We start from the raw sequence: 56,224 nt of genomic DNA, 5'->3' as shown, positions 1-56,224 counted from the left end.
AATTACCGGAGCCCGGTCGAATATGAAGCAATGACGGCGTAAGCGAAAGTGGTGTCCACTTTTTCGGGGGAAGATCACGTTACCGCTGCGCGGTGCCGTCCATGATTTGGGCGCTATGTGTAATCCATGGAGGAAAGTATGGCAGAAGCAATATTCAGGGCTGCAAGGTGGATATCTGTAATTACATTCTTAACTGTATTCTTTTTTAGCTATGTACAGATGCCCGATTCGTTGCTTCTAGTCACGTTCCTTATGTTCGTGCTTTCATTTGTTTACATGGTTTTTTACAAATGTAATAGCTGCGGTAAGAGCTTTAGTTCGACGAGGGGTTTTATTGGATTTTGCTGGCCATATACCAATCGCTGCAGAAACTGTGGAGAGCCTTTAGGGAAAGCTAATGAATCCAATACATAACAAGGCCAAACACAAATGCGCAACAAGTTGCGCTGGACTCGCTAAAGCTCGCCCTTGTTGGTGGAGTTATACCATCGAGTTACCCACGATTAGTAGACACCTTCTATAATTAGGTTTACCCCTAGCGTGGAGGTGTACCATGGCTAAAAAGAGAAAAGGAACGAAGAAAGAACGGGAAGCGAGAAATAAATTACTCTCTGAACCTTGGTGGAAACTGCTAGATATCAAGTTTTTAATCTCGATTATTACCGTGCTGTTGTTGATAATTGGGTTCGTTGCAGTAAATTAATTGGTATCTTCTGGAATAAAAATATTGAATCAAATTGAGGTTTAAGAACATAACCAGTTGCTGCTGCAGAACCTCATTTTGCTCGGTCTGTAGAGTAAGGCGTTAGAAGTCTCAAAGAAGAATAGTGGAACAATCTCATAAACATCATTATGTTCCAGAGTGGTAGCAACGAAGATTTATGCTTGAGGGACAAAAGGCACTCATATGAAGGTCGCTGTTCTACTACTGGCTTTTCTATCTCTCTCCGTTATTGCTGAAGAGTGTAGTATTTCAGGTCGCGCCATTCTGTGAGCTTATGATTCCTGCTTTTGGAAGTACGAGACTGATGACTCTGTTCACCCTGGAGTTATCGAGTGTGTCGAAGCTTCACAGAATGAGATTCGAGGTAACTGTTCAAGTCTCGCATTTGTGACATAGCTAAAGAACTGAATATGGACGAGCCTAATCCTAATCCAGTTAAGTGCATGGAAGACGATAAGGCATTGGTAGCGTCAGTCAGGAATGGCGGTATCTGGATGCTAAACAAGCCGTCATCTATTCGGGCTTTAGGATACAGATCGTTCGGCTTAGGTTATAGCGTTTGATTTATCGTTTAATAGCGCCAAAAAATCCTTATCCAGACCTGTTCTTGAAAGGTAGTTAGTGCCGCCCTTATGAATGACGATAAAGCCTTTTTCAGTGGTCTTTAGTTCAGCAATATCGTCCCAGAGGATGCTTTGCTGATGGTGCTTGCTGTCAGTATAGATACCTTGTTCATCAATCCGAACATTAACCCGGCTATTGGCTCTGCGGCTGAGCATTTGGCGGGCGACCCACCAACTGCGTTTATAGCGAATTGATAGCAGTTCGACAGCGCCGAGGGCGAGTAGAAACCATGCGATATGGGGTTCAGCTTCTACGATAAATAATACGGCGGACATGATGATCAGTAGTATTGCCAAACGGTATGTTTTGAGGCTGACGGTAGTGTCGGCAGATTGATCGAAGCACTCAGTGAAGTATTCACGATTGAGGATATAGTGGCTGCTCTGATCGGTGCTGGTGCTACTGTCTTGGGGGGCTGTGTCTGTCATACTGAAGCCTGGCGAAGGTAAAGATCGATTTTAGAGAAACGCTAGTTTACCAAATCTGGCTAGCGAAACTTAATCAGCGGCAAAATAAACTTCTTGTCGCAGAGCGCGGCACTGCACTATGCAGAAGAGAATCCCTTTATATGCTGGAACCTGATCCAGCGACAGTCATTACCTTTACACCGCTGAAAGAACTCAGTTGGTGGTTCAAGATGAATCATGCTTCCGAAGCTCAGCTGTGGGTGAAGATCTTCAAGAAGAAAACCGGGATTCCGAGTGTGACTTGGGATGATGTTGTAGTTGAGGCTCTGTGTTGGGGCCGGATCGACGGTGTTAAGAAGTCAATTGATGATCAGGCCTATCTCCAGCGTATTACTTCCAGAAGAGCGCGTAGTAACGGGTCCAAAGGAACACTGAGCATGTTGAACGTTTGATAAGCGAGGGCCGGATGATGGAGTCAGGGCTGGTGCATGTTCGTGCGGCAAAAGCTGACGGCTGATGGGAAAGCGTTAAGGATGCATGGGCTAAAAGCTGGCCAAGCTCAATTTTTCTGGTTATGTAAGTGTTATGTAATAAACCCAATGCAGAGAATGTTAAATGCCTGATACTTGTTCGACGTCGCTCACCGCGTTTGATGACTTTGTCGCGCCGCCCTGTAGCGATTTTGTTGAAATTCTGTATCAGGATGACGATATTCTGTTGATCAATAAGCCCAGTGGCCTGCTGAGTTTGTCGGGTAAAAATCCTCTCAACCGGGATTCGGTCCACTGCCGTTTGGTTCATGGGCAAGAGGGCGTGAGCCCTGCATTCCCCGAAGCAAAGTTACCCCATCGAATAGATTTTGGTACTTCAGGTGTTATGGTGGTGGGGCTGAATGCTGCGTCGGCGAAACATCTGAATAGACAGTTTCAGGCGCGTACCGTGAAAAAGTGTTATATCGCGATGTTAGAGGGTTGGGTTACAGATGATCAGGGCCAGATCTCTGCGGCGATAGCGAAGCATAAAGATTACTTTCCACTGGTTAAAGTCTGCCCTGTCATAGGGAAAGCGGCTATAAGTGAGTACAGTGTATTACAGCGATTAGAGCAACCGCGTAGAAGTCTGGTGCAGTTTACCCCTCTGACGGGGCGTACTCATCAATTACGGATTCACAGCCAGACATTTGGTCATCCCATTCTCGGTTGTGATCTGTATAAAAGCGATCACAGTGAACAGATGGCAGAGCGTTTGCTCTTACACGCCAGTGACTTGTATTTTGAACATCCAACGAGCGGCGAACCGGTTCACGGGCATTGTCCCTGTCCGTTTTCATAAGAGACATTAGGTTGATCTCATTATTGGGAATTACTCCAGTGCGCTTAACTACCTTGTTACAGGGTCATATCAATGAATACAGATACGTTGTTTGAGTTAGTCCTTTTTGATCCTGAGAATACGGTTGTGAGTTTGCTTGAAAAGCGAGATATAGAATTTCGTAAGCAACCTGTAACACGCCAGTTTGTGGTTGCGACGGACGAAACCATTGAAGTGATCGGTACTGATAACCCTGAGATCCTGATCGAAAACCTGGTGTCGATATTCGTGGAATGGCTTGAAGGAAAGCAAAACCGGAAACTGCAGGCTCAGTTAGTCGACGGGAGTATTGTGTATATTGATAAAAACGACACTGATGGCGTTACCTATATACTTAAAAACGCACTGAAAATTACGGCGTTTGATCCTGAATATAACACCCGAATAGGTAATAAATAGGGCTGTTGGCCTATGAGTCCGACGTTAGGGAAGAGTTTGAAAAGAGTGCTGCGATTTGTGGCACTGACCCTTGTCGTGTCACTGATACTTCACCTGTGGCATGCGACTGACGATGAAGCCAACAAAAGCAGGGCATTTATCTCTAATAATACAGAAGTTAAGGCGTCTGTAGGCAGTGTGTTGAACATTGATTTTAAGAAGAAACTGACCTACCACGGCACGACAAGAGAGTTAGGATATGTTGAATTCACCTACTATGTTCGTGGCAGTGCTGACAACATCTTGATCGTTGTTAGAGGCTATGGAGAGCCAACAACATACAAGGTGTACCGTATGCAAAAGCTATAACAACCAGCTATTGTCGCCATTTCGTGGTTGGGACTGCCTTTCCGCTGCTCCTCTGCTCCAAATCCGCCCCAAAACCGGGCGTTGTGTGTCTCTCCGCTTCGGGATCAAGAAAATACCTGTTATATTCGGACTTACACAGTATGAGGTTACCAATGACGAAGTTTGATGAAAAGGTTACAGAGTTACTTGCTAAACACCCTAGTTTATCGAAGGATGAGGCAATTAAGATCTTAACTGAAAAAAATGAGCGCAAGAAGCAAAAGAGAGCGGAAAAAACAGATAGAAACAACGCAAAAAAAGCCAGGAGCGAGACAAATCGCCCCGACGATGTGTAAGGTTTAACCAATAAGCACATAGCAAGACGCTCAATGAACGCCTTCGGCTGGATCGCTAAAAGGGTGGCTTCGCCACAACGCGGTCCATTGCCTTGGCGTTATATCTTCGAGTTACCCGCGATGAGTAGACTAAGAAGAGTGCTTAAATTTCAAAGCTAAAACGTATTCTAAAAATGGGTAGTAAATTTGGTACCTGTTTACTGCAACATTGAGTCGATTATAATCCACTGAAAAATATGTTTAAAAGAGAGATTTAAGATGGTGATGTTCTGGCCAATCCAGCAAGAACTTAATTGCATCAGTGATAGTGGTCAAATTCTCGGAAAGATAAAGTTTGATGTCTTTAAAGATGAGTACATATTCTATCCTGACAATGAATCTATAGTCCTGTCAGATTTAGAAACTTCGAATATTGATGATAGATTATCCGGTCTTAAATCAGGTCAGTATTCAATACCTATGCAAGATGATGACTGATTCATAAGTTGCGCTAAAGAGGCTCTAAAAACACGAGCCAACCTTAGCGGTTTAGGCGTGTTACCAGAAATGGGTTAATCATTATTAAAACGGTCAAGTAAAAATACCTATTTGGTTGTTATTAAACCCGAACCTTTAAATTAGTTAAAACCTAGCAGCGGTAATCAGGATTTTATGATCGAGCTGTACCAGGCGCTCAACGCTCGGCCAACACGTTGTCCTAGACAGCCACAGCTTGGTTGTACCTGTCTGGTAGCTTGGCGTTCTGCAGAAAGGAGAAATACAAAGTATGTCAGGATTCACGAAACCAGCGCTTCTGTTGTCGCTACTGTTCATCATCGCCGGGTGTGTGCAACAGAAGGGCGGCCATACATACAGCCATGGGCACACGCATGGCCACGGTCATAGTCACAGTCATACCTTACATGATGGAATTTTGGTGCCGCTGTTTTCGGCTCAGCAGCATGTGGGCTTCGCTGAACTCAAACTACACGATGACAAGGGAGACCTTGAACTGTGGCTGACAAAGGATGAAGCCGGAGGCAACCCATTTGATCTGCCTCTCAACTCTGAGATCGCTGTTTCTTTGAGTAAACCTGGCACAAAGGCTGTTGCGCTTCGGGTTCGCAATATAGAGATGAACGAAGATGAAGACGGCAAAGGGAACATCCGTGACAGCAAGACGAACTACTTCATCTTTCCGGGTGACACAGGTGCCGATGCGACATTCCTCATGGGTAAAGACTTCGCTTCCGAGACGGTTATCTCCTTTGTAGTTGAAGGCGTCAGATACACGACGGGGACCTTTAAGCTACGCCCGCATACGCATTGAGTGGATCGATGCAGAAAAACTCCTACAGGCGACAGTTTAAAGGTCGTCTGTAGGAGTGGCCTTTAAACTGTCGGACAGATCCCTCCGCCCTTGAGTTTACCGGACAGATTCCAGCTAGCGTCGTTCACAAGAACTGTACCGGTGATAGTGCAATGGATGACACGTTACAAACACTACGATTGTAACCAGCCCAAGATGATTCCGTTGCGGTTTTGCGGATCAGGTCCAGCCGGACACGTTTAAATACACCCTCAATCATAGGGTCGATGATGGCCTCGATATGAGCCTGTTTGAGTCCCGTTATCGCAATGATCACAATGATGATCCTGCCATTCTGTCAAAAATCGTTCTGTTTGCTTATTCCCGAAGTATTACTGCGGGCACAGAAACCTCCTAAGTTTGCGGTGAGAAGGTCTTGTTTATTGAACTGATTAGCGGGTATCCAGTCGCACAACAGCGCCAGAAGTCTGAAAGGCTTCAGTCTGAGAGGTAAAAACGAGGTAAACGCTCAGGGCTGATGTACTGTATGGTAAACAGTATCGAGAAGATCTCTATGCAGGATGAACTAGGGCATTAAGTGACAGGACATGGCTGGGATCGTGTTTATATCGGGCTGAAAAGATAGATACAGCGGGTCTGAGCTAGGGTGAACTACTAATCGCTCCGACCAGAACGCTATAATAAACAGGACCGGGCTTCGGTAGATGGATATATTTGCGTCAAAATGTCTAATCCGCCAGCCTCGTTAGGCTCTATCAGGGATATATATGTATACAGATGAAGATTTGAATTTTGCGGTAAAGAAAGGCGTATTTACAGATTCGGCTGTTGAAGAGTTTCGCGCTTTATTATCGTCATCTAAACATTCACCTTCCGTCGATGAAGAAAATTTCAAATTGGTTGGTGGGTTCAATGATATCTTTATTGTAATAGCCTGTTTATTGCTGATTTTTTCTAGTCTATGGGTAGTGAACTTCATTGCTGAAAGCGATGTTTTGGGGATGTTAGTATTTACGGTTTTATCGTGGATTCTCTCTGAGATTTTTGTGCTCAAAAGGAAAATGGCTCTGCCTGGTATTGCGTTGTTATTGGCATTTGTGGGAGGGGTTTATTCGATTTCTGATTTTGTTGTTATGGGATCAAAAGAAATGTCATTTATGCTTTCTGCTGCGCTAGCCACCATAGCGGCCTATCTTCATTGGCTACGCTTTAAGGTTCCTATCACTATCGCTGTTGGTACGGCAGCAGCTGTAGGGCTTTTGGTTTCACTTGCTATGAGTATCTTTCCTGACACTAACGACTCGCTATTGGTCATCCTCTTCATCTGCGGTGTTTTGTCATTTATCTTTGCGATGTACTGGGACTCTTCTGATACAAAGAGAATAACACGAAATTCTGATGTGGCTTTTTGGTTGCACTTGCTTTCAGCGCCACTGATTATTCATCCTGTCTTTTCAAAGCTAGGAGTGCTTGATGGAAATGAAAGTCTGGTGAGTATGGCTGCTGTTGTAGTTTTGTACGTATTTATGACTTCAATTTCGATTGTCATTGATCGGCGCGCTTTCATGGTTTCATCGTTAGTGTATGTGCTTTATGCACTTTCTAGCCTGATTAAAGCATACGGTGGGGTAGGCTATAGTTTTGCATTAACGGGGGTTCTTATGGGGGGAGCGCTTTTGTTATTGTCTGTATTTTGGCATCGTGTAAGAGTCTATTTGGTGGCGAAACTGCCTGCTGTTGTAAAAGAAAATATCCCCGAAATTAGAGAGGCTTAGATATTTTTCAAAGCCTGGCAAGTTCGTCATCTATGATGCTCATCCCTGTCAGATCTCAAACTGGAACGCCCTATGACTGCACAGCGAAAAGAACAGATTCGAGCTTTGTTAAAAGGTATAGAGACTGGCGACGAGGCTTCTACATACGTTGTTAATCCCGATAAATACATCCAGCACAACCCTCAAACTCAAGAAGGTGGTGAGGGGCTGGCTGCATTGTTCAAGCGTCTGGCTAAAAGCTCTCCCAGGGTCAATATCGTTCGTATCTTTTCTGATGGAGACTATGTCTTTGGCCATACGGAATATGAGTTCAGCAGCTCGCGAGTCGGCTTTGAAGTCTTTAGGTTTGAAGGCGATCAAACGGTTGAACATTGGGATAATATTCAGTCACGGAAGGGGCCAAATCTGTCTGGTCACTCGATGGTTGATGGTGAGTCCGAGGTTAGGGATATTGAGAAGACGGAAACCAATCGAGAGCTCGTCAGGGCGTTTGTTAGCGATGTTCTGATCGACGGCCAACAGCAAAACCTTCCGCAATTTGTTTCTACAGAAACCTATATCGAGCACAACCCGCGTTTGGCTGATGGTTTATCTTCATTGGAAGCCGCCCTTGTACTGAAGACGTCTGATGCGGGCGCATACATCCAATACAACAGATTACATCGATTACTGGCAGACGGTAACTTTGTACTATCGGTCTGCGAAGGGTATTTGGATGGAGTTCATTCGTCGTTCTATGACCTGTACCGCCTTTCGAGTGGCAAGATTGTGGAGCATTGGGATACAACAGAAAAAGTTCCTCCGCAAAGTGAATGGAAAAACGACAATGGAAAGTTCTGAAACCTCATCCAATTAACGTAATGTGCAGGCGTCACAATAGCTTTGGTTTAGCGAAGGCCGGAAAAATTGAATCGGTCAGTATTGAAAATACACGTGATGCTCGGGTTAAGGCGGTCGTCCTGATGGCCCCTGTGGGTGTTATGTTCAAATCATCGGACGCGTTGGCTCAAGTCGAAGTCCCCGTACTTCTGATGCGGGCTGAATGGGATGATGTGCTGACTGAGCCTTATCATTCAGACATAATCGCGATGAATCTCAAATCTAAGGAACGGCTCACGTATCGAACAATCCCAAATGCTGGACACCACTCATTCATCACACCGCTGCCGGAATCGATTAGAGGTGAACTGGGTGTGATAGCGGAAGACCCGCAGGGGTTTGATCGGGACGCGTTTCATAACACCCTTGGCGCAGATATCGCAGACTACTTGTTAGATGTAGTTCAGTGAATAAGTGGGATCAGAGATACATTTATCCCGAAAGCTTCGTTAGACTGCTGCCACTACGCTAAACATCACCCAATTATCCAGAGCGATAAGCCGAAATCATGACGCGAAAAACACTATCTTTGAAGGTAAAGCGAAATAAACCCTCCAAACCCGTCGAGGAGGCGAGCAAAGATGTAATTCATGATGATCCGGAAAAGCGCTTTTTAAATGGCGTAGCTATCCATCCTTCTCCATGCATTCGTTTGGCATCAGGTTCTCAGCAACGTTCCATGCGTGCAATGGATTTGATCACGCCAATCGGGAGAGGTCAGAGGGGGTTGATTGTTGCGCCTCCAGGCTCGGGTAAAACGACCACCCTAAAGCATATCTGTCAGGCGGTGGGCGAAGCGTATCCCGAGATAAAGCTGTATGCGTTGCTCATTGATGAACGACCGGAAGAGGTGACTGACTTTAAGCGCAGCGTGTCAGCTGAGGTACACGCCTCATCCTCGGATGAAAGCTATGCCCACCACGTACGTGTGGCTGATGACCTTCTTAGCGCTGCCCGTAAAGAAGCGGGTGAAGGCCATGATGTCATGATTGTGATTGATTCTCTGACAAGGCTCTCTCGCGTACATAATGCCGAGCGCAGGAGTAGCGGTCGGACCATGTCAGGTGGTATTGATGCCCGAGCGTTGGAAGTACCGCGAAAACTGTTTGGCGCTGCGCGAAATATCGAAAACGGTGGGTCGCTGACGATTCTGGCAACCGTGCTGGTGGACACCGGTAGCCGGATGGATCAGGTGATATTCGAAGAGTTCAAAGGCACGGGGAATATGGAAGTTGTTCTCTCCCGCGAGGTTGCCAGTCATCGGATTTTCCCCGCGTTGGATATTGCTAAAAGCAGCACGCGCCGTGAGGAGCTTCTTTTAGATTCGAAAGATATCGAAAAGGTCAGAACGTTGCGGAGGAGCCTTACCTCTCTTCGGCCGGTAGACGGCGCAGGGAAGTTGGTTGAGTTACTGGAAAAATATCCAACAAACGCAGAGCTGTTAGACGCTTTTTCGTCAGATACATAACGCGTGATGAAATCGCCGTCTTCCATATCCATCCAGCACCTTGCTTATCATGCGCCTTGATCGATTTGTGTGTAAAAGTACTGAGTTAACAAGAGCGGATGCCGTCCGGCTGATCAATGCCGGAGAGGTGAGGGTGAATGAGCAGGTTGTGCTTGAGGAAAGGACTCAGGTGCATGAAAACAACTGCATCACACTCGATGGTCAAACGCTTAAGCCCCGCGCTTTTCGTTATCTCCTGATGCACAAGCCCGCCGGGACGATCTGCGCCAATGTGGATGATGTTTATCCGTCCCTGTTTAAGTATGTGGATATTGAGCGCGCGGATGAGTTACATATCGCGGGTCGTCTGGATGCGGATACCACAGGACTGGTGTTGATCACCGATGACGGGCGTTGGTCATTCCATATCACAACGCCCAATTCTCAGTGCCAGAAGGTCTACCGCGTGGGATTGTCTCGCCCGATTGCAGATGATGTGGCGGATAAATTTAAGCGTGGGGTGAAGTTGCAGGGGGAGGAGCAACTGACCTTGCCAGCTATGCTCGAAGTGATTAACCCCAAAGAAGTGCTTCTGACGATTACTCAGGGAAAGTTTCATCAGGTTAAGCGGATGTTTGCTGCGGTGGGTAATCGTGTTGTTTCACTGCATCGTGAACAAATCGGTGAGGTCGCGCTGGATGTGGAGGAGCGGCAGTGGCGGTATTTAACAGCGGATGAAGTGAAGTCCTTTTCCCGCTAAATGATATATCCCCAAGCCTGCTGGATGAGTTGGGGGCTGCCAGTCCTCGGTATCCTGAAGGGCATTAAAGAGGGATGCTATAAGGGCGGGCTAGCGCGAGGGATTCTGCAGAACCTTCCTCGCGACCGTTGCTATTCCGTTTCTGTTTTATAGATTTCAAAACCGCGTGCTGTGTAATTCGCAAGTGCGCTCTTATGATCCAGGCTGCAGGTGTGTACCCATACCCGCTCGGTGCCTCCCCATCCCCAGGCTGAGTTGATTGCATGGGTGAGCAGATAACCTCCAAATCCCCGACCAATACACTGTGGCGTCAGGCCAAAGTAAGCGATCTCGACGACACCGTTATCCTGCTTGCTCAGTTCGTAGTATCCGGCAATCGCGCCTTGGGAGTAGGCAACCCAGGTGCGCAGGTTTTTATCTTCGGCGTAGTGTTTCCAAGCGTCATCCGAGAGGGCCAGTTTGTCCGTCCACTGCCATTGGGCACCGACAAGTTGGTAGAGGAAGCGGTTCAGCTCGAACTGATCGTTTTCCACCTCAACGACGCTCAGTTGATCAGGCTGGTCTTTGCCGTTTAACTGGGCGACGTTCTTCATTTCCAGATAATAGGTGGTGATCTCAGACACGCGAGTCGTCCTTTGATTGCAGTGGTCTTGGTTGATGCGGTTTGACGCGCAGCGTTTTGGGCCGTGCGAGAGTATAAGGCAGGGTGCAGAGGGTCGGCACTGATATTTTCGATCACAGGTATCAAATCCCATTTGCCTGTGTGCCGGACATGGATATGATAGGCGCCTTCAACTCTTCTGACCGGATCTGACTCTTGAAACTCAGCCAACGCCTTCAGCAAATCGACCAGATGATCACCACCCCATACGACCACATTTGGGACTGTTGTTGCGACCATGGTTACCTAGGCACGGCGTTGCTCAAGCGGGGTGCAGCCAAAACCGTGCATTTTGTGGATGTGGTTGAGTCGTTAACCGATGCCATCCAGACACAACTGGAGAGCCAGTTGAATGACGCGTTGATCGGGCGTGGCTGGCAGGTGCATTGTGAGGACGTTTCTCGTCTGACGTTATCTGATCCCGATTCTAAACAGCTGGTTATTATCGCAGGCGTGGGTGGGGATCTGACGATGGATATGGTGCGTGCGATCACCGAGGCGCATCCCGATCACGCGCTGGAGTTTATACTGTGTCCGGTGCGCCAGCAGTATCAACTGAGAAGCCTGCTTATCGAGTTGGGGTATGGTTTGATCGATGAAGTGCTGGTGGAAGATAAGCAGAAGTTCTATGAGGTGATCCACGTATCGAATCACAGCGATAAACCGATTGCCACCGCAGGATCGCAGATGTGGGATCTCTCTCGCGAGTCAGATCGGGAATACCTGGAGCGTACCATCGCGCATTACACGCGCATGGAGAAAAATGCAGGGCAGCAGGCAGACCGTATTCTTGCGGACTATCGGGGACTGCTGCCCTCTGTCTGAATTTAGCGCGCTGTTGCCTTACGCAAATTTGGCGAACCGCTCGTCCAGAGGTGTATCCGCGAGGTGATTCACGTAGTTACTCATCACCTTCTGTGACATCCCCAGAATAATCTCCAGTAGCTGTTTCGGGCCATATCCGGCCGCATAAAACTTTGCGACTTCCTCTTCTGAAACTTGCCCGCGGTTGCGTAAAACCGACAGTGTCATATCGTGCAGCGCCTGCAATTTAGTGTCTCCCAGGGGCTCGCGATTACGCATCGCCTGAGTCAGTGCGTCGTCAACATTCATCATGCTGGCAATCGCTGCGTGTGCCGGAACACAGTAATGGCATTCGTGCTCGACGTTGATGGTCTGCCAGACCACGGTCAACTCTTCCTTGTTAAGCGATGTGTCCTGAAACAGCTTGTGCAGCATCTGATATGCCTCAAGCAGTTCAGGTGATTCAGCCATGATGCCATGCAAGCTTGGAATGCTGCCAAAGGCTTTGATCGAGTTATCCAGCAGCGGTTTGCTGTTTTCGGGTGCAGATTCCTGAGTGTGGACTTCAAAGTTGTTCATCGGTTCTGTCCTTTGGGGTTGAAGTTGATCGAGTGATCAAGTTCAGGCTACTTGTAGTTGATCAAGTGATCAAGATAAAATTTGTCCATGAATCAAGACAGGAATACCGATGCCTAATATCGCCAGGTACAACCGTGAAGATGTGATCCACAAAGCGATGCTGTTGTTTTGGCAGAAGGGTTTTGGGGCAACGTCAACGCGAGATCTGCAGCAGGCCGTCGATATGCGACCGGGCAGTATCTATGCGGCGTTTGGTAGCAAAGAGGATTTGTACGCTGAAGCCTTAAAGCACTATGCGAGTTGCATGTCCGGCATCCTCGATGAAAGGCTGGCGGAGCACGCAAGTGGTTTGGACGGTTTGCACAGCTTCTTTGAACGGGTGTTGTTTGAGCCCGTGCTGGGAGAGGCGGGGCAGGTCTGTATGTTGATTAAAACCCTGACGGAGCTGACAGAGGCTCATGCTGAACTGCGGGCACAAGCGATTGCTTCGTTAAGTACGATGGAGCATCTGTTCACGGATATTATCCGTTCTGCTCAGGTTGCAGGGGAGGTCTGTGCCGATGATGATCCGCAACGGGTCGCGCGCAGCCTGCAAGTTCAGTTGATTGGGATGCGCAGTTATTATCAAAGTACCGGTGATCAGGGCGCGGTACGTCATTTGTTGGATGATGCCTTCAGTCGGATTCGTGTCTGAAAGGCCGATCCTGAGCCGGCAGTCCATACCGGCTCAGTGTCTGGCGCGTTATCGCGTGTATCCCTTATAGATAATCGGTTACGTCCAGTGTTTCACCGTGCATGTCACCATTGACGGCCACATCGTATGCAATCGATGTATCAACCGCAGACACGCCGTAGGTTGAATCCATCCCCATCATCTCCATGGTCTCTTTTACAAACGCAGGAGCGACAACATTGACGCGAATGTTCTCCAGCTCCAGTGCTGCGGCTTTGACGTAACTTTCCAGTGCGCCATTGGCCATGCTGATTGATGCGCTGCCGGGCATCGGTTGGCGTGACAAAATGCCAGATGTTAGCGTGATTGAGCCATGGTTGGTTACGAAGTCGCGCCCGATACGTATCAGATTGACTTGGCCCATAAGCTTATTGTTCAGCGCCAGTGTGTAATCTGCATCGCTTTGCTCACTAAGCGGGCCGAAGTTTGCGAGGCCTGCGGTTGAAACGACGGCATCAACGGGACCGGTTTTCTCAAACATCGCCTTAATTGATTCTGCATTGCCCAGATCGACCGTTACATCTCCATCGCGATACCCTGTGGCGATAACTTCGTGTTGGTTGCTCAGACGATCTGCGACCGCTTTACCGATTGTGCCTGTTGCGCCAATGACCAGAATTTTCATGTTGTGCTCCACCTGTTGTATTCGTTGATAGGGGATAAGCGTAATCTTGTGCGTTAGAATGAAAAATAACGCCAAAAAGAAAACATTATTCTCATGAAAAGAAATATTGATCTGATCAAAGCGATGCGGACCTTTCTTGTGGTGGTTGATCATCAAAGCTTTACGGCTGCGTCTCAGACGCTAAATCTGGTCACGTCTGCGGTCAGCCGGCAAGTGTCAGATCTGGAGAAACACTTTGATTGTCAGTTGTTGTATCGCACCACCCGGGCGATGCATCTGACAGCGGAGGGACAGTTTTATCTGGAACAGTTTAAAGATGTGCTGGAGCGGTTGGATTCGCTTGAAATGCTGACCTCAGCGCGCCAGCAAAAGGTGACGGGCCATCTGCGGATGACCACCCCGATAAACATTGGCCGTTTGGGTATTCAGAAGAAGGTGAGTGACTTTCTGAGTTTGCATCCCGACGTGACCTTGTCGTGGATGTTGGTCAATCGCTTTGTGAACTTAGTCGAAGAGGGCGTTGATCTGGCGATCCGTGTGGGTGATTTGCCAGATTCAAGCCTGATCGCCCGTCAATTCACAACGCTGAGTGTGCACTTTGTCGCCAGTCCTGATTATCTGTTGCAGCACGGTACACCCAAACACCCTGAAGAGTTAGCCAGTCACCAATGTGTATTAGACAGTTCGATCCGTACGCCCAGGCGTTGGCGATACAATACGAATAAAGGTGAGCAGCAGGTAAGTGTGCAAGGCACCATCGAGGTGAATCAGGGAGGGTTGGCCGCAGAGTTTGCCGCAGCGGGGCATGGTGTCGCATTGTTGCCGGAATTTCTGGTGCAGGAATACGTTGATCGGGGGGAGTTAGTGCACATTCTTAGTGAGTACCAATTGCCCAAAGTGCCGGTATCACTGGTGTATCCAGCGAACCGTATGGCCAGCCCGGCACTGAAATCGCTGGTGGATTATTTGCTTGAGTATCGTCCCAAGGACAAGGGCTGAAAAGGGCCTCAGAAGAACGCGAAAAATATTTGTCACTATATTAGAAAGTTTCAGCACACAGGCGTTGACTCTGAGAAGAATCTCTATAAACTAAGCGCCAGCTCGAAAGAAAGTCACTCGTTTATTAAGCTGCGTTACGTCGAAGTATTCATGATACCTCGTCCTGAAGTTCTTAAATAACAGTCAATTTTTCACGCTATTTACGCCTCTTGAAGGCACTCTTATTTATTTACGTTAGGAAAGATTATAATGGCTACTGTTACTGGCACAGTTAAATGGTTCAACGAAACTAAAGGTTTCGGTTTCATCGAACAGGAAAACGGCCCAGACGTATTCGCTCACTTCAGCGCTATCTCTGGTTCCGGCTTCAAAACTCTGACTGAAGGTCAGCGTGTTGAGTTCTCTGTTACTCAGGGCCAGAAAGGTCCTCAGGCTGAGAACATCGTAGCAATCTAATTTTAGATTCAGCTACAACCAATGTGAGCTAGCTTACGTTGGATGAAGAGAGGGTAAGGCTTTTGGGTCTTGCCCTTTTTTATTGCCCGAGTTTTACCTTTTCTCCCCGTTTCTGATCCCATCACGCCCCGTGCTTTTCCTTTTTTACGCTTTTCCTGTTATTTCCTCACATTTTCCCCTTATTCGTTGCATATGGTTTAACCTCTATCCGCGACTAAGAAGGAGAGATGTAATGCGCATATGGATCTCTGGGCTGGCGCTGGCGATATCCTTATCGGGACACGCTGCGTACGCTCATCAGCAGAACAGTGAGCGATGGGTTGGCTGGGAAGGTGAGCAACCCGGTGTGATACGCACATTGGTCGATATGTTGATCAGCCCCGCGTATGCCGAGGCGCACATACGTGTTGATGGAAACTACCGTCTGATCAGTTCGAACGGTTTACCTGAGCACAACACGGGACGCTTCCCTAATGCCAATAACCCGACTGCTATTCGCGAGCAATCTGTAACCTATCGGGTACCGGTAAAACCGATTTATCGGGAGAGTACAACGCCATTGGGGATGTGGCCGTTTGGTGTGGCGATCAACGGCGTGCCGTTTGATCCCGGTGCCGCCGAATTCTGGCGAGGTAATCCACGATCCGGTTGGCAGTATGAAGCGTTGAGTGGGGCGGTGGACTTGGGTGTGGATCGCAACAATGCCCATGTTCAGCCGACCGGATCCTATCACTACCATGGATTGCCGACCGGCTTGCTGGAGCGTTATTCTGATTCGAGTGTGCCGATTTTACTGGGATATGCGGCGGACGGTTTTCCGATCTATGGGCCTTATGGTTATCGCAATCCTATTGATGATCGATCCGGGATGCAGAAGCTGAGAGGGAGTTATCAGGTAAAGGGTGGTCAGCGTCCTGATGGTCCCGGCGGTCGTTATGATGGCTCCTTTGTTCAGGACTACGAATATATCGCCGGTTTGGGAGATCTGGACGATTGTAATGGACGCAGTGGTATAACGGCTGAATACCCCGAGGGGACCTATTACTACGTGGTGACGGATAATTTTCCCTTTATTCCCCGTTGCTTTCACGGGACGCCGGATCGCAGCTTTATGCGTGGTCCCGGCAGTGGACAGGATCGTGCAGCTAGTCACGGTGTTGATGGCTCGCAGCGGCAACACTCGCGTGGCATGAGACAGCCGCAAGGCGGGTCGGGTGGAATGCGACGGCCACCACAAGAGGCGATTGATGCGTGTAAGGGCCGTGATAAAGGTGATCGAGTAAGTTTTACTACGCCATTTGGGCACAGGATTTCCGGTGTCTGCCAGCAGCGTGATGGCGAGTTGTTTGTTATTCCAGGCTAAGAGTCCATTGTGAGTTGGCCGTTCGCGCTATGCTGCCGCACCGGGTTACTAACACCCAGTGGGCTTCTACCTGTATCATGTAGCTCTTAAAATCTCTAACGGGTTTACAGCAGCACAATGAACAGACGTAAAAAGATCACACAGATTCTGACTAAGAAGGCTAAAAAGGCCAACGCTAAAAACCAGATGTCCAACAAGCCGCGTTATGTTTCAAAAGCTGACCGCGAAAAGTTGGAGAATTCTGAAGCAGGCAACGCTGCCGTTGCCGAGTGATAGTAGGAGCTGATCATGCATTCCATCTCTGAACCCGACACGACTCAACCGGCCTATGGCGTGGGTGATACCTCTTTCCTGTCAGCGGGTGGTGTAGACGGTATTCGCGTGCTGGTTGATCACTTCTATGATGCGATGGAGAGTCTGCCGGTTGCCGAGGGCATCCGTAAAATGCATCCAGATGATCTGGAAGAGTCACGCGACAAGCTGGCGCGCTTTTTAAGCGGCTGGTTGGGTGGTCCAAAGCTGTATTCCGAGAAGTACGGCTCCATTCGTATTCCGCACGCTCACGCTCATTTGCCAATTGGTGCCGTTGAACGCGATGCCTGGCTGGCGTGTATGGAACACGCGCTGACCTTTATGGATTACCCAGATGATTTCAAAGCCTACCTTATGAAACAGCTGTTTGTGCCTGCTGAGCGTTGCCGTACGCAAGACTAGCTGCGGCATTTGATTAGTTACCCGTAGCTCTTAAATGATCGGGCGCTGCGGGTGTAAATCTCGCCACCACCGTACACGGTTGAGCGTATTTTGACCGAAGCTCGATGTGCGCTTCGACGCCGAGCATGCGCTGACTGATCAAAAAGTTGATCTCCCTCCGCTTATCCTGCAGAAATAGATCCATCCGGGTCGAAATTTCATCTCACTGAGCTATCTTTCTTATTCCATGTTGGCGTAATTGCCTGCAGGAATTGTGTCTGAAACTTATCAGCAAGGAAGAATTATGGATATCGGTACTATCGTTGGTTTGGCTGTTGTTGTGGCATTGGTTGTGTTTGTAGTCAGTATCTACAATCGATTGGTGACATTGAAGAATCGTTATCAAAACGCCTTTAGCCAGATCGAAGTACAGCTTAAGCGCCGGTACGACTTGATTCCCAATCTGGTTGAAACCGCAAAAGCCTATATGGCGCACGAAAAAGACACGCTGACGGCGGTGATCGAAGCCCGCAATGAAGCAGCGGCAATGTTAAAAGGTGCTGCCGCTGATCCCACCCGTGGCAGTGCGATTCAAAGTCTGGCCGGTGCAGAAGGTGCGTTGCAAGGTGCGTTATCGCGTCTCAATCTGGTGATGGAAGATTATCCCGACCTGAAAGCCAACGAGAATATGATGCAGCTGACTGAAGAGTTAAGCACCACTGAAAACCGTGTTGCATTCTCTCGTCAGGCGTTTAACGATGCGGTGACCGCTTACAATACATACCGTCAGACCTTCCCTCCGGTGCTGTTTGCATCCACTTTTGGCCATCCAAGTGATGCTGAATTGTTGGAGTTTGAAGACAGTGCTGCGATTCAAGCCGCCCCCAAAGTATCTTTCTAAACCGACGGTCAGAGTTGTAGAGCATGGATTTTTTCGCGCATCAGGATCGCGCACGTCGCAATACCGGCTGGTTGGTGGTGTTGTTTATTCTGGCCGTGACACTGCTGGTATTTTTTGCGAACTTCTGCGTCGCGTTAATGATCGGTTGGTCGAATATTGAGCAGCCCGGGCTGGCTGGACACACGGTCTGGGATTTTTTTAGCTGGCGTCGTTTTATCTATATTGGCATGGCTGTCTGGTGTGTGGTGCTGGGCGCAATGATCTATAAACGTCTTCAGCTTGCCGAAGGTGGCAAACGGGTCGCTGAATCCTTAGGCGGTCATCGTATTTATCCTAACAGTGATGATCTGGACGAACGCCGTATTCTCAATGTCGTTGAGGAGATGGCGTTAGCGTCTGGTATGCCGGTGCCACCGGTTTACCTGCTGGGCGGTGAGATGGGGATCAATGCCTTTGCTGCAGGTAACTCTCCGTCTGATGCGGTGATTGGTGTTACCCGAGGGTGCATTCAGTTGCTGGATCGAGATCAGTTACAGGGTGTAATCGCCCACGAATTCAGCCATATCCTTAACGGTGATATGCGTCTGAACATGCGACTGGTTGCTGTGCTGCATGGTATCGAATTTATCGGTGATACGGGTGACATTATGCTGCGTGTCCGGACAAGTCGGTCGGGTGGGGCGCAGGTGTTGATGTTAGGCGGTGCACTTTGGTTGATTGGTTTCTTCGGCTCATTGTTTGGCAATATGATTCGCTCGGCGGTGAGTCGGCAGCGGGAGTTTCTGGCAGATGCTTCGGCTGTGCAGTTCACCCGGAATCCACAGGGTATCGCCGATGCGCTTAAAGTGATTGGCGGCTATCGGGCAGGTACAGAGATATTTAGTCCGTCGAGGGGAGAGGTCAGCCATATTTTCTTTGGTCAGGCCCTGAGTCGGTTGGGGGGCTTGTTCGATACCCATCCACCGGTGATGGATCGTATCCTGCGTATTCAGCCAAGCTGGGACGGGTCCTATATTTTGACCCAATTGCAGGCTAAGGATGAGACAGATAACACCGCAGACACCAAAAAAGAGCAGTTGGCTAAAGCGGTGGCGATGGGAGCTGCGCTGAACGGTGAGTTTCTTGATTCCGCTGAGTTGTTAATGCAGGGCAATATTGCCGATGTGCAGGAGGGGCTCAGTCACATACCCGATTCACTCAAGGAGCAGGCGCATGATCCATTGGGTGCAACTGCACTAATGTTGGGGTTGTTGTTCAGTGGTGACGAAGCGGTGTACCAGAAGCAGCGGGGGTATTTGAAGCAAAAACCTACACCGGGGTTGCTAGCGCTTATCGACAAACAAACCCCTGCGCTTGAGCAGTTGTCCCGTGCGTTGTATCTGCCGTTGCTTGAACTGAGTATGCCAGCACTGAAGTGTTTATCGCAGGAACAGTACATGTTGTTTAAACAGCGGCTTTTGCTACTGATCAGAGCTGATGAAGAGATCGATCTGTTTGAGTGGTGTTTGTATCAGGAGCTGCAGCATTACCTTGACCCCGAATTTGGCAAAGTCCGCACTCATCGACCTAAATACCGCGAAATGCAGCAGTTGTCCGATGCCTATCGTCTGGTGTTATCGGTACTGGTCTATGAGGGGCACGATGATCCACAGGAGATCGATAAGGCCTTTAATCGAGGGATCGGCAGTGCAGGGTTATACAATCTGACGATTCAGCCACAGAATGCCTGTGATCTGCAGGAATTCAGGACAGCGGTGAAAGAACTGGCGTATGCCTATCCGCACTTGAAACCCCGTATGTTGATGGGATTTGTGAATGCAGTGAAGCAGGATGGCATCATTACGGTGATCGAGCGTGAAATGGTGCGTAGTATTGCTGCCGTGATGGATAGCCCGATTCCTAAATTGGATGACTAATCAGGAAGGGCTGGTTTTGAACGATAGAACCCACCCTCACCTGTAGGGGAACGTCGGTGAGAGTGGGGTAGAACAATTTAAGGCATAAACATCAGTGGCTCATCAGATGTTGATAAAGCCCAGTGCGTTAAGGAAGACCACCACAATAGCGATCGGGGTGATAAAGCGCATCACGAACTGCCAAGCGGTGAACAGCAAACCGCCGCCTAGTCCCAGCTCCTCTTTTACTACGTTCGATTTCATTACCCATGCGGCGAACAGTGCAACCAGCAAACCACCCAAAGGCATCATCAGGTTAGCGGTCAGGAAGTCGATCGCATCAAAGAACGTCTTACCGAACAGCGTGTTGTCCTGCCAGATGTTGAAGGAGAATACCGTACCCAAACCCAGCGTCCACAACACCAGACCTACCAGAGCACTCGCCTTGCCACGAGACATTTTGCGTTTCTCAGTCAGCCAGGAAACGGTCGGTTCGATCATTGAGATTGCAGAGGTCAGCGCCGCCATAGACAGCATGACGAAGAACAGCGAGCCGAACAACGTACCGTATGGCATCTGACCGAAAGCGATTGGCAGCGTGACAAAGATCAGACCCGGACCGGCACCTGGTTCCAGACCGTAGGCAAATACGATCGGGAAGATCGCCAGACCGGCCAGCAGTGCAACTGCAGTATCGAATATGCCGATCATGATAGAGGTTTTCGCAATAGACGTGCTCTTTGAAACGTACGAGCCGTACGTCATGATCGCGCCGGATGCCAAACTCAGTGTGAAGAACGCGTGACCCAGTGCCACCAGCACAGCTTCGGTACTCAGCTTGCTGAAGTCAGGGGTGAACAGGAAGTTGATCGCTTCAGCAAAGTGACCGGTGCTGGTGGCATAACCAACCATCACCAATACCAGTGCAATCAGCAGTGGCATCATGTAGTTGATCGCTTTTTCCAGACCGGCGTGTAGACCACGGGAAACGATATACATGGTGGTCACCACGACAACGGTGCTCCACATCAGCAGCTGCGCCGGATCTGCCAGCATCCCACCGAACATAGCACCGGCGGCATCCGGTGTGATGGTGTCGAATGCACCGGTTACCGAGCTTACGGTGTAGGACAATGTCCAGCCGGAGATTACGGTATAGAAGCTGAGGATCAGGAAGCCACAGATAATGGCCATCCAGCCCACACCTTTCCAGAGTGGATTGGCACCGGCTTCTTTAGCCATGGTCGCCATCGCGCCGGTTGGGTTTTGCTGTGAGCGGCGACCGATCATGATCTCGGCCATCATCACTGGGATACCAATGACGAGAATACAGGCGAGGTAAACCAGCACAAACGCGCCGCCACCGTTTTCGCCAGTAATGTATGGGAATTTCCAGATATTACCCAAGCCTACGGCGGAACCCGCGGCAGCCAGGATAAACGTCAGGCGGCTGGACCACTGTAGGCGGCCCCCTGTAGATACAGCAGCATTGCCCGCATTGGATGCGTTAGCACTCATAGCGTCAGACATAGAAGCGTTCCTTATTCTTATAATGTTGTGTCTTTTTATAATTTTTTCCGGCGGCTAATGTCCGGATTTGGATCTGTGTTGTATTGGATGAAATTGCTTTGACGCGGATAAAAAAGCGCCGGAGTTAAGGTCCGGCGCAAGGAGGGTTATCCGATCAGTCTGTCAGTTGCTCCAGAGAAATCTCGAAAGCCGTCTGCGCCACGAGTGTGGCTGCGCGGGAACGGTTGTGGCACTGGATCAGCGCGCGCTGAATAGTGTCGGACACGTCGTTAAAGATAGCGCGGTCGGAGATCTCGATTTCGCTTTCCATCAGGAATGCAAATGCGCGAGCCATACCGCAGTTCGCGATGAAATCTGGCAGTACGGCGCATTTCTTGTCGGCGTATTCGTAGATCGGGCCGTAGAAAATTTCAGGGTCGTTAAACGGTACGTTGGCACCGCTGGATACCACTTCCAGACCACCATCGATCAGGCGGCTGATCTGGTCCTGAGTGATCAGGCGGGACGCTGCACAGGGCAGGAAGATATCGGCTTCCAGATCCCAGATGCGGTTGTTCACATCTTCGAAAGAGAGCAGATTGTCGCCGGTTAGCGTGTTATGCTCTTTGTTCATAAACAGATCGGTGACCGCTTCACGACCCAGTCCTTCCACATCGATCAGGCCACCGTTACGGTCGATGATGCCGACGACTTTTGCACCGGCTTGTGCCAGATAGTACGCAGCAGCAGAGCCGACGTTGCCCCAGCCTTGAATGATGACACGCTTGTTCGCTACGTCACCGCCGTAGATGTCGTAGTATTTCACGACAGACTCCGCCACGCCCCAACCGGTGATCAGATCAGCCACTTTGTACTTGCGACCGGAATCCGGTGTGTAGTGTGGATCTTCAACGATCTTGGAAACACCCAGGCGCAACTGTCCGACTTTCTGAATCTGCTCGCTGGTGGTCGGTTTGAAATGACCGTTCACCACGCCTTCCTGCGGGTGCCACAAGCCAAGGCTTTCGGTGATTGGGATAACTTCGTGAACTTCGTCCACATTCATATCACCGCCGGTGCCGTAGTAGTTTTTCAGCAGCGGAGCAACTGCGCTGTACCAGCGTTTCAATACGCCGTGTTTGCGCGGGTCTGCCGGGTCAAAGTTGATGCCGGATTTGGCGCCACCGATTGCCGGGCCGGATACCGTGAATTTCACTTCCATGGTCTTTGCCAGAGATTCAACTTCATGGCGATCCAGACCTTTACGCATACGGGTACCACCACCAGCAGCGCCACCGCGCAGGGAGTTGATCACGACCCAGCCTTGCGCTTCAGTTTCGGAGTCGTTCCATTCGAAGACAATTTCAGGAGCGGTGTTTTCGTAGTTCTGGAGGAGTTCTTTCATTTTCATTTTATTATTCTGCTTGTTGGGTCTTACGGTGTTGGATGACACTTCTTAATACGTGGTTAGGATCCCGAGCAGGCACGGCGAAGCCTGAGAACCGGTGTAACACCGGAACCGCACCTGTCGGGAAATGCTTTTCGCTTAACGTATTGCTTAAGAAAGTAGGGTGGGAGCGAACCCGCACGCCAAGTGTATGGCCCGCTCCCGGATGACTGATGTCACTTAGATCACGCCGCGGCGTTCCTGATCACGTTCGATGGAGTCGAACAACGCCTGGAAGTTACCTTCGCCGAAACCGTTGTTGTTTTTGCGCTGGATCAGCTCGATAAAGATCGGGCCAAACAGATTCTTAGTGAAGATCTGCAGCAGGTAACCGGAGTCATCACCGTCGACCAGTACCTGATGTTCTTTGACGCGAGCTGGATCTTCAGTCACATGAGGCACACGGTTAAATACTTCTTCGTAGTATTCGTCGTTGATATCCAGTGTATCGATCACTGAGCGATCCAGTTTATCTAGTGAGGTCAGCAGATCGTCAGAACGGAAGGCGATGTGCTGTACGCCCGGACCGTTATACATATCCAGATATTCATCGATCTGGTTATTATTATCGTCTTTGCCTTCGTTGATTGGGATGCAGAAGCTGCCGCATGGAGACTGCAGTGCGTAAGACAGCAGGGCGGTCTTCTGGCCTTTGATATCGAAGTAACGCACTTCGGTGAAACCAAATACGTTGATATAGAAGTCAGCCCATGTCTGCATGGTGCCTTTGTAGACGTTGTTGGTCAGGTGATCGATATTGATGAAACCTTTATCTTCTACCAGTACCTGCTCCGCCAGATCTTCAAAGTCGGCTTCATAGATACTGCCGTTAGCACCGAACTTGTCGATAAAGTAGATCAGGCTATCGCCAATACCATAGATCGCCGGGTAGGGCAGGTCTTTAGCAGAATCGTCAGCTGCTTTTGCGCCACGATCGATAGCTATCGCCAGTGCCTGATCGGCATCGTCTACGCGCCAGCCCATAGAGGAGATGGCTGGACCATGAGACTTCGCGAACTTGGCAGAGAATCCCTCTTTCTCGTTGTTTAGCAGAAAGTGGATGTCATTCTGGTTGTAGTACGTGATGTCCTTGCCTTTGAATGATTTCAGCTTGGAAAAGCCGAACGCATTGAACACATCATTCATAAACCCGGTATCAGGGCTGGAAAACTCTGTGAATTCGATACCGCGAAGGCCCAGAGGGTTATGTGAGTTGTTCATTGTCGTATCCCGTTGTTAATCAGATTTATTGTTGTATGCCGGGACCGGGTCAGTTGTTTCAAACTGCGTGGTTTGTCCCTGCGTTCTTGATATTTGTCATTGTCATTAGAATCTTGAACAATAAAAAGAATAATATTTGCATAAACTAGATCTAAATATTAGATGTTGTTTGGGGCGTTTTGGTGTCATTTCACCTCCGTTTTGCGTGCTTATACGTCTTTCCGTGTTTGATTTTTTGTGTCGAGAAGTTTCTGCGTAAAAGAAAACATTCAGTGAACGCCTGTAAAACCCCCGCCTTAGTCAATTCTTTGCTGAATAACTGAAAATGGGCTTACAGATCAATTGTTTCATTGCCGTATAAACATTAAGGTCATGCCTACTTTTTTAGACGCGCCCGGCGGCATCTTATTCCCAGGGATTGGGAGCGCGTCCATTCTTCTGGGAGCCCTTCGTGAGCTTGTTCAAAATTGCAACGCCGTTGTCATACTGGATTCTCGTTGCGCTTTGGTTGTTTATCCTTGTTCTTTATCTGCGTATTCGTCATCAGGATCAGACCAGCACGGCGATGAAAGTACTGCTAAGTGTGTTGGCACTGGATGCGCTGCGCACGCTGTTCGAGAGTTTATATTTCGGTATTTTTCGCAGTGCGCAGGCGGGTTGGCTTCCCGCGGATATCGTGGGGTTGCTCTCTCAACCTGATATGGTTTTTATACCCAAGCTCGTCAACCTTATCGTTGCGGTCATGGTGCTCATTCTGTTGCTGCGTCGCTGGATGCCGCTGTTGGTCAAAGAGCAATATGCGCAGAAGCAGCAGATTCAGCAATTGAGTGTGGAAGTTAGTGAGCGAGAGCAGGCTGAGCAGGCGTTGCGTGATACCCAGGAACATTTCAGGCACCTCGCTCATCACGATACGTTGACTGGATTGCCAAACAGAGCATTACTGCTGGACCGTATACAGCAGGAAATCTACAAAGCGGATCGCGCTGATAAAACCTTAGCGGTGCTGTTTATCGATCTGGATCGCTTTAAACAGATCAACGATTCATTGGGTCATGCGGCCGGTGATGAGGTGCTTATGATGGCAGCCGTACGCCTTAAAGAAACGGTGCGCCAGGACGATACCGTGTCCAGAATTGGCGGAGACGAATTTGTCGCCGTAATCAACGGTGTCGCCGATGTAGCAGCCATTGTAGAAGTCGCGACCAAGATCCTTCACGCGATGGAGCAGTCGTTTGATGTGGAAAATCACCAGCTGTATATGTCGTGTTCAATCGGTGTGAGTTTATATACGCAGGATGGTGATGATCCGGAAACTCTGTTGCGACACGCTGATGCGGCCATGTACCGGGCGAAGAGTGAAGGACGCAATACGGTCGAGTTTTATACTTCGGATATGACCGACGAGGTGCTGAAGCGGATGATGTTTGCCTCTCAGTTACGCTCTGCATTGGATGATGACCAGTTTGTGCTGTATTACCAGCCGCAATATGACCTGAGTACGGGGGAGCTGGTGGGGGTCGAGGCACTGATCCGCTGGCAGCATCCTCAATTGGGGCTGCTATGCCCTGAAGAATTCATTCCTCTGGCTGAAGAGACAGGTCTGATTGTGCCTATCGGTGACTGGGTGTTGCGCCGGGCCTGCAGGACATTACGTCGATGGATGGATGCGGGCCTCGACCTCAACCGTATGGCGGTCAACATTAACCTGTCCAGTAAGCAGCTCAGACATGAGCATCTCAGTGAACAGGTTTTAAATGTACTGAAGGAGTTTAATGTTCCGGCGGAGAATATTGAACTGGAGATCACCGAAGGCACCCTGATGCATGACCCCAAATCAGCGGCCACCGTATTGCAGCGGTTTATGGACGAAGGGATTGAGATCGCCATTGATGACTTTGGGACGGGCTATTCTTCATTGAGTTATCTGAAGCGATTACCGATCAACAAGCTGAAGATCGATCGCTCGTTCGTGCAGGATATACCTGAAAGTCAGAGCGATATGGAGATCGCCCGGGCGGTGATAGCGTTAGCGCGTAGTCTGAATCTGAAAGTGGTTGGCGAAGGGGTAGAAACCGAAGCGCAGGCTGCATTCTTACGAGAGGAGGGCTGCGATATTGGGCAGGGCTTCCTTTATAGCAAGCCCATACCTGAACACGAAATGGTCGCACACTTTACCGAGAACGCGCTGAGTAGTTCATGCGCTGGATCTGCTGTCAGGGTTTGAAGGTCGCAAACTCTGACAGGATCTGTTGCAGAATCAATTCACCTGCTTTGCCCAGCGGCTGGTCTGTTGGGTAGACCAGTAGGGGAGTGAAAGAGGAGCGAGAGCCTCCTTCGTAGTCCAGCTCGACCAGTTCACCGGATACCAGTTCTTCCCGAATCAGAAACTCCGGCATCCAGCCAAACCCTAGCCCCATCTTTAAGCCGGATTTCTTGCTGACAAAGCCGTGCATAAAAAATACTCGGTCGCCGCCAAACTGATGCTCATCCAGTCTATCAGTCGATTCTTCGCTTGAATCGTGAATGGTCAGCTCCACATGTTCGAGTAACTGGTTCAGGTCAATCCGTTCCCCCGCCGCCAGGGCATGATGGCATGAGGCAACCAGCACAAAGGTAACTTCCGGCAGAGGCACAGGTTTCAATTGAGGGCTGGGGTGATAGTCTTTCACCAGCATCATATGCGCTTTATCTTGTTCGAAACGTTTCTGTACGCCTCGCATCGCTTCCACTTTGACCTGAATCTTGGTTGGAATTTCGCGGTCGACCAGAACCTTCATTGCTTTCATGACAGGCTCCATAGGCAGAGACGCATCGACAACCAGATCAAAGTGAGGCTCCCAGCCTTCAGAATAATGATCAGCTAGCTTCTCAATACGCTCGGCTTGTTGCAGTAAACGTCGCCCCTCAACCCAAAGCGCTTTTCCCTTCGGTGTCAGTTCTGCGCGATAACTGCTGCGGTCGAAAATGGTGACATCAAGCTGGTCTTCGAGTTTCTTGATTTGATAACTGATCGCTGACTGGGCTTTATGCAGGCGAGCCGCTGCTTTCGCAAAGCTGCCTTCTTCAATGACAACGTCCAGCACGCGTAGCGCTTCGATATCCAAACGCACTCTATTTCTCCCGTTTAAAATCGCTGTGTATTCATACATTATCAGTTTTTTCGATGGAGTCGGTCGAAAATATATTCTATCTATCGCTGTTTCATTTATCTAAATTGAGCCGCCTCATGGAACTGACATACGACGGCGACGATCTCGTTGTCTATGAAGGCACAATCATACAGACGATTTGTGAATTCAGTTTCATGTCTTGCGTTCTTTTAGCGGCTCTCTGATTGATCGTAAACGAAAGACGAAATGTATAAAAATAACTATCAGGAAATCAACATGAAGTTCAACAAACTCGCCGTGGCTATGGCGGCTCTGAGTGCTATCTCGACCGGTCAGGCAATCGCTGCAGAAGCAGATGACCAGATGCAGGTGAATCTGGGTCTGCGTACTTTCTACATGAACCGTGACTTCGATGCTGGTATCCCGGATACCATCGCAGCCGGTCAGGCGTTCCGTGCTGAATTCCTGTCGCCATTCTGGAATGACATGATCGGCGTTGATGCCTCTGTTGTTCACGTGGCGAAGTTGGAAGGGGACAAAACTGTCAACTCTTCTGATGTGTTGACCACCAGCGGTGACGGTTACACCACACTGGAACAGGCTTACATTAAGATCAAACCGACCGAGAACCTGAATATTCGTGCCGGTCGCATGATTCTGATGACCCCGTTGCTGAACGATCTGACCTCTCGTATCTCTGCGCCAAGCACGCAGGCGATCCATGCTACGGCTAGCTTTAAAGGTGGTGAGATCTACGGTATCTACTCCGATAAAGCTTCCATGAACAACGATGAAGACTTCAAAGCCTACACTGCAAACGGCGAAGATTACGACGTTGCCTCCATCGGTGGTTCTTACAAATTTGCCAACGGCCTGAGCACGCACATCCAGTACGGTGTGGCAGACGACTACCAGAAACAGGCGTACTTCAACTTCGCCTACCCAACGAAAGTGGGTGGCTACGACCTGATGCTGGACCTGACCCACATGCGTGGTGAAGACGATGGCGACCTGTACGGCCGCGATTACGACAGCAACCTGACCGGTCTGACCGCACGCCTGTCACAGGGTAATCTGGCGTACACCATCGCGTACCAGACGGTTGGTGGCAGCGATGCTTACGACCAGAAATGGGGTGGCGCAGACAACACCCAGTTCTTCACCTGGGGTGCGGTTCAGCTGTTGGATTTCAACGCCAAAGACGAACAGTCTTTGCAGGCACGTATCGACTATGACGTACCGGGTATTCCGGGTCTGCACCTGATGGCACGTCACACAGAAAGCTGGGATATCGACCATGCGGGTGGTGATGACGGTCAGCGTCATGAAACCAACGTCGACGTGAAATACACTCTGCAGGACGGCGCGGCGAAAGGCCTGAACCTGCGTCTGCGCGTGGCAAAAGCTGACGGCGATGCCGCAGTTGTGCCACGTATCAACGACATCCGCTTCATCGTGGATTACAAAACGAACCTGCTGTAAAGCAGGGGAGTATCCTGCGACCGGTGCTTGATATGCTTGCTGATCAGTCAATTCGGGGCGTCCAGCAGCATATTTGGCCCGGCGCGCAGGGCCTTTAATTCCCTCCTGTTACATTCGTACTAAGATATCTCACCACCCCTTCGGTGAACGTCTTCTGTCCGTGGTTATTCTTTGCGTTACCGCGCTTGGTGGAGCCTGGGTCTCCACCTTTTTTCGTTTCCTTTCTGACGACTTCTCAATTCCTTCCATCTATACCAATCTATCTGGGTTCGTTTTAACCTAAGCAATTCTTATTGCATTGATCTACCGGGTAACAGTTCACATGATCCTCGATGTTTTAACGATTTTACTGCTGACTACTTTGGCGGGTGCCTGCATCCCTCTGGGGGGCTATCTGGCGAGCTTTGAACGTATTCTTCCTCGTTGGTTAGATCGGGAGTTTCGACATTTCTCGATTGCATTGGGCGGCGGTATTTTGTTGGGGGCGGTGGCGTTTGTATTGGTGCCGGAAGGGGTCGAAAGTATGGGTGGCTCGCTGCTGTCGATTCCTGTGTTGTTAGCGGGCGGATTCACCTTCTTTGTGATCGAGCGGGTGTTGGGGCTGCGTCGTCGTGAATCTCCCCAGATGATGGGGATGGTGCTGGATTATGTGCCGGAGGCGATTGCGCTGGGTGGTTTGATGGCATTGGGTTCTCCGGTGGCACCTTTGCTGGCACTGCTGGTGGGTATGCAGAATTTGCCCGAAGGATTTAATGCCTATCGAGAACTGTGCACGCAATACAAAAGCCAGCTTAAAACGATGTTGGTGATGCGCTGGCTGGTGCTAATTGGGCCGCTGGCGGGTCTGAGTGGGTATTTTTTGCTAGGCGATCATCAGATGATTCTTGGTCTGATCATGCTGTTCTCGTCAGGCGGCATTTTATATCTGTTGTTTCAGGATATTGCGCCGCAATCCCGCTTAAAGAAACACTGGGCGCCGCCGTTGGGGGCGGTGTTTGGCTTTTGTTTGGTGCTCTATAGTCAGATGTTGCTCGGCCTGGTTTGAAACGAAACCGTTGCTTCTATTAAAGGGCTCGATGCTGATCAGTTGAGCGCCGCTTATATTTTTCCTCATCTTGCGGACGCATGTTGGTTTTTGATTAGTCTTTCAAAATCGACGCATCCATTTTGGCCAGCTATGCTTCATTACGAGGTAAGCCCGCAGTCTCTCGCTATCTGACGCCAATCCTTGGGGCTTACGCTTGGTCTATCAACGGAGTTTACGATGAGAGCATTAACGATGCTGCTCGCGATACTCTTGCTTCAAGGATGCATAGCAACAAAGAGTTTACAGCGCGATACCCTTCAGTCTGCCCAGTTAGCGGCGCAGCAATGCAGCGAGACCCTGATTCAGGTAAATGACCTGATTGAGGAGCAACAAAAGACAACCCAAGCGATAGAGCGGGAGGCTAAGAAATCCCGTGCTGCGCTGACACGTCCTGTGCAGCGCGATCAGGCGTGTCCGGATCTACGCAAATCACTGCGAAACAAAACGGTTGTTGGCGCGGTCGAGTGGGCTATGGTCGACTTGGGCTCTAAGCAATTGATCGCAAAAGCCCGTATGGATACCGGTGCCTCCACCTCTTCATTGAACGCCACGAATATCTCTGAGTTTGAACGAAACGGTCAACGCTGGGTACGCTTTACGTTGGCAGATGGTACTGAGGTATCGAAGGTGTTGATACGTTATGTCAACGTGCGTCAGGCCAGTACAAATAAGGATCGCCGCCGTGTTGTTAAGCTGGGTATCAAGCTGGGGACTATATCCTACGTTGGCGAATTTACCTTGGCAGATCGTAGTCACCTGAAGTACGAAGTGTTGATTGGCCGGAACGTGTTAAGGGACTTGATGGTGGTTGATGTGGCGCGATTGTACATGCTGGGGAAAAAACCAAAGGAAACAAAAAAATCTTCGAAGAACACTCCTAAAAAAGCAGCGAGAAATTAGGGGGCTGCATGCAAGATAAGATCCCCTATTATTTACTTGTAACCCTCCTGATCGCAGTGGGTTTTGGTAGTGCTATCTATCGGCATATTAATCTGGACATTCCTTGGTTGCCGGGAGAAACACGCGAAGTTTGGCGTGTTGAAGCACGCCTGGAGTTTACTGCCGATGGGGATGCGATCGTTGCTCAGATGGCGATTCCCGAATCCCACCCCGGCTTTACATTGCTGGAGCAAGCGACGGCATCTCCGGGTTATGGTCTGAGTTATCTGACTGAGGAAAAACGACCGGCGGTGCGTTGGTCGACTCAGCAGGCCTCTGGTAAGCAGGTACTGTATTACCGCGCTCAGTTTTTACTGGATGACAAGCAAGAAGCGAGCTGGCCTCCGTCGCCAGACATATCTGAACCACCAATCCTTCCCGATCCAATCAGTCTGGCTGCAGGTCGTCTGATCGAGCAGGCAAAGAAACAATCAGCCAATCAGATCACGATGGCCGCTCAGCTGATTAACGGCTTACGTTCGGATGATCAACAGGTACAGCTGCTGAAACAGGATCGCTCATTGGCTGCTGCTGCACTGATACTAATGCAGTTGGCGGAAATTCCAGCCCGTGAGGTGACGGCGATTCGCTTAAAGCACAATCGACGTAATCAGGATAGCCTGCCGTATCTGATGGTGTATGCCGAAGACCAGGTGGCGTTCTTTAATCTAACGAATGGCAAAGAGGGACGGCCAGAGCGCCTGTTGATTTGGGAGATGGAAGATCAGCCGCTGATTGATCTTGAAGGGGGGCACAATACCCGCGTCAGCTTTTCCATGTTGCGGGAAGTGGTGCCGGTGCAAAAAGCACTGGAGCAAAAGTACCGTGATGTGAGTGCTATGCAGGTCTCTCTGCACAGCTTGCCGCAGGAAGAGCAACAGATGTTTCGCGGCTTATTGCTGATTCCTGTCGGTGTCATGGTGGTGATGATCATTCGTGTGCTGGTAGGATTGCGGACATCGGGTACCTTTATGCCGGTACTTATCGCCTTGGCCCTGATGCAGACGTCTCTGGGGGCCGGTCTGGCCGGATTTGTACTGGTGGTTGTGACTGGATTAGTGGTGCGAGGCTACCTTTCCAGGCTCAATCTGTTGCTGGTCGCGAGGATCAGCGCGGTTATCATCGTCGTGATTTTGCTCACTGCGACCTTCTCTGTGATCGCCTACAATCTGCGGATCGTTGAAGGCCTGAACATTATCTTCTTCCCAATGATTATTATCGCCTGGACCATCGAAAGGATGTCGTTGCTGTGGGAAGAAGAGGGGGGCGAGGAAGTGATGAAGCAGGGCGGTGGTTCGCTCTTTGTTGCTTTGCTGGCGTATCTGGTGATGTCTAACGGTTACATCCAGCATCTGACCTTTAACTTCCCGGGTTTGCAGCTGGTGTTGCTGGCATTAATACTTATTTTGGGCAGTTATACCGGTTATCGCCTGATTGAGCTGGTACGTTTCAGTCCGTTTGCAAGCCGTTCACAGGAACCGCCTAAATGAGCTGGCTTATCTCACCCAGACGTTTGCGACAGTTGGGTGTGCTGGGCATGAATCAGCGCAATATTGAGTATATTGCCGGGCATAATGATCGGCGCCTGTTTCCACTGGTGGATGACAAGCTCAAAACAAAGGAGCTGGCGATTGACGCCGGTCTGAGTGTGCCGAAACTGGTGGGGGTGATTCGGTATCAACATGAGATTAGATCGATCAAAGCTATGCTGCATTCGCAGCCTGCGTTTTGTATCAAACCCTCCAAAGGTAGTGGCGGTAAGGGCATACTGGTCATTCATGATCACGATGATCAGCAGTACTTTAAGCCCAATAACCAAGCACTGACACTCACTGATATTATGCGACACACCTCCAATATTCTGGCGGGATTGTTTTCTTTGGGTGGTCAGCCGGATAAAGCGATCATCGAGGATCTGATTCACTTTGATGACCAGTTCATCAATTACAGTTTTGAGGGCGTGCCGGATATACGGATCATTGTGTTTCGGGGATTTCCGGTGATGGCGATGATGCGGTTATCGACGGCCACCTCAGATGGTAAGGCGAATCTGCATCAGGGCGCTGTCGGCGTGGGGATTGATATTACCACTGGATATGCCTCCCATGCGGTGCAGTTTGACCGGCCTGTCACACATCATCCCGATACGGAGATGCCGCTGTCTGAGATCCGTATTCCGGACTGGCGGCAACTGTTGTACATGGCGGCTCACTGTTATGAGATGTCCGGGCTGGGTTATCTGGGGGTCGACATCGTGTTGGATGCGCGTAAAGGTCCTATGTTGTTAGAGCTTAATGCCCGGCCGGGGTTAGCGATACAGATTGCAAATCATCAAGGTTTGAGTCACCGCCTCAGTGATGTTTCCGCATTGGATGAGCATGCGTTATCCCCGGATGAACGGGTAGCGTATGTACAGCAGCACTTTCAGGATTCTACGGCCTGATGACTACGGCTATGCCCGTTCCCATTCCTGTTTAACTGGTTTTCTGAGTTTTATATCAATGGAGCAATCCGTTGCGTGCGCCTTCGCGGATGGTGTTGGACAGCCGGGTAGAGGCTTCGTTGACCTGTTTGGCAATAAACAAGGTGGTATTGGTTTTGGGTAGCGGGGGGAGGCCAGACTCGACCACGATCATATCCTGTTCGACGGTGGAGCGAGGCAATACACCCACGCCAATCCCTGCTCTGACCGCGGATAAAATCCCTGCCCTGCTCTGACTACTAAAGGCAATACGGTAATTGATATCGGCATCGTTCAGGGTGCTTTGTGCACATTCCCGGTGATAACAACCTTCAGGGAATACCGCCAGTGGCAGGGGCGAACGTTGTTCAACCTGGTGGGCCTGTGAGCGTACCCATACCAGCTCATCCAGTGTCAGGCGCTCTCCGCCCTCAGAACGCAGTGGCATCTCGACCAGAGCGATATCCAGCTTGCCGTCATCCAGCATTTTTCTAAGCTGCTGTGGGCGATGATCACTAAACACTTCCAGATTGGCCTCAGGGTAGGACAGTACAAAGGCTTCCAATATGGGTGTGAGTGCACGGGTGGCGTATTGATCATGGGTGCCCAATCGCACTGTCCCGTTGATCGTACCGTGCTGGTAGTTACCCACGATCTGATCATGCAGATTGATTAACTGGCGTGCGTCTTCTTCAAGCTGCCGTCCGGCGGCGGTTAACCGAACCCCATATTGGCCACGCTCCAGCAATCGTGCATCCAGTAGCTCCTCCAGTCGGTTCAGCTGCATGCTAATCGTGGAGGGGGCTTTGTGCAGGCTCTGGGCGGCGTTGGTCAGGTTCTGTGTACGTGCCACCGTAACGAAGGTTCTTAATAGTGGGATGGAGAGATCTTTCATTCTCTATCTTCAATTTTATTGAAAGTATTGATCAATATTTATCGATATATTGAAGATGGTCAAGTCACTAGAATGCGATTTTTTACTGACCGTGCAAGGAAAACGGTGAGATTCTGGAGATATAGACGGTGAGAATAGCGATTATCCTGGGGGCCAATCAGGTCCTGAGTCACGGGTTTGGTATCTTTTTATTTTCTGCGCTTTTTCCCTTTATGCGGGACGCATTGGGTCTGACGCACTGGCACCTGGCGGCCGTAGGTATTGCAACCCAATTGGCCTATCTCGGTGGAGCACTGTCGGTTGGGGTGCTGGGACGGCATCTTTCAGCAGAACAGATGGTGCTGGCAACGGGTATTACGAGCGCAGCGTTGGTGCTGTGTTTATCGATGCTGGTGCAGCCGATACTGCTGATAGTGGTGTTGTCGTTACTGGCATGCAGTGCTGCGATCTGCTGGGGCGCTATTGTTGGGTTGATCAGTCAGCATGTGTCAGCAGATAAAGCGGCGACCTACCTGTCGGCATCGGGTAGTGGCACTGCGTGGGGCTATGGTATCAATGGTCTTATTTTGTTGTGGTGGATCCCTGTGTTTGGTTGGGAAAGCGCGTGGGTGTTCACGGCTTGTTTTGGTGCAGTTGTGGTATTGCTGACCTTGCAGATGATTCGTGCATTACCGGCGTCCTCTGAAAGCCAGGCGTCTCAGACATATGATCTGGACAGTTATGACAATGCATCGCTGTCGATGCGGCAGATGATTCGTGCCGTCTTGTCCGAACATCGTGCGTGTATGAGTTGCTTGATCTATTTTCTGGTGGGTTTCACCTGCATTACCTTCACCAGCTGGCTTAACACCTATTTGGATGAGCTATCACAGCGTGAAGCACTGTCAGGTAGCACTTGGACTATTCTGGGTGTCAGCGGAATGATAGCGGGCATCGCAATTGGAAAACTGGCAGAGAAAAAAGGCCATGCGTTTGCTGTACTGACAATGTCGTTGGGGTATGCCGTAGGGCTTGCCGCCTTTAGCTTCGATCCGGTTCAGTATGCTTTTGTTGCCGGGGTGGGGTACGGGGTCATGTACTTTCCAGTCTGGGGCATTATTTCATCTTGGGTGGCACAGCGTTACTCACCGATCGCAACCATGCAGTTGAGTGGCCTGGGGATGGTCGCTTCGGCGATGGGGGGCAGTGCCGGTAATCTGACCGCAGGTTATATCCAGAACACCACCGGTTCTCTGTCATTACTCTACCTGATCTTGGCGCTGGCTGCGGTGATGTTGATTGTGTGTGCTGGCTTGATGGTATGGCATGGAAGGCGACAAGAAGTTGTGGTGCAGCCTGTAACGTGAAAGATCGCCCGTTCCGCCACGTAGGGTGTAGAAGGAGTATTGATTTCATTAGTCTTTAGTATTGATTGAAATTAAATTGAAATTCAAAGCCTGGTGTGGCTATGTGTATGTTCACTAATAATAAGATGAACATATAGGCAGTCTATGTTGAAAGACAAAGTAGCAGTTGTGACCGGGGCAGGTTCCGGTATGGGTGAAGCCGTTGCGGTAGAGCTCGCACGCCAAGGTGCGTCTGTGGTTTTGGCGGGACGAACGCTGGAAAAGCTGGAAAAGGTGGCAGCCAGAATTACTGCTGAGGGTGGTCAGGCGCTATGTGTACCTACCGATGTCAGAGAGCCGAAACAGCTACGCACGCTGATGGCGACTATCGAGGAGTGTTACGGCCGTTTGGATCTGGCATTTAACAATGCCGGTGGGCACGGTGACTTGCTGCCGTTGCATGAGATTAGCGATGAAGAGTGTCAGCAGGTGATGGATCTGAACTTTGCTGCGGTGCTATACGGCATGAAATATCAAATTGAGTTGATGCTTAAATCGGGTGGCGGTGCCATCGTGAATAATGCCTCCGCGTTTGGGTTGAAAGGGGTAGCGGGGCTCTCCCCTTATGTGGCGAGTAAGTTTGCAGTGGTGGGACTGACCCGCTCCGCTGCGCTTGATGTGGCAGACAAAAATATTCGGATCAATGCGATCTGTCCGGGCGCGACAGAAACGCCGAACTATATGCGTGTCACCGATGGCGATGTGCATGCGTTTGACTCCATGATCCCCATGGGACGCATTGGTCAGCCAAAGGAAGTGGCCCAAGGCGTTATCTGGTTGCTCTCGGAGCAATCTTCGTATGTCACAGGGTCCACACTGAGTGTTGATGGCGGCATGGCAGCGGGTTGAGGTCTGCTACGTGCGGATATGAACTTCATATACAACGGGCGAGGGTACCCGTTGTATATTCGATGGGGGTTTAACGGTTAAAGGATGCCGGGTCACTGCTCAGGGCTTTAAGAAACGCGACGATGTTATCGACTTCATCATCAGTCAGCGCGTGATTGCGGGTGACCTGAAATGATCTGCCTCCGGTGGACCAGTTTACCTGCTGGTCATCTTCCGGCTTTTCACTCAGTGTCTTGCCCAATTGCACGGTTGCCATAATACGCACGACTTCTTCTAAGGAGTCCACTGAACCGTTGTGGAGATACGGAGCGGTAAGGCTGACGTTTCTCAGTGACGGTACCCGCCAGACGCCCCGGGTGGCATTAGGTGTGTTGGCCGCTAGTCCTAAATCATCGGTCAGTTGATACTTCTCTTCATAATCAGATCCCGAAATAGTAGGAAATGAGCGGTACACAGCGGTGACGCCGAATACACTGGCTTCGCTAAAATTCGGACCTGAGTGGCATAGCGGACAGCCGGTCTCTTCAAACAGCGCCATACCCAGGATTTGCTGCTCGGTGAGGGCGCTATCATCACCGCGCACAAATCGGTCATACGGCGAGTCAGGTGTGATCAGTGTACGTTCATAGGCCGCAATCGCTTTCGCTGTGTTTTCGGCGTTGATCACTGGGTTTTCGGGAAAGGCCGATGAATATTTTTCGGCGTAATCGGGTATCGACTGTATACGAGCTTCAACACTGGCAATCGACGGCATGCCCATCTCTATCGGATTAACCAGCGGGCCTAGTGCTTGCTCTTCCAACGAAGCGGCACGGCCATCCCAAAACAATACGCGCTGGAATGCGCTGTTTAAGACAGTGGGTGCGTTGCGCGTACCTTGCTGATCGTAAATGCCAACGGATGCAGGCAGTCCATCGGCGCCGCCCCTGTTGATAGAGAGTTCATGACAGGATGCACACGACAGTGTTCGGTCATAGGAGAGGCGTTTATCAAAGAACAAATTCTCTCCCAAGGCTATTTTCTCTGGGGTTTGCGGATTGTTGGTTGGCGTAGGCGCTTCGTGTGGCAGAGCCTGCCAGATATAGGGAGATGGTAATAACGTGCCCGAACGAAAACGGTTTAGCTGAGCGAAATTGGAGTTTTCACCCGCCAGCGTTTTTTGTGGTGTGGCCAGCATATCCAACATCGGAACAGAAAATACCGAGAAGAGCACAACAAAAGCGATCTTCAACGTAAACGCGAGTACACCCGTGCCTAATGCCACCCCCAGCATCCAGCGTCGACGTTCAGCCGGTGCCAGTTCCTTGACCAATCCAGTGAGGACCAAAAAGCCTGCACCGGCCAGTACGATGCCATACGTTAAAAACTCGATCTGTCCGGCTCCCAGATCGAAATTGATGTCACTGCTCATGTTGTTACCCACCCCACCTATGTCACGAACCTTATCTCTCGAAGCTTATGTCTTGAACCATGGGCTTCCAGCGCACCCAGGTGCTGGAAAGCCTGTGAGAAATAAATTAGGCTGATTGATCGGTATTGATAAATTCTATTTATAAATATGATTTATTCAGAAAACGAATGAGTGTGGTTATGAATCTGAAACAGCTGCAATTTGTGGTGAACGTCGCAGAAACAAGCTCTTTTAGTCGGGCGGCAGAACTCAGTTTTGCAACACAGCCAACTTTGTCCAATGCGATATCTCAGCTGGAAGAGGAGCTAGGCGGGCGGCTGTTCAATCGCACCACACGTAAGGTTGAGCTGACCTCATTCGGTGAATATATGCTGCCGCGTATTCAGGAGGTGTTGCACAACCGTGATGAATTGGTGAAAGCCGCGGAGTCTTATCATAATCCGAGCCATAAGATCTTAAGGATCGGATTTTCGCCGCTGGTGGATATGCAGCGTCTGGATCAGGTTTTGGCACCGTTTCGACAAGCTCACCCTGATGTGACGTTGTTCTTTAAAGAGTGTTTTATTGATGATTTGTCGCAGCGTTTAAGCCGTGAGCAGATCGATATCCAGATAGTGCCGGAAAATGAAGGCGGTGACGGCGAGTCATCCTGCGTTTTCTATCGCGATAATCTCTATTACCTGCCCGCATTGAATGATGAACCAGCGGCCAGTCGTTTGTCATTTGAGATGGCCGACCTGCCTGCAACGCCAATTATCCTTACGGGTGGCGGTTGTGGATTGAATGATGCGCTCGCGAATATGATGAAAGCCCAAGGGGTAAAACTAAACCCGTATGCTGGGCAGGCGATGACTTACAAAGTGATTGAAGACTGGGCATCCTTAGGCATTGGCGCGGGGATCTTGCCCAGTGCCAAAATATCACCCGACAATCGCGCCCTGCATCCGCTGTTTGTGAAGCAAAACGAACCGGCTGCATTTAGCTATTACTGGATCTGGCGTGCTGAGCGATCGTTGCCTGAGCATGTGGCCGCATTTATTGATTACGTCCAGACCACTGTGCCTGCGTTAGTGAAAGGTATGGTGGATCGGAAGGTTGACGAGCAGGTTGGCTGATTGGTGATTGATTCAGCAAACCTATAAGTCCGATTCGCAAATGTAATTTCTCTTTCCATTGGTAAATTCATACCCTTGATTCTGGCTTAAGCGCTGTCCCAGTGCTTTAAACCAACCCGTCTGCAGTATCCGTTGTCCGGTTGTCACACCCCACGCGACCGGGCAGCGGAATAGATAGTTCGCCGCCGGCGACTTTGTCAGTGACACCTGAGTAGCTACAATGCCGGTATGGAATTTTCGATTACATTTGTTCAGCTTTTCTTCTGGGGTGTGTATCTTGCTGCCCCAATTCTGTTGATGCTATGCACGCTGATTATTATTGTGGGGCAGGTAGTTGGGCGCCTTGAAGGCTGGGGTCGGTTTAACGCGCTGTACTGGTCGTTTATTACCGCACTGACGGTTGGGTATGGTGATATCCGTCCGATGAGTAAACTAGCCAAAGTGCTGGCGATTGTGATCGCCTTTCTGGGGATTATGCTAACCGGCATTTTTGTCGCGATTACTGTAGCTACGGCCTCTTCGGCATTTCACCAAAGTATCGATCCGATTGTATTGAAAGGTATTGAAGAGCGATTTAAGTAAGGCTTGAGCGTGGGATATGTTCAACGGAGCGTGAAAAGGGGAGGTTCCACGCCCCGATAGAATCAACTGAACGGATTACTGATCGCTTTTATCGCCGTGGTAACGCTGATATACGTCAGCGGGTAGGTTACTGTATGCGCTGATATTGTCGTCCAGTAATAAATCGCGTGCACTTTCGGCATACGCTGAACCGGCAGACAAACCAAACATGAGTACCAACATGCTCATCACAATCTTCATGATGTTTCTCCAACTTCTCTCTCGTCTCAGGGATAGAGTAGATGGAGTTACTGAAACAGAAATGAAAAAAGGCAGGCGTTTTAATAACTTCTGGCACCAAGGATATTGAAGGCGTGCTGGTATTCTCAATAAAATGCCTAGCTCAGATCGACCGGAATGGCCGTTTCATACTTTACTTCACGCAATGCAAAGTTAGATTTCACCTGATTGACACCCGGCAGGGTGAAGATCTTTTCACTGAGAAATGTATCGTAGGCGGCCATGTTGGGAATCACCACGCGCAGTACATAGTCCGCGTTTCCAGTCACCGCGTAACATTGCAGTACTTCAGGGAAAGACCGGACGGCTGCCTCAAACTCTTTAGTGTGGTCCTGCTGGTGGCGAATCAGCGTCACCATGATCATCACGCAGAGCCCGTATCCCAGCGCTTCCGGATCAACCAGTGTCGTATGGCGTTTGAGAATGCCACGTTCATCCAGTGATTTAACCCGTCGCCAGCAGGCCGCTGTGGATAATCCAACCTGATCGGCCAGATGCTGGTTTGAGATACGGCCATCGTCCTGCAGAATTTTGAGTATGTGGCGGTCATAACGGTCCAGTTCTTCTGACATGAATTCGCAATCTCTTCAAGAAATGAAAGAATCTTTCGTATCTTGGTGTTTATTGTTTTGAATATTTCATAATAATCCTGATCTGCTATGTAATTTGCAAGCACCTTTCGTCATAAACCTCATAGACTATTTCTCATTCCTACGGCAATTGACATAAATCAATTTCAGTCAGTTAGCCGCATAACAATAAGAAACAGTTTGCTGAGGTGTATGGCATGAGCCATAAAACGGGCCACGTAGATTCACTGGACGACTATTCTCTCAACGACCGTTACACGCGTGAAACCGGTCGTGTTTTTCTGACCGGCACACAAGCGCTGGTACGTTTACCCCTGATGCAGCGCCAGCTGGATCGCAAGAACAAACTGAACACTGCTGGCTTTATCAGTGGCTACCGTGGTTCTCCGTTAGGCGGGTATGACCAGGCGCTGTGGCAGGCCAAAACCCTCCTGAAAGACCACGATATCGATTTTGTACCGGCGATCAATGAAGAGCTGGGCGCCACTATGGTGCTGGGTACGCAGCAGGTTGAAACCGACGATGATAAAAATGTCGATGGCGTATTTGGTATCTGGTACGGCAAAGGCCCGGGTGTTGACCGAGCGGCGGATGCCCTGAAGCACGGCAACACCTACGGTAGCTCACCGAACGGTGGTGTGTTGGTTGTTGCAGGTGATGACCACGGTTGTGTGTCGTCCAGTATGCCGCACCAGTCTGACGTAGCGTTCATGGCGTGGTTCATGCCCACCATCAACCCGGCGAGCATCGCTGAATATTTCGAGTTTGGCCTTTGGGGTTTTGCCATGTCCCGCTACAGCGGCATGTGGACCGGTTTTAAAGCGATCTCTGAAACTGTTGAAAGTGCAGCGTCCGTCAATATCGATGAGCTGCCTACGTTTAATATTCCTGAAGACTTCGAAGCACCGGAAGGTGGTTTGCACTACCGCTGGCCGGATCTGCCGGGACCGCAGCTGGAAACCCGTATCGAGCACAAGCTGGCGGCGGTTGCCGCGTTTGCCCGTGCCAATCCTATCGATAAACGTATCTACGATACGCCGGATGCCCGTTTTGGCATTGTCACCACCGGTAAAGCCCATCTGGATCTGATGGCTGCACTGGAACTGCTGGGACTGGACGAAGAGAAGTGCCGGGCGCTGGGCCTGGATATCTACAAGGTCGGTCTGGTATGGCCGCTGGAGCGCAGCGGTGCGATGGATTTCGTGCGCGGCAAGCAGGAAGTGCTGGTCGTTGAAGAGAAGCGCGGCATCATCGAAAGTCAGATCAAAGAATATATGTCGGCACCGGACGAGACGATCAACGTCACCGTTGTGGGTAAAAAAGATGAAAACGGTGAGCCGCTGATTCCGTATGTGGGTGAGCTGGGTCCGAATATGCTGGCCCGCTATGTAGCAGACCGCATCACCCAGCTGCTGGGTTCTGATTTCCGCGAGCAACTGGCCGAAGTGGGTGTCCGTGGCAGCACCGTATGTGATCCAGGTGGCGTACGTCGTTTGCCATACTTCTGCTCCGGTTGCCCGCACAACTCCTCTACCAAAGTGCCTGAAGGTAGCCGCGCACAAGCGGGTATCGGCTGTCACTTCATGGCATCGTGGATGAACCGTAAAACTGAGTCCCTGATTCAGATGGGCGGCGAGGGTGTGAACTGGATCTCCAAATCCCGTTACCTCGAAAACAAACACGTTTTCCAGAACCTGGGTGAAGGGACCTACTTCCACTCAGGTTCTCTGGCGATCCGTCAGTCTCTGGCGGCGAATGCCAACATTACCTACAAGATTCTGTTTAACGATGCCGTGGCGATGACCGGTGGACAGCCGGTGGACGGTGTGATCACTGTGCCGGCGATTGCCAATCAGGTGTTTGCCGAAGGCGTTCAACGGATCGCAATTTTGAGCGACGAGCCGGAGAAGTTCAGCGATAAAAGCATCTTCCCGTCCGTGGCTACCTTTCATCACCGTGATGAGCTGGACACAATCCAGCGAGAACTGCGGGACATTCAGGGTGTGACCGTACTGATCTACGACCAGACCTGTGCCGCAGAAAAACGTCGCCGCCGTAAGCGCGGCCAGTTCCCTGATCCGCAGCGCCGTGCCTTCATCAACCACAATGTGTGTGAAGGCTGTGGTGACTGCTCACAGAAATCCAACTGTCTGTCGGTGATCCCGCGTGAGACAGAGCAGGGCCGTAAGCGTCGTATCGACCAGTCCTCCTGCAACAAGGACTTCTCCTGTGTATCCGGGTTCTGCCCAAGCTTCGTCACCATCGAAGGTGGTCAGCTGCGCAAAGGCGGCGGTGTCTCTATCGGTGAAGCGTTTAATCAGAAGCTGGCGGCACTGCCGTTGCCTCAGCTGAATGAACTCACAAGCAGTTACAACCTGCTGGTGGGTGGAGTCGGTGGTACCGGTGTTGTGACCGTGGGTGCGCTGATCACCATGGCGGCGCATCTGGAATCCAAAGGTGCAACCGTACTGGACTTCATGGGCTTTGCGCAGAAGGGCGGCACCGTACTGAGTTACGTGCGTCTGGCTCCACAGCCGGAAGATATCCATCAGGTGAGGATCGAAACCGGTCAGGCCGATGCCATGATCGCCTGCGATATGGTCGTGGCAACCTCTGACAAAGCCTTGAGCGTGCTGCGTAAGGATCACAGCCGTGCGGTACTGAATCTGGCTGAGATCGCGACCGCAGACAACGTGCTGTATCGCGATGCCGATATGAAATCGACCCGCCGTGTACGTATTTTGGGTGAAGCCGTTGGCGATGATCGTATGGAGTCTATTGATGCCAACCGTCTGGCGGAAACCCTGCTGGGCGATACCGTCTTCTCCAACGTGATGATGTTGGGCTTTGCATGGCAGTCCGGTCTGGTGCCGGTATCGCTGGATGCCTTGCAGAAAGCGATTGAGTTGAACGGTGTGGCAATAGAGAAGAACAAAACCGCCTTTAACTGGGGCCGTTTGGCTGCCGTTGATGCGGAGTTTGTTCAGCAGTCGGCCGGTGGCCACAAGCCAGCGCCAGAATTGACACTAGAGACTCAGATTGAGCGTAACACTGCGTTCCTGACCAAGTACCAGGATGCCAAATACGCGGCGCGTTACCGTGATTTGGTGAGCAAAGTATCGGGTGCAGAGGCTGCACTGGGTGTGGACTCTCAGGCCCTGACCGAAGCGGTGTCTAAACAGCTGTTCCGTCTGATGGCGTATAAAGACGAGTACGAAGTGGCGCGTCTGTATACCGATTCCGATTTCCTGAAAGAGGTCAGTGAGACCTTTGAAGGTGACTACCGCATTAACTTCCATATGGCACCGCCGCTGTTGGCGCGCAAACGTGATTCTCAGGGCCGTCCGAAGAAGATGAGCTTTGGTCCGTGGATGCTAAAAGCACTGGGCACCGTCGCTAAGATGCGCAGCCTGCGTGGCACCAAGTTGGATCTGTTTGGCTACCATCCGGATCGCAAATTGGAGCGTCAGTTGCGTGACGAGTATGAGACTCAGATCAGCACCTTGGTTGCTCGTCTCAACGACCGGAACTATCAGGCCTCGCTGAAGCTTGCGCAGGTACCGGATGAGATTCGTGGTTTTGGTCTGGTGAAAGAGCAGGCCGCAAAAGCTGCGCGTGAACAATCAGAGCAGCTCCTGGCTGAAATTGACGGGCTGAGCGCGTAAGCGCTTAGCCATTTAGGAAACATACCGGGACGTTGTTATGTTTGAAGTACTAAAACCTATTCCTCAAGATCCGATTCTGGCGATGATGGCCAGCTATCGGGAAGACACTCACCCACAGAAGATCGATCTGGGCATTGGGGTCTACAAGAACGATCTGGGCGAGACGCCGATCATGCAGGCGGTTCAGCAGGCGGAAGCGCGTCTGTTGCAGTCTGAAACTACCAAAAGCTATACCGCACCGGCGGGCTCTCCGTTATTTAACCTGCGTTCTGCGCAACTGGTATTTGGCGCGGAGCATCCGGCACTGAATGACGGCCGTGTAATCTCGGCCCAGACGCCGGGTGGCTGTGGTGCGTTACGCATGGGTGCAGAATTCCTGCGCGGTTGCAGCAGCGAAAGCCGTGTCTGGGTGAGCACACCCACATGGGCTAATCATATTCCACTGCTGGGCGGTGCAGGTCTCGATATCGTTGAGTATCCGTATTACGACTACGCCAACAAAGCCATTCAGTTTGATGCGATGTTGCAGGCACTGGAAAGTGCCAGGCAGGGCGACTTTATCTTGCTCCACGGCTGCTGCCATAACCCAAGTGGCGCGGACCTGAACCGAGAACAGTGGGATGCCGTGGCGGATCTGCTGGAACGCAAAGGCCTGATTCCATTTGTTGATATGGCCTATCAGGGGCTGGGTTCCGGTCTGGATGACGACGCATACGGCGTGCGCATGCTGGCGGCACGTATGCCAGAGATGCTGGTGGCCACCTCCTGCTCCAAAAACTTCGGCCTCTACCGTGAGCGTACCGGCACCTTGTTTATTGTCGGTGAAACACCGGAGCAGACCTCCAATGCGGGCAGTCAGCTGTTCAGCAAAATTCGTAGCCACTACTCCATGCCGCCATCTCACGGTGCAGCCATCGTGGAAACCATCCTCAGTGACGACGAATTGAGCACCCTCTGGCAGGACGAACTGTCGCTGATGCGTCACCGCATTCAGGGCCTGCGTCAGAGTCTGGTGACGAAGATTACCGCGTCTGATATCCAAGGTGACTTCAGCTTCATCGAGCAGCAGTTTGGCATGTTCTCCTTTTTGGGCATTACACCGCAGCAAGTCGAACAGCTCCGTACCGAACACAGCATCTACATGATCGATTCCAGCCGTATGAACGTAGCCGGGCTGAACGAGCAGTGTATGGACTACTTTGTGGCCGCGCTGGGCGAGGTGCTTAAAACCCCGTAAGCGCAGCTCCAAAAAGACAACACAATAAAAATAATACGAGTAACCCAACAATGAACACCGTTCTATTCGATCATCCTGAGTTTGATGGTCACGTAAACCTGTACGTGCATTTTGACGAAAATACCGGCCTGAAAGCGATCAGCGCCGTACATCGTGCCTGGAATGGCAAGCCGGCAGTGGGTGGCTGCCGCTTGCGCAACTACGCCAGCGCCGATGAAGCCTTTACCGATGTGTTGCGCTTGTCGCGGGGCATGACGTTCAAGTCTGTGATGTCTGGTCTGGATTACGGCGGTTCCAAGTCCGTTATGATCGCCAATCCGGACACCATGGATCGTCGTGCGACGTTTCTGGCCATGGGTGATTTCGTCGAAAGCATGGGTGGTAAAGTCAAAACCGGCGTGGATGTCGGCCTGACCGCAGATGATGTGGAAGTCATGGCCGAGCGTACCTCCCATCTGGGTGGCCGTGCAGCATTGGCACCGGATCTCGTGACCGCCTATGGCGTACTGACCTCTATCAGCGCGGCAGTCAAACACCGTCGCGGTAGCGATGACCTCACCGGACTGTCCGTTGCCGTGCAGGGCCTTGGTAAGGTCGGCTTTAAGCTGGTTGAACTGCTGCAGGCGCGCGGGGCCACCGTCGTTGCTGCAGAGGTTAACCCTGATGCCGTCAACCGTGCCCGCGATACCTTCGGCATTGAGATCGTTGATCCGTCAGAGATCCACGCGCAGGACGTTGATATCTATAGCCCCTGTGCGCTGGGCATGGTGGTCAACGACCAGAGTATCAAAGAAATTTCCGCAGGCATCGTCGCCGGTGCCGCAAATAATCAGCTGACCCGTCCGCAACATGGCGTGGAGCTTGCCAAGAAGGGCACGCTCTATGTCCCGGATTACATCGTGAACTGTGGCGGATTACTGGCGGTGACCAGTGATCTGGAAGCCAGCGATGAATCCTGGGTGTGGAACAAGGTGGATGAGATAGCTGAAACTCTCGATGAAGTCTTTTCCCTTGCCGATCGGCTGGAGATCGCAACCAGTTATGCCGCAGACCAGATTGGTGCCGCGCGTATCGCTAACTTTGATGCCAGTCAGGTGTGACCACTGATCCTTTTTCCCTAAAAAACCGGGCCTCTCAGAGGCTGCACAACCGAAATAACAATAAATATTTGGAGTGCCATTATGAAACTACGTAACTTACTGACCGCTGCTGTCGCGGCTGCAACCCTCTCTATGTCTGTACAGGCTGAGCCTGTGTACGTTGCAACCACCGCCATCGTTGAACACCCGGCATTGGATGCCGTGCGTGACGGTATCAAAGATGTGCTGGCAGAAAGCGGATATTCCGAACAGGACCTGAAGTTTACTTACGAAAGCGCACAGGGTAACCCGGCCATTGCGGCGCAGATTGCGCGTAAGCTGGTGGGTGATGCCCCGGATGTGATCGTTGCGATCTCTACACCGTCTGCTCAGAGTGCAGTGAGCGCCACTAAAGATATCCCTATCGTGTTCTCTGCGGTGACTGATCCACTGGGTGCCAAGCTGGTATCAAACTACGAAGCACCGGGCCGCAACGTCACCGGTCTGTCTGATATGTCGCCTGTCGCTCAGCACCTGATGCTGATTCAGGAATTCCTGCCGACAATGGAAAAGCTGGGTGTGCCTTACAACCCGGGTGAGCCAAACGCGGTTGCGATCGTTGAGATGCTGAAGATCGAAGCCCTGACACTGGGCATCGAGATTGTCGAAGCGCCTGCCCCTAAATCGTCTGATGTGATGATCGCGGCCCAGAAACTGATCGGTGATGTGGATGCGATCTACTGCCCGACGGACAACACGATCCTGACTGCGTTGGAATCTGTGGTGAAAGTAGGTATCGATGGTCGTTTGCCCGTGTTCTCTGCGGATACCGGTTCTGTTGAGCGTGGCGCAGTGGCGGCTTTGGGCTTCAACTACGGGGATATTGGTCGCCAGACCGGTGAGGTGGTTGTACGCATCCTGAAAGGTGAAGCGGCGGGTGAAATTCCGGTGCGCGTTGCCAACGGTTCTGAACTGTACGTGAACCCAAAAATGGCGTCACGCATGGGTGTTGAGATCCCAGCATCTGTATTGGCCCGCGCAACTAAAGTTGTCGAGTAATCACCTGAGCTGAGGGAAACCCTATGTCTCTATTTTCGTTCCTCGGTACCCTGGAGATCGGATTTATTTTCGGTCTGGTGGCGATTGGTGTGTACCTGACATTCCGCGTACTGGATTTTCCAGACCTGACCGTGGATGGCAGCTTTACGATGGGGGCGGCGATTGCCGCTGCCCTGATTATCTCGGGTGTGAACCCGTACATTGCAACTGTCTGCGCCACCTTTGGTGGTGCGGCAGCGGGCATGGTGACGGCGTGGTTGAACCTGCGCTTTAACATCCTGCACCTTCTGGCCAGTATCCTGACGATGACTGCGCTGTACACCATCAACCTGCGCATCATGGGTAAACCCAATCTGGCGCTGATTATGGAAGACACGGTACTGACGCCGTTTGAGGCACTGGGTATTCCCAATATGTACGTGAAGCTGATCTTCGTGGCCGTCGTGGTTGTGCTGGTGGGGCTGGCGATCTCCTACTTCATGAAAACTCAGTACGGTATGGCGATGCGCGCAACGGGTGCGAACCCGCGTATGGCGCAGGCCAACGGTATTGTCATTAAGGAGAAAATCTACGCGGGTCTGGCTCTGTCCAACGGACTTGTTGCTCTGGCGGGTGCGCTATTTGCACAGACCAACGGTTTTGCCGATTCTACTATGGGTATCGGCACCATTGTTGTAGGTCTGGCCGCGGTCATTGTGGGTGAAAGCTTGTTTGGCAGTCGCTCGATGCTGGTCATCATCTTCAGCTGCATCATCGGCTCGTTGCTTTACCGTCTGGCGGTATCGGTTGCGCTGAACGCTGATTTCCTCGGCTTTACGGCCTCTGACCTGAACCTGATCACTGCTGTACTGGTGGGGCTGGCGCTGATCGTGCCACATCTGCGGCGGGAACAGAAAGCACGTAAAGCTGCAGCCGTAGGAGGTGAAGCATGATTCGTTGTGAAAATATTAAGGTCACCTTCAATGCGGGTTTGGCAACGGAGAAGCGTGCGTTACGGGGTGTGGATCTTGAGATTCCTCAGGCTGAGTTTGTCACGGTGATTGGTTCCAACGGTGCAGGTAAATCCACGCTGCTGAACACGATTGCAGGTGATATTCGTGCCTCGTCTGGCGGCTTGTTCTTTGATGAAGCCAATGTGACGGCTGTGTCTGCTGCCGGTCGTACCCGCGATGTGGCCCGCGTATTTCAGGACCCGTTGGCGGGTACCTGCGGCAACATGACCGTTGAAGAGAACATGGCGCTGGCCTATGGCCGAGGTAAACGTGGCGGTCTGGCGCCAGCACTGAACGATGACCTGCGAGATCTGTTCCGCGAGCAGCTTAAACGTCTGAATCTGGGGTTGGAAAACCGCCTCGGCGCTGAGATGGGCTTGCTATCGGGTGGTCAGCGCCAGTCGGTTAGCTTGCTGATGTCGGCATTACAGCCAAGCAAAATCCTGTTGTTGGATGAGCACACGGCAGCGCTGGACCCGAAAACGGCCGCGCTGGTGATGGATATCACCGATCAGATCGTAGAAGAGAAAAAACTGACCGTGATGATGGTGACTCACTCCATGCGTCAGGCGCTGGATCACGGTACGCGAACGATCATGATGCACGAAGGCAAAGTGATGTTTGATCTGGCCGGTGAAGAGCGCAGTCAGTACGACGTGAAAGACCTGCTGAATCTGTTTGCCAAAGCCCGTGGCGATGGTGAAGAGCTGGACGATGACAAATTGTTGCTGGGTGCCTGAAGGGGCGTTTGTACTCTGCAATCTTGAAGACACATACAACAAGAAAAATAGGTAGTTAGAATGAAACTGAAGAAGTTAACCATTGCCGTAATGGCACTCAGTGCGCTGTCTAGTGCACAGGTGATTGCCGCTGACACTGACGACAAAATGCAGGTGAATCTGGGCTTGCGTACTTTCTACATGAACCGTGATTTCGATGCAGGTATCCCGGATACCATCGCAGCGGGTCAGGCGTTCCGTGCCGAATTCCTGTCGCCATTCTGGAACGACATGATCGGCGTAGACGCTTCTGTTGTTCACGTGGCTAAGCTGGAAGGGGACAAAACTGTCAACTCTTCTGACGTTCTGACCACCAGTGGTGATGGTTACACCACACTGGAACAGGCTTACATCAAGATCAAACCAACGGATAACCTGAACATCCGTGCCGGTCGCATGATTCTGATGACCCCGTTGCTGAACGATCTGACCTCCCGTATCTCTGCGCCAAGTACCCAGGCGATTCACGCAACGGCCAGCTTTGACGGCGGTGAGATCTACGGTATCTACTCCGACAAAGCCTCCATGAACAACGATGAAGACTTCAAAGCGTACAGTGCAAACGGCGAAGACTACGACGTTGCATCCATCGGTGGTTCTTACGCATTTGCCAACGGTCTGAGCACACACATCCAGTACGGTGTGGCAGACGACTACCAGAAACAGGCGTACTTCAATATTGCTTACCCAGCGAAGGTGGGTGACTACGACCTGATGCTGGACCTGACCCACATGCGTGGTGAAGACGATGGCGACCTGTACGGCCGCGATTACGACAGTAACCTGACCGGTCTGACGGCACGTCTGTCTCAGGGTAATCTGGCGTACACCATCGCGTACCAGACGGTTGGCGGCAGCGATGCTTACGATCAGAAATGGGGCGGCGCGGACAACACCCAGTTCTTCACCTGGGGGGCTGTACAGCTGTTGGATTTCAACGCAAAAGACGAACAGTCTTTGCAGGCACGTATCGACTATGACGTACCGGGCATTCCGGGTCTGCACCTGATGGCACGTCACACTGAAAGCTGGGATATCGACCATGCCGGTGGTGATGACGGTCAGCGTCATGAAACCAACGTCGACGTGAAATACACCCTGCAGGACGGCGCGGCGAAAGGCCTGAACCTGCGTCTGCGTGTCGCCAATGTTGATGGCGACGATGCAGTTGTACCGCGTATCAACGACATCCGCTTCATCGTGGATTACAAAACGAACCTGCTGTAACCGGCACGTTCAGGGCAGTGGAGTGAACGCCAGGTTCGCTGTGCTGCCTGCCTTCAATTTTCAACACATACGTACCCTGGAATTCTGCTGCATAAGGCTTAGGGGCTGTAGCAGGATTTCGTCCTCAGGCGTTATTCGTTTCTCTTGGTGAGTAACGCCTTCTGTCCGTGGTTTAATCCTGTCGGAACCGCGTTTGGGCGGAGGTTCGGGCCTCCGCCTTTTTTTCTACCTTGTCTGATAGTGTCGTGGACGGCGTCTGGTGGATAAGCTGAATGGCAAGCGAGAAGGGACAAACTGAAGTGGACAGAGAATAAACATATTCCCATCCACTCATTCACATTGGTGGTGCCGTAATAAGAGCGGTTAAACCAATTTAGCCATTCTTTTGCGCTCTAGCTGCAGCTTCGCGCAGTTTATCCTTTTTGCTCTTACGTTTGCCTTTGACCGGTCCTTTCTTGTCCAGTAGCTCTACTGGCGCATAAGGCGAGCGCTCCAGACCTTCGATGTTTTCACGAGGGATCTTCTGCTTGATACGTTTCTCTATCACTTTGAAGTGGTTGTCACTTTCGTGATCGATAAACGACAAGGCCACCCCAGATTCTCCTGCACGACCTGTACGTCCGATACGGTGCACGTAATCAGAAGGTGAACGTGGCAGATCATAGTTCACAACGCAGGGCAGGCTGACAATGTCGATACCACGGGAGGCAAGGTCAGTCGCCACCAATACCCGAAAGCTTTTAGATTTGAAATCAGCCAGGGCTTTTGTGCGGGCTGCCTGATTCAGGTCGCCATGCAGTGCGGTAGCAGTAATCCCAACGCGAGACAGCTTGAGTGCAACGTTATTGGCGCTGCGTTTGCTGGCGACAAAAACGATGACGCGGGACCAGTTTTCCTCTTTGATCAGCTGTTTCAGCAACGTGGTGCGGTTGGTCCGATCAACTTCAATCGCACGCTGTTGTACCTGCTCTGGGATGGTTGCTTCGATCTTAATTTCGATCTCGGTGGGATCGACCAGCAGGGTTTGCGTCAGATGTTTTACGCCATCAGGAAAGGTCGCGGAGAATAGCAGGTTCTGACGTTTACGTGGCAACAGCTTCAGGAGGGCACCCAGCTCATCGGCAAAACCGAGATCCAGCATGCGGTCGGCTTCGTCCAATACGAGCGTTTCAACGGATTTCAGATCAGTCGCGTTGTTGTCCAGCAGATCAAGTAGACGGCCCGGCGTCGCAATCATCACATCACAACCGCCGCGCAACCCCATCATCTGTGGGTTGATGGAAACACCACCGTACACAGTCATAATCTTCAGTGATTCAGGCAGGTATTGAGCGTAAGTCTTAATAGACTCACCCACCTGTACCGCCAGTTCCCGCGTAGGTACTAAGACCAGTGCGCGCAACGGACGAACGCCCTGAGCTGGACGCTGGCTTAACGTTTCCAAGATAGGCAGGGCGAAACCTGCTGTCTTACCCGAACCTGTCTGAGCGGCCGCAACAACATCGCCACCGTTCAAAATGGCAGGAATGGCTTTGTCCTGAACCGGGGTTGGTTGTTCATAACCCTGTTCATCGAGAGCACGTACAAGAAATTCGGACAAACCAAGTGAAGCGAAAGACATAGATTAAACTCAGACTCTGGGTGCCGGGTGAGGCTTGTTGCATCACGAAAGGCGAATGAAGGAAGCGCGCTAGTTTAACAGAAATGGGCGAGGTAGGTGTGAAAGCTCGCATTGCTCAAAACCTGCGTCGAAGTATTGGAGAAGAAACGGTTAGGAGGCGAAAGCGACAGCTAAATGTGTGGCGGGATATACTTGCGTGCACAGGAATGGACAAAAAAGCGAAAGGATTCAGAGGTGACTACAGAGATTAGATTTCCAGAAAAGACCCTGCTGATTGGTAAGGAAACAGGGTCGTTTTATCGGGATGCTTTTGTCGTCAGAACGACAAAGCCGGACCTTGATTCTAAACAGGTCTATCACGCCATTTTTGGATATCTGCCCAAGCCTGTCCAGGGGTTACTTAAGATCAGAAACAGCATTGTGAAATGGCTGGGTTTTAAAGCCAGCGACACCGGGATGAGCTTGCCACTTAAAGAGATGTCTGAGGGGCGACAAGCAGGGTTTCTGACAATCGAAATGGTGTCAGATGCTGAGGTGATATGCGCAGCGTATGAAAAGCATATGGATATGTGGCTATCAGTGATGAGGCTTTCTGAGCATGAATATGCTCTTTCAACGCTGGTTAATTTGAAAACGACATCCGGTCGCATCTATATGACGGTCATTAAGCCTTTTCATAAAATGGTCGTGACATATTCTATTCGGCAGGCGCTTAAAGCGGGAAGGATATAGGTCTTGCTGAGGTATGTACGGGAGAAATCTCTCCCGTACAGCGAAGCATATGCGATCTGTCAGTCGCCCTTATATCGAGCGGCACTGATAATACTCGCCAGATGGAAGATCGCCGCGATAATTCCGGGGATGACCAAAAGATAGGCTGCGTAGCCCACAACCGTGACAACAAAAAACATCAGGGCCATCAAAATACGTCCCTGAATAAGCTGGCCCAAACCCGGGATGAATACATTACAGAGCGCAGCAATGACGTTACCGCTACTACCTTGTTTACTCATTAAAAATCCTCCGTCTAATGCGCTTATCATCTACTAATCGGGTAGGTCAGAGCAAGAGCGTACCAGCGACAATATACAGTATGACCAAGAACATGATGCTCAGCTGTAGTCCTCGTAATAGCAGAATGCCTGCAAGAACCAACGCGAAGTCTAACCCTGTGCTAACCGCGCTGCTAAAGACCGGCTGATAAAGCGCCGAAAGCAGCAGACCGACAACCGCTGCGTTAATGCCCTGAATCGCGGCGGCTACACGCGGTCGGCAGCTAAGGCTCTGCCAGCTGTTATGAAACGCGATGACTAGCAGGAATCCCGGTAGGAAAACCGCCAGTGTGGCAAGCAGGGCACCCGCCAGTGGCATATCAGTATACAGATCCGCACCCAGGAAACTTGCCAGTGTAAACATGGGGCCGGGTACCGCCTGAGCCGTTGCATAACCGAGCAGGAAGCGATCGGTTGTCATGCTATCGCCAAGCAAGTCTTGCAAGAGGGGAAGTACCACATGCCCACCACCAAACACTAAGCTGCCTGCGGTAAAGAATTGATGGAATAGCGCGACGATGGGTTCTTCAATTGCCAACAATGGGAGCAGTGCCAACGTGATAAACAGGCTGCTCGAAATCAAACCCGGAGCTTTGAGCGGAGGGGATGCCTGATGATGAGATTGACCAATCAGACTGCCGATGATCGCCGCCACTAAAAGAACCATAAACTGGGTACTGATTCCCGGAAGTATCAAAAGAGAAATAGCCGTAACCACTGCAATACAAAGGCTCCAGCGCTGTTTACAAAAATTATTGAACATTCCATAGGTTGCATCCGCAACAACGACGACCGCGAGCAGTTTAAGCGCGTGAATGACCCCCTGCATCATGGTGTTGTCTTGCATCAGGGTGGTGCTGGTGGCGACCAGATACATCAAAATAAAAGAGGGTAGTGTGAACCCCAGAAACGCAGCGATGCCCCCGGGAATACCTGCCTTGTTCATGCCAATTGCAAAACCCACTTGACTTGAACCGGGTCCGGGCAAAAACTGGCTGAGGGCGACCAGTCCGGCATAGTACTTTTCGTCCAGCCATTGTCTCTTTTCTACGAAGTAGTTACGAAAATATCCGATGTGTGCGGCTGGGCCGCCAAAACTGATACAGCCGAGACCAAGAAAGCGCAAAAAGATCTCAAGGAGTAATGACGGTTTCATTCTGAATACTCTGTGGGTCGGTAGAAAATGATGACGAACGAAATATGACTAATAGCAGACAAATATTAAAAGACGAAGTTCGTCGGTTGATGAAGATGGTTTGTCTTATTAAGTGGTTGTGGTGCGTGGTGATGTTTGGAGATTTTATGAGCTATTTAAAGTGAAAAATAGCGTATGGCCAGGAACCGATACCAAAAAAAACACACCAACAATTACGATTTATTCGGCAGGGTGTTATAACTGCCAGCAGTGAAGGGGTAACCACAGATCAGTTGTGGTTATGTCAGCGTTTTGTAACTTTTTGAGTTTCTTCAAGCGACTGTGACTGACATTGTTACAGGGCTGGGGTAGATTGTGCCCCAAATTTTCCGAAGCTCGTCCGGCTCCAGCGTTTAGTGCGTGTATATAGTGTGGTTTGATATCAACCGCTGGCAGCAGGGTTTTATCTGGTATGTGTTTTGAAATTGGAAAAAAGTACGTTTGAGGGTTTAAAGAAACTCTACGGGTATTTGTCTCGTGCCCAGCGCACAGTGATTGTGGTGACGCTGGCGTTGATATTGATGGCGTTGGTGTTGCCCAGCGGGCCGATGAAGTCTGAAAAGATTGCATTGCCGCTGACATTGAAAGATCCGGTTTACGTCGAGTCGGATACTGTTTCGTCAGGTGATCCCGAACCGAGCGGCCATGTGTATTACATGGTGCGTAAGGGCGACACGCTGAGCAAGATTTTTGAGTCGCTGCGTGTACCTCAGGCGACACTCTATAAACTGCTGGAAGCGGATGTGAACGTTCTGGCGCTGGATACTATTTTGCCGGGTCACAAACTGGAGTTTCAGTTTGATGATCAGGAGCGCCTTGTGCGTTTCACCTTTAAGTCGGGTATGACCTATAAGGTTGATTTTACGCGCGGCAAAAAAGATGATTTCGAGTTTGCTGAGCATATCGAAAAAGGTGAGATGCGCACCGAAATCTTTGCGGGGATCGTAAAAGGGAATCTACCGCTATCGATGAAAAAGTCCGGCACCAGTCTGGCTGAGGCGTACAGTGTGACGGGTGTACTTAAAACCCGGATGAACTTCCGGCGGGATCTGCGCGCAGGTGATAAGTTTCAGGTGGTTTTATCCCGTCAATATGTTGATGGGAAGTACACCGGGAGTAGCAAAATTGAAGGTTTCCGTTATCTGGGTAAGCGGCGCGAAGTTCAGATCTTCTCTTTTGACGGCAATTTCTTTGATGAGAAAGGTCATAGTCTGGAAAAAGCGTTCCAGCGGATTCCACTGAAAAAACGTTACCGAATTTCGTCCAACTTTAATCCTCGCCGCCGTCATCCGGTGACACGTGCGATCCGACCGCATAACGGTACTGACTTTGCGACGCCGATGCGGACGCCGGTTGTGGCTGCGGGAGACGGTGTGGTCAGCCGGGTTATTCGCCACCGTTACGCGGGGCTGTACATAGAGATCCAGCATGGGCGTAAATATCGCACCCGGTATTTGCACCTGAACAAAGCCTATGTGAAAAAGGGGCAAAAGGTGTCGCGTGGCCAGAAAATAGCGCTGACCGGTAACAGTGGTCGGTCAACAGGCCCGCATTTACACTACGAGTTTCACATTAACAAACGTCCGGTCAACGCAATGAAAGCGCCGATACCGGAAGTGAAAACCATAGCGCGCAAGCACCGCAATAAATTTAAGCAGCGGGTGAAAACGCTGTCCGTGCAAATGGAAAAGGTTTCGGAACAGCAGTTTGAGAACGCCCAGCGCGATGCGGCCTCAAGTTGATGTGATGTAAGCATATGCATGTGGAAATCAAACCCCTGAATGTGGGGTTTTGAGACTGTAGATAAAACTGTGTAACTGCCTATTATTGAGCCAGCAATGGCTAAGGATAGGCAGTATGGACAAGCAA

Annotated in this window: 55 protein-coding genes; 39 read left to right on the top strand and 16 right to left on the bottom strand. The window is 50.7% G+C overall.

Translation table 11 applies throughout. The features are described from left to right. Positions 1–1,269 precede the first annotated feature (1,269 nt). The gene (locus IOQ59_RS19480; RefSeq protein WP_193955143.1) at positions 1,270–1,776 is read right to left on the bottom strand and encodes a YcxB family protein; all 507 of its coding nucleotides are present in this window, start codon (positions 1,774–1,776) and stop codon (positions 1,270–1,272) included. Between the two features lie 140 nt (positions 1,777–1,916). Here IOQ59_RS19480 and IOQ59_RS19475 point away from each other — a divergent pair, with 140 nt between their 5' ends. The 6 genes from IOQ59_RS19475 (at position 1,917) to IOQ59_RS19450 (ending at position 5,517) form a co-directional block, all read left to right on the top strand. Further along, on the top strand, positions 1,917–2,207 hold the full coding sequence (locus tag IOQ59_RS19475) for a YdeI/OmpD-associated family protein (protein WP_228051034.1): 291 nt from the start codon (positions 1,917–1,919) through the stop codon (positions 2,205–2,207). Positions 2,208–2,370: 163 nt separating this feature from the next. Continuing rightward, positions 2,371–3,087 carry an RluA family pseudouridine synthase gene (locus IOQ59_RS19470; RefSeq protein ID WP_193955142.1) on the top strand — a complete coding sequence of 239 codons (717 nt, stop codon included), beginning with the start codon at positions 2,371–2,373 and terminating at the stop codon, positions 3,085–3,087. A gap of 72 nt (positions 3,088–3,159) precedes the next feature. Then, on the top strand, positions 3,160–3,525 hold the full coding sequence (locus IOQ59_RS19465) for a hypothetical protein (RefSeq protein WP_193955141.1): 366 nt from the start codon (positions 3,160–3,162) through the stop codon (positions 3,523–3,525). A gap of 45 nt (positions 3,526–3,570) precedes the next feature. Next, positions 3,571–3,873 (top strand): hypothetical protein, encoded by a 303-nt coding sequence (locus IOQ59_RS19460; protein ID WP_193955140.1) that lies wholly within the window; start codon positions 3,571–3,573, stop codon positions 3,871–3,873. 152 nt (positions 3,874–4,025) lie between these two features. Next, positions 4,026–4,208: a hypothetical protein gene (locus IOQ59_RS19455; RefSeq protein ID WP_193955139.1), complete on the top strand. Its 183-nt coding sequence runs from the start codon at positions 4,026–4,028 to the stop codon at positions 4,206–4,208. Between the two features lie 766 nt (positions 4,209–4,974). Next, positions 4,975–5,517 (top strand): hypothetical protein, encoded by a 543-nt coding sequence (locus tag IOQ59_RS19450; protein ID WP_193955138.1) that lies wholly within the window; start codon positions 4,975–4,977, stop codon positions 5,515–5,517. A 124-nt stretch (positions 5,518–5,641) separates the two neighbouring features. On the opposite strand, the gene IOQ59_RS19445 is transcribed toward IOQ59_RS19450, so the two are convergent. Then, the gene (locus IOQ59_RS19445) at positions 5,642–5,833 is read right to left on the bottom strand and encodes a hypothetical protein (RefSeq protein ID WP_193955137.1); all 192 of its coding nucleotides are present in this window, start codon (positions 5,831–5,833) and stop codon (positions 5,642–5,644) included. A gap of 451 nt (positions 5,834–6,284) precedes the next feature. Between IOQ59_RS19445 and IOQ59_RS19440 the strand changes: the two genes are divergently transcribed. From IOQ59_RS19440 to IOQ59_RS19420, 5 genes are all read left to right on the top strand, one after another. After that, the gene (locus IOQ59_RS19440) at positions 6,285–7,292 is read left to right on the top strand and encodes a hypothetical protein (RefSeq protein WP_193955136.1); all 1,008 of its coding nucleotides are present in this window, start codon (positions 6,285–6,287) and stop codon (positions 7,290–7,292) included. A 72-nt stretch (positions 7,293–7,364) separates the two neighbouring features. Continuing rightward, positions 7,365–8,132, top strand: coding sequence for a nuclear transport factor 2 family protein (locus tag IOQ59_RS19435; protein WP_193955135.1), 768 nt, complete (start codon positions 7,365–7,367; stop codon positions 8,130–8,132). After that, positions 8,105–8,581 carry an alpha/beta hydrolase family protein gene (locus IOQ59_RS19430; RefSeq protein ID WP_193955134.1) on the top strand — a complete coding sequence of 159 codons (477 nt, stop codon included), beginning with the start codon at positions 8,105–8,107 and terminating at the stop codon, positions 8,579–8,581. The genes IOQ59_RS19435 and IOQ59_RS19430 overlap by 28 nt, the downstream gene beginning before the upstream one ends. 98 nt (positions 8,582–8,679) lie before the next feature. Next, complete coding sequence (gene rho, locus IOQ59_RS19425; protein ID WP_193955133.1) at positions 8,680–9,639, top strand: transcription termination factor Rho; 960 nt, start codon at positions 8,680–8,682, stop codon at positions 9,637–9,639. A 49-nt stretch (positions 9,640–9,688) separates the two neighbouring features. Further along, positions 9,689–10,378: a pseudouridine synthase gene (locus IOQ59_RS19420; protein ID WP_193955132.1), complete on the top strand. Its 690-nt coding sequence runs from the start codon at positions 9,689–9,691 to the stop codon at positions 10,376–10,378. A gap of 131 nt (positions 10,379–10,509) precedes the next feature. Here IOQ59_RS19420 and IOQ59_RS19415 read toward each other — a convergent pair whose 3' ends face one another. Then, a complete protein-coding gene (locus IOQ59_RS19415; RefSeq protein WP_193955131.1) occupies positions 10,510–11,001 on the bottom strand; it encodes a GNAT family N-acetyltransferase in 492 nt (163 codons plus the stop codon). A gap of 194 nt (positions 11,002–11,195) precedes the next feature. On the opposite strand from IOQ59_RS19415, the gene IOQ59_RS19410 reads away from it, so the two are divergent. Beyond that, complete coding sequence (locus IOQ59_RS19410; protein WP_193955130.1) at positions 11,196–11,864, top strand: tRNA (adenine(22)-N(1))-methyltransferase; 669 nt, start codon at positions 11,196–11,198, stop codon at positions 11,862–11,864. Positions 11,865–11,882: 18 nt separating this feature from the next. On the opposite strand, the gene IOQ59_RS19405 is transcribed toward IOQ59_RS19410, so the two are convergent. Then, on the bottom strand, positions 11,883–12,422 hold the full coding sequence (locus tag IOQ59_RS19405; RefSeq protein ID WP_193955129.1) for a carboxymuconolactone decarboxylase family protein: 540 nt from the start codon (positions 12,420–12,422) through the stop codon (positions 11,883–11,885). A 109-nt stretch (positions 12,423–12,531) separates the two neighbouring features. Between IOQ59_RS19405 and IOQ59_RS19400 the strand changes: the two genes are divergently transcribed. Continuing rightward, positions 12,532–13,116, top strand: a complete 585-nt coding sequence (locus tag IOQ59_RS19400; RefSeq protein WP_193955128.1) for a TetR/AcrR family transcriptional regulator — start codon at positions 12,532–12,534, stop codon at positions 13,114–13,116. A 64-nt stretch (positions 13,117–13,180) separates the two neighbouring features. Here the strand turns inward: IOQ59_RS19400 and IOQ59_RS19395 are convergent, their stop codons facing one another. Continuing rightward, a complete protein-coding gene (locus tag IOQ59_RS19395; protein WP_193955127.1) occupies positions 13,181–13,780 on the bottom strand; it encodes a short chain dehydrogenase in 600 nt (199 codons plus the stop codon). Positions 13,781–13,873: 93 nt separating this feature from the next. Between IOQ59_RS19395 and IOQ59_RS19390 the strand changes: the two genes are divergently transcribed. The 7 genes from IOQ59_RS19390 (at position 13,874) to IOQ59_RS19360 (ending at position 20,108) form a co-directional block, all read left to right on the top strand. Continuing rightward, positions 13,874–14,779: a LysR family transcriptional regulator gene (locus IOQ59_RS19390; RefSeq protein ID WP_193955126.1), complete on the top strand. Its 906-nt coding sequence runs from the start codon at positions 13,874–13,876 to the stop codon at positions 14,777–14,779. 249 nt (positions 14,780–15,028) lie between these two features. Then, positions 15,029–15,235, top strand: coding sequence for a cold-shock protein (locus IOQ59_RS19385; RefSeq protein WP_193955125.1), 207 nt, complete (start codon positions 15,029–15,031; stop codon positions 15,233–15,235). Positions 15,236–15,467: 232 nt separating this feature from the next. Next, positions 15,468–16,598 carry a YHYH protein gene (locus tag IOQ59_RS19380; RefSeq protein ID WP_193955124.1) on the top strand — a complete coding sequence of 377 codons (1,131 nt, stop codon included), beginning with the start codon at positions 15,468–15,470 and terminating at the stop codon, positions 16,596–16,598. Positions 16,599–16,715: 117 nt separating this feature from the next. Beyond that, a complete protein-coding gene (locus IOQ59_RS19375; protein WP_193955123.1) occupies positions 16,716–16,871 on the top strand; it encodes a DUF2986 domain-containing protein in 156 nt (51 codons plus the stop codon). A 15-nt stretch (positions 16,872–16,886) separates the two neighbouring features. Next, the gene (locus IOQ59_RS19370; protein WP_193955122.1) at positions 16,887–17,312 is read left to right on the top strand and encodes a group II truncated hemoglobin; all 426 of its coding nucleotides are present in this window, start codon (positions 16,887–16,889) and stop codon (positions 17,310–17,312) included. Positions 17,313–17,595: 283 nt separating this feature from the next. Beyond that, positions 17,596–18,192 (top strand): LemA family protein, encoded by a 597-nt coding sequence (locus IOQ59_RS19365; protein WP_193955121.1) that lies wholly within the window; start codon positions 17,596–17,598, stop codon positions 18,190–18,192. A 23-nt stretch (positions 18,193–18,215) separates the two neighbouring features. Beyond that, positions 18,216–20,108, top strand: coding sequence for a M48 family metallopeptidase (locus IOQ59_RS19360; protein WP_193955120.1), 1,893 nt, complete (start codon positions 18,216–18,218; stop codon positions 20,106–20,108). Between the two features lie 102 nt (positions 20,109–20,210). Here the strand turns inward: IOQ59_RS19360 and IOQ59_RS19355 are convergent, their stop codons facing one another. The 3 genes from IOQ59_RS19355 to hppD form a co-directional block, all read right to left on the bottom strand. Further along, on the bottom strand, positions 20,211–21,617 hold the full coding sequence (locus tag IOQ59_RS19355) for a sodium-dependent transporter (protein WP_228051033.1): 1,407 nt from the start codon (positions 21,615–21,617) through the stop codon (positions 20,211–20,213). A 154-nt stretch (positions 21,618–21,771) separates the two neighbouring features. Continuing rightward, positions 21,772–23,007, bottom strand: a complete 1,236-nt coding sequence (locus IOQ59_RS19350; protein ID WP_228051032.1) for a Glu/Leu/Phe/Val dehydrogenase dimerization domain-containing protein — start codon at positions 23,005–23,007, stop codon at positions 21,772–21,774. A gap of 216 nt (positions 23,008–23,223) precedes the next feature. Next, positions 23,224–24,264, bottom strand: coding sequence for a 4-hydroxyphenylpyruvate dioxygenase (gene hppD / locus IOQ59_RS19345; protein WP_193955119.1), 1,041 nt, complete (start codon positions 24,262–24,264; stop codon positions 23,224–23,226). A 451-nt stretch (positions 24,265–24,715) separates the two neighbouring features. Here hppD and IOQ59_RS19340 point away from each other — a divergent pair, with 451 nt between their 5' ends. Further along, a complete protein-coding gene (locus IOQ59_RS19340) occupies positions 24,716–26,488 on the top strand; it encodes a putative bifunctional diguanylate cyclase/phosphodiesterase (protein ID WP_193955118.1) in 1,773 nt (590 codons plus the stop codon). On the opposite strand, the gene IOQ59_RS19335 is transcribed toward IOQ59_RS19340, so the two are convergent. Beyond that, positions 26,478–27,374, bottom strand: coding sequence for a LysR family transcriptional regulator (locus tag IOQ59_RS19335; RefSeq protein ID WP_193955117.1), 897 nt, complete (start codon positions 27,372–27,374; stop codon positions 26,478–26,480). The two genes, IOQ59_RS19340 and IOQ59_RS19335, sit on opposite strands and share 11 nt — an antisense overlap. 276 nt (positions 27,375–27,650) lie before the next feature. Here IOQ59_RS19335 and IOQ59_RS19330 point away from each other — a divergent pair, with 276 nt between their 5' ends. The 5 genes from IOQ59_RS19330 (at position 27,651) to IOQ59_RS19310 (ending at position 33,325) form a co-directional block, all read left to right on the top strand. Continuing rightward, positions 27,651–28,856: an OprD family outer membrane porin gene (locus tag IOQ59_RS19330; protein ID WP_193955116.1), complete on the top strand. Its 1,206-nt coding sequence runs from the start codon at positions 27,651–27,653 to the stop codon at positions 28,854–28,856. 322 nt (positions 28,857–29,178) lie between these two features. Further along, positions 29,179–29,901: a ZIP family metal transporter gene (locus tag IOQ59_RS19325; RefSeq protein ID WP_193955115.1), complete on the top strand. Its 723-nt coding sequence runs from the start codon at positions 29,179–29,181 to the stop codon at positions 29,899–29,901. Between the two features lie 219 nt (positions 29,902–30,120). Continuing rightward, a complete protein-coding gene (locus IOQ59_RS19320; protein WP_193955114.1) occupies positions 30,121–30,843 on the top strand; it encodes an ATP-dependent zinc protease family protein in 723 nt (240 codons plus the stop codon). Between the two features lie 8 nt (positions 30,844–30,851). Continuing rightward, on the top strand, positions 30,852–32,372 hold the full coding sequence (locus IOQ59_RS19315; protein ID WP_193955113.1) for an inactive transglutaminase family protein: 1,521 nt from the start codon (positions 30,852–30,854) through the stop codon (positions 32,370–32,372). Continuing rightward, positions 32,369–33,325: an alpha-L-glutamate ligase-like protein gene (locus IOQ59_RS19310; protein ID WP_193955112.1), complete on the top strand. Its 957-nt coding sequence runs from the start codon at positions 32,369–32,371 to the stop codon at positions 33,323–33,325. Before IOQ59_RS19315 ends, IOQ59_RS19310 begins: the two co-directional genes overlap by 4 nt. Before the next feature lie 55 nt (positions 33,326–33,380). On the opposite strand, the gene IOQ59_RS19305 is transcribed toward IOQ59_RS19310, so the two are convergent. After that, positions 33,381–34,238 (bottom strand): LysR family transcriptional regulator, encoded by an 858-nt coding sequence (locus IOQ59_RS19305; RefSeq protein ID WP_193955111.1) that lies wholly within the window; start codon positions 34,236–34,238, stop codon positions 33,381–33,383. Positions 34,239–34,366: 128 nt separating this feature from the next. Between IOQ59_RS19305 and IOQ59_RS19300 the strand changes: the two genes are divergently transcribed. Both IOQ59_RS19300 and IOQ59_RS19295 read left to right on the top strand, forming a co-directional pair. Then, positions 34,367–35,584, top strand: a complete 1,218-nt coding sequence (locus IOQ59_RS19300) for an MFS transporter (RefSeq protein WP_193955110.1) — start codon at positions 34,367–34,369, stop codon at positions 35,582–35,584. Between the two features lie 144 nt (positions 35,585–35,728). Next, positions 35,729–36,472: an SDR family NAD(P)-dependent oxidoreductase gene (locus IOQ59_RS19295; RefSeq protein WP_193955109.1), complete on the top strand. Its 744-nt coding sequence runs from the start codon at positions 35,729–35,731 to the stop codon at positions 36,470–36,472. A gap of 70 nt (positions 36,473–36,542) precedes the next feature. Here the strand turns inward: IOQ59_RS19295 and IOQ59_RS19290 are convergent, their stop codons facing one another. Further along, the gene (locus tag IOQ59_RS19290; protein ID WP_193955108.1) at positions 36,543–37,883 is read right to left on the bottom strand and encodes a cytochrome-c peroxidase; all 1,341 of its coding nucleotides are present in this window, start codon (positions 37,881–37,883) and stop codon (positions 36,543–36,545) included. A 179-nt stretch (positions 37,884–38,062) separates the two neighbouring features. On the opposite strand from IOQ59_RS19290, the gene IOQ59_RS19285 reads away from it, so the two are divergent. Beyond that, on the top strand, positions 38,063–38,998 hold the full coding sequence (locus IOQ59_RS19285; RefSeq protein WP_193955107.1) for a LysR family transcriptional regulator: 936 nt from the start codon (positions 38,063–38,065) through the stop codon (positions 38,996–38,998). Between the two features lie 228 nt (positions 38,999–39,226). Next, positions 39,227–39,580, top strand: coding sequence for a potassium channel family protein (locus IOQ59_RS19280; RefSeq protein WP_193955106.1), 354 nt, complete (start codon positions 39,227–39,229; stop codon positions 39,578–39,580). A gap of 75 nt (positions 39,581–39,655) precedes the next feature. Here the strand turns inward: IOQ59_RS19280 and IOQ59_RS19275 are convergent, their stop codons facing one another. Both IOQ59_RS19275 and IOQ59_RS19270 read right to left on the bottom strand, forming a co-directional pair. Beyond that, positions 39,656–39,820 (bottom strand): hypothetical protein, encoded by a 165-nt coding sequence (locus IOQ59_RS19275; protein ID WP_193955105.1) that lies wholly within the window; start codon positions 39,818–39,820, stop codon positions 39,656–39,658. Positions 39,821–39,957: 137 nt separating this feature from the next. Then, entirely contained in the window at positions 39,958–40,431 is a 474-nt protein-coding gene (locus tag IOQ59_RS19270; RefSeq protein ID WP_193955104.1) for an Lrp/AsnC family transcriptional regulator, read from the bottom strand. Between the two features lie 215 nt (positions 40,432–40,646). Between IOQ59_RS19270 and IOQ59_RS19265 the strand changes: the two genes are divergently transcribed. From IOQ59_RS19265 to IOQ59_RS19235, 7 genes are all read left to right on the top strand, one after another. Then, positions 40,647–44,114, top strand: coding sequence for an indolepyruvate ferredoxin oxidoreductase family protein (locus IOQ59_RS19265; protein WP_193955103.1), 3,468 nt, complete (start codon positions 40,647–40,649; stop codon positions 44,112–44,114). A gap of 37 nt (positions 44,115–44,151) precedes the next feature. Continuing rightward, positions 44,152–45,351: an amino acid aminotransferase gene (locus IOQ59_RS19260; protein ID WP_193955102.1), complete on the top strand. Its 1,200-nt coding sequence runs from the start codon at positions 44,152–44,154 to the stop codon at positions 45,349–45,351. A 50-nt stretch (positions 45,352–45,401) separates the two neighbouring features. Next, positions 45,402–46,451: a Glu/Leu/Phe/Val dehydrogenase family protein gene (locus IOQ59_RS19255; protein ID WP_193955101.1), complete on the top strand. Its 1,050-nt coding sequence runs from the start codon at positions 45,402–45,404 to the stop codon at positions 46,449–46,451. Positions 46,452–46,532: 81 nt separating this feature from the next. Beyond that, positions 46,533–47,489, top strand: coding sequence for an ABC transporter substrate-binding protein (locus IOQ59_RS19250; RefSeq protein WP_193955100.1), 957 nt, complete (start codon positions 46,533–46,535; stop codon positions 47,487–47,489). Between the two features lie 23 nt (positions 47,490–47,512). Then, positions 47,513–48,421, top strand: a complete 909-nt coding sequence (locus IOQ59_RS19245; protein WP_193955099.1) for an ABC transporter permease — start codon at positions 47,513–47,515, stop codon at positions 48,419–48,421. Further along, complete coding sequence (locus IOQ59_RS19240; RefSeq protein WP_193955098.1) at positions 48,418–49,221, top strand: ABC transporter ATP-binding protein; 804 nt, start codon at positions 48,418–48,420, stop codon at positions 49,219–49,221. The genes IOQ59_RS19245 and IOQ59_RS19240 overlap by 4 nt, the downstream gene beginning before the upstream one ends. Before the next feature lie 60 nt (positions 49,222–49,281). Further along, positions 49,282–50,487, top strand: a complete 1,206-nt coding sequence (locus tag IOQ59_RS19235) for an OprD family outer membrane porin (protein WP_193955097.1) — start codon at positions 49,282–49,284, stop codon at positions 50,485–50,487. A 373-nt stretch (positions 50,488–50,860) separates the two neighbouring features. Here the strand turns inward: IOQ59_RS19235 and IOQ59_RS19230 are convergent, their stop codons facing one another. Then, positions 50,861–52,108, bottom strand: coding sequence for a DEAD/DEAH box helicase (locus IOQ59_RS19230; protein WP_193955096.1), 1,248 nt, complete (start codon positions 52,106–52,108; stop codon positions 50,861–50,863). 234 nt (positions 52,109–52,342) lie between these two features. On the opposite strand from IOQ59_RS19230, the gene IOQ59_RS19225 reads away from it, so the two are divergent. Then, complete coding sequence (locus IOQ59_RS19225) at positions 52,343–52,840, top strand: DUF2867 domain-containing protein (protein ID WP_371871898.1); 498 nt, start codon at positions 52,343–52,345, stop codon at positions 52,838–52,840. A 59-nt stretch (positions 52,841–52,899) separates the two neighbouring features. Here IOQ59_RS19225 and IOQ59_RS19220 read toward each other — a convergent pair whose 3' ends face one another. After that, a complete protein-coding gene (locus IOQ59_RS19220) occupies positions 52,900–53,121 on the bottom strand; it encodes a hypothetical protein (protein ID WP_193955094.1) in 222 nt (73 codons plus the stop codon). Between the two features lie 46 nt (positions 53,122–53,167). Further along, on the bottom strand, positions 53,168–54,316 hold the full coding sequence (gene chrA, locus IOQ59_RS19215; RefSeq protein ID WP_193955093.1) for a chromate efflux transporter: 1,149 nt from the start codon (positions 54,314–54,316) through the stop codon (positions 53,168–53,170). Positions 54,317–54,774: 458 nt separating this feature from the next. Here chrA and IOQ59_RS19210 point away from each other — a divergent pair, with 458 nt between their 5' ends. After that, a complete protein-coding gene (locus IOQ59_RS19210; protein ID WP_228051031.1) occupies positions 54,775–56,097 on the top strand; it encodes a peptidoglycan DD-metalloendopeptidase family protein in 1,323 nt (440 codons plus the stop codon). Positions 56,098–56,224: the final 127 nt, after the last annotated feature.

Source organism: Pontibacterium sinense (assembly GCF_015209595.1).
Lineage (GTDB): Bacteria > Pseudomonadota > Gammaproteobacteria > Pseudomonadales > Balneatricaceae > Pontibacterium > Pontibacterium sinense.
The sequence above is the reverse complement of the archived record's forward strand: the minus strand, read 5'-3'. Positions and strand labels throughout refer to the sequence as shown.

What these genes read in the sequence shown, in the direction of transcription:
- IOQ59_RS19480 (WP_193955143.1), bottom strand. Translation starts at nt 1,776, where the DNA reads ATGACAGACACAGCCCCCCAAGACAGTAGCACCAGCACCGATCAGAGC.
- IOQ59_RS19475 (WP_228051034.1), top strand. Translation starts at nt 1,917, where the DNA reads ATGCTGGAACCTGATCCAGCGACAGTCATTACCTTTACACCGCTGAAA.
- IOQ59_RS19470 (WP_193955142.1), top strand. Translation starts at nt 2,371, where the DNA reads ATGCCTGATACTTGTTCGACGTCGCTCACCGCGTTTGATGACTTTGTC.
- IOQ59_RS19465 (WP_193955141.1), top strand. Translation starts at nt 3,160, where the DNA reads ATGAATACAGATACGTTGTTTGAGTTAGTCCTTTTTGATCCTGAGAAT.
- IOQ59_RS19455 (WP_193955139.1), top strand. Translation starts at nt 4,026, where the DNA reads ATGACGAAGTTTGATGAAAAGGTTACAGAGTTACTTGCTAAACACCCT.
- IOQ59_RS19450 (WP_193955138.1), top strand. Translation starts at nt 4,975, where the DNA reads ATGTCAGGATTCACGAAACCAGCGCTTCTGTTGTCGCTACTGTTCATC.
- IOQ59_RS19440 (WP_193955136.1), top strand. Translation starts at nt 6,285, where the DNA reads ATGTATACAGATGAAGATTTGAATTTTGCGGTAAAGAAAGGCGTATTT.
- IOQ59_RS19435 (WP_193955135.1), top strand. Translation starts at nt 7,365, where the DNA reads ATGACTGCACAGCGAAAAGAACAGATTCGAGCTTTGTTAAAAGGTATA.
- IOQ59_RS19430 (WP_193955134.1), top strand. Translation starts at nt 8,105, where the DNA reads ATGGAAAAACGACAATGGAAAGTTCTGAAACCTCATCCAATTAACGTA.
- rho (WP_193955133.1), top strand. Translation starts at nt 8,680, where the DNA reads ATGACGCGAAAAACACTATCTTTGAAGGTAAAGCGAAATAAACCCTCC.
- IOQ59_RS19420 (WP_193955132.1), top strand. Translation starts at nt 9,689, where the DNA reads ATGCGCCTTGATCGATTTGTGTGTAAAAGTACTGAGTTAACAAGAGCG.
- IOQ59_RS19405 (WP_193955129.1), bottom strand. Translation starts at nt 12,422, where the DNA reads ATGAACAACTTTGAAGTCCACACTCAGGAATCTGCACCCGAAAACAGC.
- IOQ59_RS19400 (WP_193955128.1), top strand. Translation starts at nt 12,532, where the DNA reads ATGCCTAATATCGCCAGGTACAACCGTGAAGATGTGATCCACAAAGCG.
- IOQ59_RS19395 (WP_193955127.1), bottom strand. Translation starts at nt 13,780, where the DNA reads ATGAAAATTCTGGTCATTGGCGCAACAGGCACAATCGGTAAAGCGGTC.
- IOQ59_RS19390 (WP_193955126.1), top strand. Translation starts at nt 13,874, where the DNA reads ATGAAAAGAAATATTGATCTGATCAAAGCGATGCGGACCTTTCTTGTG.
- IOQ59_RS19385 (WP_193955125.1), top strand. Translation starts at nt 15,029, where the DNA reads ATGGCTACTGTTACTGGCACAGTTAAATGGTTCAACGAAACTAAAGGT.
- IOQ59_RS19380 (WP_193955124.1), top strand. Translation starts at nt 15,468, where the DNA reads ATGCGCATATGGATCTCTGGGCTGGCGCTGGCGATATCCTTATCGGGA.
- IOQ59_RS19375 (WP_193955123.1), top strand. Translation starts at nt 16,716, where the DNA reads ATGAACAGACGTAAAAAGATCACACAGATTCTGACTAAGAAGGCTAAA.
- IOQ59_RS19370 (WP_193955122.1), top strand. Translation starts at nt 16,887, where the DNA reads ATGCATTCCATCTCTGAACCCGACACGACTCAACCGGCCTATGGCGTG.
- IOQ59_RS19365 (WP_193955121.1), top strand. Translation starts at nt 17,596, where the DNA reads ATGGATATCGGTACTATCGTTGGTTTGGCTGTTGTTGTGGCATTGGTT.
- IOQ59_RS19360 (WP_193955120.1), top strand. Translation starts at nt 18,216, where the DNA reads ATGGATTTTTTCGCGCATCAGGATCGCGCACGTCGCAATACCGGCTGG.
- IOQ59_RS19355 (WP_228051033.1), bottom strand. Translation starts at nt 21,617, where the DNA reads ATGTCTGACGCTATGAGTGCTAACGCATCCAATGCGGGCAATGCTGCT.
- IOQ59_RS19350 (WP_228051032.1), bottom strand. Translation starts at nt 23,007, where the DNA reads ATGAAAATGAAAGAACTCCTCCAGAACTACGAAAACACCGCTCCTGAA.
- hppD (WP_193955119.1), bottom strand. Translation starts at nt 24,264, where the DNA reads ATGAACAACTCACATAACCCTCTGGGCCTTCGCGGTATCGAATTCACA.
- IOQ59_RS19330 (WP_193955116.1), top strand. Translation starts at nt 27,651, where the DNA reads ATGAAGTTCAACAAACTCGCCGTGGCTATGGCGGCTCTGAGTGCTATC.
- IOQ59_RS19325 (WP_193955115.1), top strand. Translation starts at nt 29,179, where the DNA reads ATGATCCTCGATGTTTTAACGATTTTACTGCTGACTACTTTGGCGGGT.
- IOQ59_RS19320 (WP_193955114.1), top strand. Translation starts at nt 30,121, where the DNA reads ATGAGAGCATTAACGATGCTGCTCGCGATACTCTTGCTTCAAGGATGC.
- IOQ59_RS19315 (WP_193955113.1), top strand. Translation starts at nt 30,852, where the DNA reads ATGCAAGATAAGATCCCCTATTATTTACTTGTAACCCTCCTGATCGCA.
- IOQ59_RS19310 (WP_193955112.1), top strand. Translation starts at nt 32,369, where the DNA reads ATGAGCTGGCTTATCTCACCCAGACGTTTGCGACAGTTGGGTGTGCTG.
- IOQ59_RS19305 (WP_193955111.1), bottom strand. Translation starts at nt 34,238, where the DNA reads ATGAAAGATCTCTCCATCCCACTATTAAGAACCTTCGTTACGGTGGCA.
- IOQ59_RS19295 (WP_193955109.1), top strand. Translation starts at nt 35,729, where the DNA reads ATGTTGAAAGACAAAGTAGCAGTTGTGACCGGGGCAGGTTCCGGTATG.
- IOQ59_RS19290 (WP_193955108.1), bottom strand. Translation starts at nt 37,883, where the DNA reads ATGAGCAGTGACATCAATTTCGATCTGGGAGCCGGACAGATCGAGTTT.
- IOQ59_RS19285 (WP_193955107.1), top strand. Translation starts at nt 38,063, where the DNA reads ATGAATCTGAAACAGCTGCAATTTGTGGTGAACGTCGCAGAAACAAGC.
- IOQ59_RS19280 (WP_193955106.1), top strand. Translation starts at nt 39,227, where the DNA reads ATGGAATTTTCGATTACATTTGTTCAGCTTTTCTTCTGGGGTGTGTAT.
- IOQ59_RS19275 (WP_193955105.1), bottom strand. Translation starts at nt 39,820, where the DNA reads ATGAAGATTGTGATGAGCATGTTGGTACTCATGTTTGGTTTGTCTGCC.
- IOQ59_RS19270 (WP_193955104.1), bottom strand. Translation starts at nt 40,431, where the DNA reads ATGTCAGAAGAACTGGACCGTTATGACCGCCACATACTCAAAATTCTG.
- IOQ59_RS19265 (WP_193955103.1), top strand. Translation starts at nt 40,647, where the DNA reads ATGAGCCATAAAACGGGCCACGTAGATTCACTGGACGACTATTCTCTC.
- IOQ59_RS19260 (WP_193955102.1), top strand. Translation starts at nt 44,152, where the DNA reads ATGTTTGAAGTACTAAAACCTATTCCTCAAGATCCGATTCTGGCGATG.
- IOQ59_RS19255 (WP_193955101.1), top strand. Translation starts at nt 45,402, where the DNA reads ATGAACACCGTTCTATTCGATCATCCTGAGTTTGATGGTCACGTAAAC.
- IOQ59_RS19250 (WP_193955100.1), top strand. Translation starts at nt 46,533, where the DNA reads ATGAAACTACGTAACTTACTGACCGCTGCTGTCGCGGCTGCAACCCTC.
- IOQ59_RS19245 (WP_193955099.1), top strand. Translation starts at nt 47,513, where the DNA reads ATGTCTCTATTTTCGTTCCTCGGTACCCTGGAGATCGGATTTATTTTC.
- IOQ59_RS19240 (WP_193955098.1), top strand. Translation starts at nt 48,418, where the DNA reads ATGATTCGTTGTGAAAATATTAAGGTCACCTTCAATGCGGGTTTGGCA.
- IOQ59_RS19235 (WP_193955097.1), top strand. Translation starts at nt 49,282, where the DNA reads ATGAAACTGAAGAAGTTAACCATTGCCGTAATGGCACTCAGTGCGCTG.
- IOQ59_RS19230 (WP_193955096.1), bottom strand. Translation starts at nt 52,108, where the DNA reads ATGTCTTTCGCTTCACTTGGTTTGTCCGAATTTCTTGTACGTGCTCTC.
- IOQ59_RS19220 (WP_193955094.1), bottom strand. Translation starts at nt 53,121, where the DNA reads ATGAGTAAACAAGGTAGTAGCGGTAACGTCATTGCTGCGCTCTGTAAT.
- chrA (WP_193955093.1), bottom strand. Translation starts at nt 54,316, where the DNA reads ATGAAACCGTCATTACTCCTTGAGATCTTTTTGCGCTTTCTTGGTCTC.